Origin of the sequence: Proteus sp. LHD240705, from assembly GCF_047921555.1 — a bacterium.
GTDB lineage: Bacteria > Pseudomonadota > Gammaproteobacteria > Enterobacterales > Enterobacteriaceae > Proteus.
Window position 1 is genome coordinate 398,971 of sequence record NZ_JBLRMI010000003.1, and the last position, 57,671, is coordinate 456,641.

Below are 57,671 nucleotides of genomic sequence, written 5' to 3' on the forward strand. Positions count from 1 at the left end.
TGGTTTTATGTGAGAAGTGTCAATGAATATGGAAAGTCTCATTTTGTGGAGGTGAAAGGTCAGGCTGATGACAATACCGAAGCTATCCTTGATGAATTAGCGGGGCAAATTAGTCGAGATCAACTCGCGCAAGACCTATTGGGTGAAATTAACAGTAAAGCTAACCAAATCGATATTACTGAATTACATGAGTTAATGAGGATAAATCACGATAAGCTTTTAGAAGAGTCAATGAGGCAAGGCGCGACGATTGAAGAAAGTGAAAAAAAACGGGAGGAGGCAGAAAAATTACTGGCTGAGCGGATAAATCAAGTTTCAACGGCAACAGAAGCACAGGCCGCCGCAATTAAACAAGAGCAACAAGCACGTATTGAGGGTGATCAAACCGAAGCACAACAACGGCAATCCTTAGCCACTCAACTTCGTGGTGATTATACTGGCAATGATTTATCGAAAGTGACCGCAGGACTCATTTCCGCTGAGAAGCAAGCGCGAGTCTCGGGCGATCAAGCGGAAGCAAATGCCAGACAATCGCTGGAAACTCGGATGAATGGAAATGTTTCTGCGATTAATCAATCATTAGAAACCCTTACCTCGAAACAGCAAGCACAATCGAAAGATATTTCAGCCCTCAGTTCAACACTGAAGGGGAAAGCCGACAGTAGCGTGGTCAATGCGTTAAATACGCATGTGTCTAATCTCGATGGCAAAGTCACCTCCGCAACCTCTCAAGTACAAGCGTTATCCAGCAAATTAGAGACGGTAAAAGCCGATTTAACGGGATCTGTGGTGGTGGATTTAGATTTATCAACACTCAATGAAAACACCTATTATCCGGTGATTTTGCCATTAGCGACCTCTCGTCGTTATGCCTTTAAGGTCTTTAGAACTTTAGGGCAATATTCAGACAATAAACCCAGCTATGCCACTCACAGCACCAAAGGCTTTGCCATGATTGTGGAATGGCAAGTGAGTGGTTCTGGATGGGGAACTCAGTCTGAAAACCGCATCATTGATAATTTTGATTGGCGATGGACAAATCAATCCCCTGTGATGGGACCAGCTCAATTAACGAATGGTTCTGTGGAATATATCTATTTGCGAGGAGGGGCTAAATACCAACTCACTAAGCATAAAAGTGTTAACCATCAAATCATTACCAGCACTTATACCAATAACAAACAATCAGTAGCACCAAAAGGGTTTGTGGCGAATGAAGTACCTAAGTCCAGCGAACAGAAAGCCAATGCAACGGCGAATGCGGTAAGTCAACTCGAAACCAAAGTGACCGAGGTTTCAGAGACGGTGACCTCTACCGCCCAACAAGTGACTCGCTTAGAAAGCCAAGTGGGTACAAGTTCAGCCAAAATCGAACAAACTTCGAAAGTGGTCACAGACATAAATGGCAAAATTTCGGCATCATGGACAATGAAAGTTCAGCAGGATAGCAAAGGGAATAAAGTCATTACCGGCATTGGCTTAGGGTTTAATGCACAAGGAAATAGCCAATTTCTGGTCAATGCCCAAAACTTTGCAGTGATATCGTCATTAAACGGCAAAGTGGTGACACCTTTTGTGATCCAAAATGGACAAGCTTTTTTCAATGATGCGTTATTTAGCAAGGCCACTATTGATAAATTATCAGTAGGTAAAAAAATCACATCCACCAATTATTTAGCCGGCAAGAAAGGATTTAATATTGATGCCACAACAGGGAATGTGGAATTAAATGATGCAGTATTTCGTGGACGATTAGATATTAACTCAGGAGGAACAAAAGGGCGGTTAGTGATCACAAATAATACTATTTATGTTTACGATGAAAACAATCAGTTAGCGGCAAAAATAGGTTATTTAGGGTAGCGTATGAAGTTTATTATTTTAATTACAGCATTATTATTGTCAGGGTGTACCTCTGGATATAAAAAAGTCGATTGCCAAGGTGTTTACCAAATAAAAACTTTTCACTATCAACAACCTGTATTGGTGAAGTTTGATAAAAAGAGAGAAACCATTAATGGGCCTCTTTATCATGCTGTACCTCAATTAGGATTTAATTTCTTAGGAGGATGGGTATCTCCTGATGCCGTAGAGGATTTCTCATGTCGTGGGGAATAGAAATATATGAAAAAGGAAAGCCAATAAAAATTACTGGGCGTTCGTTTATTTTTGACCAAATAGCGGTCAATCAGAATGGCAGTAAAACTTATAATAATATTCCTAAAGGGCGGTCATTGGCCGCCTATATTGTAGCTAGAAATCGAGGATCTTATTTCACTGTTAGAGTCGAGAATAATAAAATTTCGTGGAATTCTCTACGCGGTAGTCAATCGATTAATGGAATTATTATGGTACTAATTAAATGAGTAAATATGGTGCATTATTTTTTAATCAGGGCATTACCGAAGAATTAACACCCTATGAATCAGCCGTATTTTTAAAGAAGATAAAAACTAAGCCGGGACTAATTAAAATTATCGAGGGTAATAATAACGCAGTGCCACTTATTTTTATTCGAGTTCTTAATTCCTCTAATCCATCATTAGGTGGATTATCTGAAGTAATTTATGAAAATAATGCGTGGTGTGTGAATTTAATCGATACTATTCAAGGCAATTCAGCAGAATATGAGCTTTATGTATTTGTGAAGTCTTCTTATCATATTTCACTTCATCCTCAAAAATGGGGGATTCAAATCTATCATAAAGGTGCTATTACACACGCTTCAAGCCAAAGACCGCTTAATTTATTAGAGGGAAATAATTTTGTACTCACAGGAAATAATTGGAGTGGCGTGGATGTCGGTTTTCCCTGTGCAGTATTAATTACAACAATTGGGCATATTGGGATGATGGATTCGATGGGAGGAAAAACAATTAGGGTAACTCTTTGTGGACGAGGTAATCGTATTATTCCTCATTCCATGATAGTAGCCGGACAGATGTCAACAACCTCACTAGGAAAGCAGTATTTTTATATTGATGTAAGTGAGTATGGTGGGTGAAATTGTCTGTATGATGTTTTATCAATAAGTGTAAGAGAAAAAATCAGGACACCAATAAGACTCCAGAAATTTATAACTAATTGATTATATAAATCAGTCGGTTCTATCGAGCATCGGCTCTACTCTGTTTTCAAATACTGCACCGAACTCCCATCAGGCAACTACTTGCCTCTCTCACGATAAAATGCCAATCGTTCGTTAAAATACTCGCGCAGATGTGCTGGTTGTTGTCGTTCAACTTCCACGGCAACAACGGGCATATTGCGTGGTGTTTATATTTTATTGAAATAAAACATGTAGCCACAATTAGGGCATAATAAGATTAGGTTTTTCTTAAGTTTGTGTTTGTTTTGTTTAGCTACGTAAGAACAGCTTGGGCAGGTAACTTCTACTAGTGCGTCTTGAAACATTCTTATCACATTAAAAGCTTTCATATCTTTCACCCATTATAGGGATATCGTGATTCAGTGTACGCTACTTTGTATTTAATTGCTCAATTTTTGTTCTTTTATTTGTGGTGACAATTTTTATTACACCACATGATAAAGCACAGCAAGTACGTTTGAGTATTTAAGGTGCCAGAAACTGCCTGTTGGTTAGCCAACTACCACACACTCATCTTCAATAAAATCCTCTCCGTCATCTTCGCATTTCACAAGACGACACTTTCCACATAAGCCATATCGACTAACGACACAACGAACACCAGGAGAGCTACTTGAGCCTTGGTGTTTGTTTTGTCGTCTCTCATAGCTAGATATTTTTTCTAACAAGCCATCTTTAACCATGCTATCTAATGTTCTGCGAGTAGATTCGAGAATACTTTTCTTGTTAAAAGAATCCTATCCTTTAAGCATTAAGCTACACCAGAAACCTCAAAAGGAGGGGCGCCTATTTCGCCAGCTACTCATGCAAAATTATCAGGCTTAAATAATTCCATTATCTTTTTTTCTTTCTGGATTAGCTTCATGAGGTTCATAACAGCTCCAGCTAGTTTTTGGATAGGTGGAATTAAAAATGAGGAGGTGGTATAAAAGTATCACCTTTCTTTTTTTTGCATTCATGTCTTATCTAAAAATAACCTCTAAAAATCCAAAAGGGGTATTTATGGGGGTATGAAAATTTATTTGTATGTTTATTTTTATATAAATCAGTGTGTTAACCTATTTATTTTGTTCTCTCCTCCTCCGCCATTTCAATATCTCCTAGCGTCTCCTGAAGTCTCCCAATTCCAGTAAAATCAAACCTTCGTACTAAATCATTGTCTCCTGAAGTCTCTTGAAAGAACCACCATTGTTGGTAAAACCAAAATGGGTAATAAGATGCTAAAAGCTTTAGAAGATCTAACTGAAATAGTCAGCTAAATTTCTGCGTGTATGATATATCATTCATCACTTGCTACCCTTATTATAATGTTCCGTGACCTTTGTTTTATAACAAACTTAGATGCCGCTCTATTAAGGCTAATTCATTTAATAGTCAGATAAAGATGATTTCTTATTGATGATGTTAATGATAATTGTTAGCATTAACTCTCTATTATGGAGAGTATACTATGAAAAATAAATATCACCTGCTAGCAATATCTCTTTCAGCATTACTTCCTTTTACCGCATCAGCTACAACATATCCAGTTACTATTACTGATACAGATGGGCAAAAAATAACGTTAAAACATGAACCAAAACGCATTATATTACAAGATGGTAGAGATATTTTAACGCTAGCTTTGCTTGATAGAAATAATCCGTTTGAAAGGGTTGTAGCATGGAATAATAATCTAAAAAAATCGGACCCACAGACAGTTTCTTTATTAGAACAGAAATGGAAATCTAATATAAATGCAATCCCTGATATGGGGTTTAATGACAAAGGTGAGGTTAATGCAGAGCAAGTTATTGCGCAACAGCCTGATGTTCTGATTGCTCAACTAAGAGCAAAACCCGCATTAGAAGGATCAGGTGTTGTCAGTATTTTAAAAGAGGCCAATATTCCTATTATTTATGTTGATACTTTCTTAGAGCCAGTCAAAAATACGAAAGAAAGTGTTGAACTTCTTGGTATCATTTTAAATAAAGAGAATGAAGCTAAAGAATATACAGATTTTTATCAACAACACCTAGATAATATTAAAAATAAAACTCAAGAAATTAAAAATAAACCAAGTGTATTTGTAGAAGCAAAGGCTGGAGCTAATGGTGATGGGTGCTGCTTTACACATAATAATGCAGGTTGGGGTGGTTTGATTCAAGCTGTTGGTGGTGACAATATTGGTAGTCATTTCTTACCAGGAGCCTCGGGTGTTATTTCTTTAGAACAAGTTATTAGCACTAAACCTGATGTATATATTGTAACGGGATCTCGCTGGATTAATAAAAATAATATTTCTGCACCATTTGGTTATGGGGTATCTAACAAAGAGGCTCAAGAAGGTTTCAAACGATTGAAGAGTCGAATTGGATTTAATCAAATCACTGCGGTTAAAAATGAACGATTATATGGTATATATCATAATTTCTATAATCATCCATATAACATCGTTGGCTTAGAGTATTTAGCAACCTTTATTTATCCTGAACAATTTGCTGAATTAAAGCCAGAAAATACTTATAAAGAGATAATAGAAAAATATACCACATTACCCAACGCTGAATTTCTTTGGGCAGCAAAAGCAGATAAATAAAAATTCAAGTTATAGCCCTTTTTTTAAGGGCTTTCTATCTTCATTTACATTTCGAACAATCAGAGTATCTACTTTTGATTCGTGATAAAAAACACCTAATGATAGCTCAAAAGGTGTTTTCGAGTAATTATTGACGTGCAATAATGCGTTTCTCTTTACGATTAAACCAATTTTCACGCAATTTATCGTAACTAAGATTAAATGCATATGTATAAAAAAGGAAAAAGGCAAAGAAGCCGACTTCCAATAAGAATGCGTTCCACAGTGACATATTTAATAAAAATGCCAATATTGGTAAACCAATGATCACAAAACTTAATTCAAATCCAATGGCATGCATGACTCGTATTTTTGTTGGTCTTGAGCCTTTGATTAAAGGCCAATAGCGGTCAAAAATCATGTTATAAAATAAATTCAATAACATAGCTAATGTTGATAAAACAATAGCAACGGTTCCCATTTGAAAAATTGAGCGACCCAAAATCCATGCACTAAGTGGCGCTGTTATTGTGATGGCTATCACTTCAAATGAAACAGCGTGAAAAACGCGCTCAGTAAATGTTTTTTGATATTGGCTCATATCCCACCTCAAATTAATTGGTTAGCAAAAAAACAGATGCAATTATTAGTGATTTTTTGTATATATACAAAATAGGAGCCATCGAAAAAACCGATACCATAATGAACTATTCCATAGAAACTTTGCGTACATTTGTTGAAGCCGCATCACTGAAATCATTTTCTGCTGCTGCTCGAAAATTAAATAAAAGTCAGTCTACAGTGAGTAGCACAATTACAGGATTTGAAGATGATATGGGCTTTGAGTTATTTGAACGAAAGGGGAGAGAATCAACGCTAACCTTTGCAGGGCAAAAGGTACTAAGCTTAGTTGAAGATATATTAGCGGCAGATGAACGATTACAAGCATTAAGAATAGAGCTATCACCAGAAATGGAGCCTCGTTTAAGTTGCGTTTTTTCTGATATGTATCAACCCCCTTATTCTGAGCAACTCTTAAAAATTCTAGATAAAGAATTTCCTCATATTGAGTTTGAGTTTCTTGTCGCTGAAAATGATGATGTCATTAATATGCTACAAAATAATCAGGCACATATCGGTATGATGGAATCACGAATAGAATATCCAGCCGATATTGCTTTTGCCCGTTTACCCGTAAGTGGTGAGTTAGGATTATATGCACATAAAACTCACCCACTTGCGAAAGAAAAGCAAATTAGCTATCAACATTTAACCATGCATCGTCAATTACGGCTAAGTAGTCGTGCTCAATTTGTCATCAATAGTGAAAAAAATTGGCTGGCACCTAACTATTTATTGATACTTGAAATGGCAGAGCAAGAAATGGGATGGGCAATATTACCCACTTGGTTAGTTGAGCAATTTGGGCATGACTTACTAGTCAGTCTGAATTATGACCAGTTTCCGAAAAAAATAGATATCGATTTAGTTTGGTCGAGAAATAATCCACCAGGAAAAGCAGGATATTGGATGATTGATAAATTGTTGAAAAATAATATTCAGTCTTCTCGATAAAAATTAGGGAATCAATCACCTTCATTAGCAATAATGAAGGTGATATTAGTTCATTATTATCTTAATAATATTGACTTACCAACCACAGACATTTGTTTCTTCATCCATATCATAACCACGTACAATATTGATAAGATCTTTTACCATTAGGCTCGACATCTCGGCATCTAATAAATCAGCCCAAAAGCTTTCTTTATTGACAGAAACACCATTATTTTTATTTGTTAATGCTAAGGTAAGTTCTTGTGAATCAATATTTACTTTACTTTTTAACTCATCAACTAAGAGTAAAACTTCTTGAGTTGCAACATCTGGAATATACAGAATTTTAGGATTAAGAAAGATTTTTTGGGATTTATTTCGGCCATCAGCACTAATCAATTCTAATAAATAGCCTTTGTTTTCATTTTCCATAATCAACCTTTTAACCTTCAGCAAGTATTTTAGGATCGACATAAAAATCGACGTTAAAAACAGTATCTTGAGTTTTAGCTTCTATTTTGTGCCACGTCTCTGGTGGAAATACACCAAATTCACCGGCATTAATCACTAGAGTTTCTGTTGGCTCAGGGCTGAATTCATCTGCATAGGCGTAATAAATAATCGTACCTTGCATGACCGATAATTTAGGATAAACCCCTTGGCGAGTTCCTTTATCTAAATGTCTTTCCCAAATTGATTTAGGGGCAGTGTCTTTCGTCCAAAGTGGCGTAGCACGTACATGAATATAGTGAGTAGGGATAATAATTCTTTCCATTTTACCGCCCTAGAAAACGTGAATAGATTGATTTTTATACTTTTTATCTTGATTAAAAAGAAAAATCGCAGTTGATAACGTAGTAAATTATTATGCGTTAAATAAAATCTACCTCTTATAATGAGGTGTTTCAAATGCAATTTAATAAGAATATACAACGATATTATTCATTTTTTATCTAAGATATTGTTTTATTTTGTTAAATTAATTTTTAATATTTAAACTATTTTTTATTTCAAGCCTATTTTTTAGGCTGAAAACACGGTTTTTCGTGGGAATTTACTCATCAACATAGTTTCTTTGTTCTATAATTGATCAAGTCTAGGATATTAATATTTAATTCATTATTTAACATAATTGAGATATCACTATGGAATTAAAGGATTATTACGCCATTATGGGTGTTAAATCTACGGATGATATTAAAACGATTAAGACAGCTTATCGTCGTTTAGCAAAAAAATATCATCCTGACGTGAGTAAAGAGCCTGATGCAGAAGAGCGTTTTAAAGAAATTGCTCAAGCATGGGAAATATTAGGTGATGAGCAACGTAGAGCAGAATACGATGAACTTTGGGCACATCGCAACGATCCTAAATTTAGACAATTTACGCAACAGCAATCAAATACAAATCAAGAACGTTTTAACCAAGAAGATTTTGACGATTTTTATGCTTCATTTTTTGGTCAACATTCTCCCTTTGAAGGCCGTCGAGCTCAACAGGCGCCTAAACAGCGTGGGCATGATTTAGAAATAGAATTAGCTGTTTTTCTGGAAGAATCACAGGAAGAGCATAAGCGCACAATAAGTTACCACTTACCTGTTTATAATGTCTTCGGTATTTTGGAAAAAGAAATTCCTAAAACACTGAATGTTAAAATTCCCGCAGGTGTTATTGATGGGCAACGTATTCGCTTAAAAGGGCAAGGTACTTCGGGTGAAAATGGAGGCGAAAATGGTGATTTATGGTTAACTATTCGTATTGCACCTCATCCTCTATTTGATATTAAAGGCCATGATTTAGAAATAGTTGTTCCTGTAGCTCCTTGGGAAGCTGCATTAGGTGCAAAAATTCCTATACCTACAATAAAAGAAAAAATCTTGTTAACTATTCCGGCGGGAAGTCAGGCAGGACAAAAGCTACGTATTAAGGGAAAAGGGTTAGTTAGCAAAAAGGTCAGCGGTGATTTATATGCAATTTTAAAAATTGTGATGCCACCTAAACCCGATGAAAAGATACGCGAATTATGGCAACAAATTGCAGATAGCCAGACCGATTATAATCCACGTAAAGACTGGGAGAATAAATAATGGGTCAATTAACAACAACAGTATTTACTGTCACTGAGTTTTGTCATCATACGGGAATATCAAATGATGAGCTCAAAGAGTTTGTAGCACTTGGTGTGATCGAACCGCTAGAAATTGAAACTCAGGAGTGGTTTTTCGATGATAATGCTATTGTGGTGACACATCGTGCATTAAAACTTCATAAAGAACTCGCATTAGATTGGCATGGTATCGCCATAGCACTGACTTTATTAGATGAAAATGAACAGTTAAAACAAGAAAATAAGCAATTACGTCAGCAGTTAATGCGTTTTATAAATGAATAAAGATCAATAAAATAGCCACTAAATGAGTTAAAGATTTTTAGTGGCTATTTTTATGCCACAGTTTTATTGTTAACTCACTACTTTAAAACACTTTATTTATTGATTTTAATAATTATTTTCCCTCCGTGGCCTTCTCTAATTTCTAAAACTACCATGCTATATAAATGAACAAAATAGCGATGTGATCACACATATACCCATAATCATTAGGTTATTATTATCATAATAAAAAAATTATTGAATACTGCCTTTTTCATAAGATATTTATCTTTCGTAAGGGAAAAATAATGAAGTCGATCCAAACCAATAAATTAATAGAATGGCGTAGAACGTTTCACCAGTTTCCAGAAATTGGCTGGACTGAATTTGTAACGACAGGCACGATCATCAGCATATTGAGAGAGATGAATATTGAGGTAAAAACGGGGCCTCATATTATTTGTCGAGAAAGCATTTTAGGTAGAGATGAAAAATTAGTTAATGAAGCTATTAAAATAGCTGAAGAAAAAGGGATCAGCACCGAGTTATTAGTTGAAATGGATGGTTTAACAGGGTGTATGGCAATTATTGATACAGAAATTCCGGGGCCTACATTTACTTTTCGTTTCGATATTGATTGTGTTTATGTCCAAGAGTCAAATGATGATTCTCATCTACCTAATAAGCAGGGATTTGCTTCATGTCGCTCTGGATTAATGCATGCATGTGGTCATGATGGGCACACTGCGGTAGGACTTGGCTTAGCACATTGGTTAAAACAGAATATTCACGCTTTACGTGGGAAATATAAATTAATATTCCAACCCGCAGAAGAAGGAGTGAGAGGTGCAAGAGCAATCAGTGATAGTGGAATATTAGATGATACCGATTATTTTATGGGGATGCATATTGGATGTAATTTGAAAAAAGGTGAAATAGCACTCGATCCTTTTGATTTCCTTTGTACTACTAAATTAGATATTTCTTTAAAAGGTAAAGCCTCTGATGCCACGGATGAGCCTGAAAAAGGAAATAATGCTTTAGCTGGGGCATGTTTTTTAGTTAATGAAATATTAGCCATACCAAGACATGGTAAAGGTATGACAAGAGTGAATGTTGGCACTTTAATTGCGGGTGAAAATCGTAGCCTTATTCCTAGTTCCGCGAAAATGCAATTAGAAGTTCGAGGACAAGATGCCGAAATAACGCAATATTTGTTTGATAATATAAAAAGATATGTCGATGCTGCCGCAGTTGCTTATCAATTAGACACAAAAATAGAAATTACTGGTGAAGCAACAAACTTCAGAAATGATCCGGAAATGATAAACATCATGCAAGGTGCTATTAATTCACACCCAGAATTAGTCAATATCACATTACCTTTAGGGGGAAGTGAGGATGTTTCATTAATGGTAAGAAGAGTACAAGAGAAAGGGGGAAAAGCGATATTCTTTTTGGTGGGTGCCGACCAAAGTGATGGGCATCATAAAGAAAAATTTGATATCGATGAAGAAGCACTTTCCATCGGCTTAACACTTTTTACTGAAGGTATCCTCTCTATCCTTAATATGTAAAAATAATAAGAAGGTCTATTCTATTTACCTATATTACATAGAATAAGACCTTAATGTTTATTTAATTGGAGTTGAAAATAAAGAGGCTTCTGGTTGATGCTCTTTAATAAACTCAATATAGAGCTGTGTCTCATGCTCGGTTTTTTTCGAGGTGAAAAAAAAGATATTACTCGTAATAGTGGGTGTGAATTCTCGATAAACAATATCTTCTGTTTCAATAATAGGAAATGAATTAATTAAACTCACTCCTAACCCATTTTTTACAAATGTCATTGCTGTGTTTTGATCAGAAACTTCAGCAATAATATTGGGCTTAGATTTTGATTTATTGAGTGCTCGATCAATAACTGTACGGCCAATATTATTTTTAACTAAAGCAATAAAAGATTGTTCATGTAAATCATCAGGTGTAATGATATTTTTTGTGCATAGCTCATGTGCTTTAGGGATTGCACAAATAATTTGAGTTTCTCTCATCGGAATTTGAATCAAATTATAATTGCTATTAATGGTCATATTATCAGTAATAACAATATCAGCTTGTTCTTTTGCAATTAAAGAAAGTAGTTGCTCACTTCTAGATATTTCTAAGTGGACATTAATTTGATATGTTTTGATAAACAGAGCAGTGACCTGATTGATAAAACCATAGGCTAATGTTGGTGGAACTAGAATTCTTAGACTCCGTTTTTTTTCTTGATGATGAAAATGGCTTAATCGGCTGAAAGATTCAGCGATATTGGCGATTTCTTCATAAAGCAATAAGGCATCAGAGTTTGGTATTAATTTATTATTTTCACGAGTGAATAACTTTTTACCACAACGTTTCTCGATCTGATTTAATGTCTGGCTTACCGCTGGTTGAGAAATACCTAGCTGCTCAGCTGCATTAGTGACACTTCCCTGATCAATCACGGTTTGTATAATTTCAAGGTCACGTAAAGTTGCCCATCCTCCTGACCAAGAAGTTCTTTTTATATTAATTGCCATTGTGTTTTTTGTTTTAGTCAGTTTATCTTGTGTTAGATTATACAGTTAATAAGTTGATTATTAAATAATAGCGATGATAGAAAATTTATAGAGCAAAAAGATAAGGATAACTCATATAAAACCTCTTGTTAGGGTATTACAGATGCTTTTATTTATCGCAATATAAAACAATTAACAAAGGTTGTTATGGTATGCAATATATCGTTATTATCTTTAATATCAAAAACTGTTTTTATAAATAACGTAATTTTTAATCACATAATAAAAGGTTGTTAATAACAAATTATTTTTCTTTTTATTTGTATTTTAAATGAATCTTTTAATAAATCTTATTAATATTAATATGATGCATATAATTAATGTTTTTATTTTAAAATATAATGGTCATTGAGATATAAATCACGGAAACCCACGCTTTTTCATTGTTAATATTTTGCATCAAATTATCTATCTGGTTTTTTATTTTGACTCTAAAAAGATACTTAATTGATCTACAAATTATAAATAACAAGCAAATGGGGAGTTTTATGTCTTTATTCAAAAAGGGTATTATTGCCTTATCCGTTAATATTGCATTAGTTTCTTCAGCTTTAGCCTGTACAACGTTGTTAGCAGGAAGTGAAGCAACAAATGATGGTTCGTTGATTATTGCTCGTAGCGCAGATAGTGATGCATTAAAAGCACAACATTTTGTTATTCATCCTGCTAAAACGAATCAAACGGGTATTTACAGTACCAAAGAACATAACGGTGCTAATAATTTTACATATCCATTACCTAAGAATTCATTACGCTATACCACTGTACCGAATTGGAAAACACAACTTCACGGTGCAACAGGATTTAATGAACTGGGGGTGGGTGTCAGTGGTACTGAATCTATTTTTGCTTCACCTAAAGCACTCTCTTTTGATCCCTATGTTGAAGAAACTGGGATAACTGAAGATGATATTCCAGATGTCCTGCTTTCAAGAGCAAAAACAGCTCGTGAAGCCGTGGAATTATTAGGTAGTATTATTGAAAAGCAAGGTGCTGGTGAAGGATTTGGTGTTGCTATTGTTGATAAAAATGAGCTTTGGTATTTAGAAACTGGAACTGGACATCATTGGATCGCACAAAAATTACCTAAAGATAAATACTTTGCAACAGGAAACCAAGGTCGATTACAACACTATGATATTAATAGTAATGATGTTTTAGGCTCTAAAAATCTCGTGGAATTTGCTGTTGAAAAAGGGCTTTATAATCCTGAAAAAGAAGGGGCATTTAATTTTTCAAAAGCTTATACACGAGATGACGAACGAGATCGTACTTATAATGATCCGCGAGTATGGATTATCCAGCAACAATTTAATCCATCATTAAAACAAGCTGTGGATGATGGTCGTAATTTCGCACCTTTATTAACGCCAGAGAAAAAAGTATCTGTTGAAGAAGCTAAAGCGATGCTACGTAATCACTTTGAAGGAACAGAGCACGACCCATATACCAATGGATTAAATGGTAAAGAGCCATGGCGCCCAATTAGTGTATTTAGAACTTATGAAGCGCATGTCATGCAAGTCCGTCCAGAACTTCCTCAAGAAATAGGAGAAGTCACTTATGTAGGATTAGGTATGGCGGATTTAACTGCATTTGTTCCGTATTACAGTGGATTAAAAGCTTATCCGCAACATTATGGAATAGGAAGCAATCAAGCAGACAATGATTCTATTTACTGGAAATATCGTAAGTTACAAACATTAGTAATGACAGATTATCCAAAACTCGCACCAATAGTGAAAAAAGCTTATCAAGAGTGGGAAGCAAAAACTGCATTAGAGCAAAAAGAAATGGAAGCTAAATATCTCACTATGGTGAAAACAGATAAAGCTGGTGCAGATAAAATGCTTAATGAATTTAATCTACGAGTCATGGCAGATGCTGAAAAATTAACTGAAAACTTAATGAATGAATTGTTTACAGTAAGAACAAAAGATATTCAAGACGATATTTTCTTTGCTAATAAGTCTAAGAAAGATTGATAGAAGAGAAGTATTTTAGATATCTATTTTAATAGAAAGATCCCAATTTTATTGGGATCTTTTTTGTAGATAAAACTTATTAAAGAACAGGAATATAGTAGCTAATTTTTTGTAAGTATTGTTCACTTTGTTCAAGTAATTTATCGTAACTCATAGATTTTTTCAGCGTATATTGTTCAATATCAGGGCCAGGCCTACGTAATAAATTCATTTTTGGTAATACTTTAGTATATACCGTGTAAATAATATCATCGTAACCTGTTAATGAGTCTAAAATTTCACCCATATCAAAAGTAATTGCCAAGTAATTACCACTAGGTAATTCTAATTGTGACATTGACGATAGATTAGATGTTGTTGATAATTTTTCTTTATCAACGGCGGTACTATAAATGTACATCGTATCTTCTAATGTACTCGCAGATGCTCGATGCATTGCATATAGCTCTGTGGGTATTGTATGTACGTCCTTTAAAAATTTACGCCAAAATTCTTTTCTAAATTTTTTCTTGTCTGAATTCCACGTTGAAACAGGTTTGTTGTATTGGTGAGACATACCTACTAATTTTAATGAAGGAAAGGTAACGACTTCATATTTAGCGCTAAGTTCAACTGTTTCTAGTGCAGGGAAAATCAGCTCACTAATATCCCAACCCGGCTTTTTTCTGTATTCGGAAGGCGTAATATTAAACTGTTTTTTAAATGCACGACAAAATGTTTGTTGAGAGTCAAACCGATATTTCAATGAAATATCAAGCAGGCTACAACGCGTTATGCGTAAAGCATAAGCACCGCAAGATAAACGGCGGGCGAGTATGTATTTTCCTAAAGATATTCCTGTATATGCTTTAAATAAACGCTGAAAATGCCATTTTGTATAACCTGATTTTTCAGCAACAATATCCAGTGATAAGCTTGAATCAAGATTTTGCTCAATCCAAACAATAATATCTTTAACAACATTCTCTTGAAGCATGAATATTCCTATTCTTTTTCTCTATCGATATTTTTCAATAAGATCGACTTAATTTATTGAACTACAATAAATTTATATGTTTTAGGATAGTAGCATATCGTATAGTGATAATTACACTGAATAAAGTAAAATAGACAGATATTAATGTAAAGTTATGTATTGTAATTTGTTTTAATTAAAATTAATTTTAATTAAAAGGTTGCATTTTAACTCACTCATCAATGATTGATGACTTTTTATTAAAGTTAATCTTAAATTAAAATATTCATATATATTTTTAGTCTTAAAAAAATGCGGAGGTATCCTATTTTATATTTAAAAGATAAAGCCTAGCCTAAATTCATTAGCAAAGTCTTACTTGGTTATTTTAGGAGATGTAAATGAATAAGTTGTTTTCTATTTCTGCTATTGCATTAGTTTCTTCATTAATAACAGCTCCTGCTTTGGCTGCTAAAACGGATACTTATAACTGTGAAGGCCAAAAAATCAGGGTTTCTTTCCCTACTGAACAGCTAGCTGTTATGTATTACAGCGATGAAATTATTGTTTTAAAAGAAGCTATTGCGGCTAGTGGTGCTCGTTATGTTGGTGAAAATTTCCAAATTTGGGGTAAAGGCAAAGGTGAGTTTAATTTAGCAACGATTTCAGAAGATGATGCAGTTAATGGACGTGTTGCTGAAGATAAAGGACGTACTTGTAAATTAGTAAAATAACGTAGAAATGAGTCATAAATAAAAAGAGAACAATTTTATTGTTCTCTTTTTTTATAAGAAAAAGATTAAATAAATATAGTAAAAATTGAAAATAAAAACGATTAGTATCGATAAAATAATAACGCATTTTTTATCACACAAATAAATTGGTCATAGGAAATAAATCAGTTATAAAGATAGTCTTATTGTGATTTTCGCTGTGGTGATCAATGGTAGGACTCTTACCTATTACGGCTAATTTGATTATACTAATAGAGAGTAGTATGAAATCTACTCATTTTTATTTTTTTTAAAACGAAAAATAAATTTAGGTTTATCCACTTATCTGCAACGAAACAAAATTTATTGCGAGTTTATATGAAATCTTACCCTTAGCTAGTCTCAACATTAATTTTTAAAAGCAAAACTTAAAAATAGACATTGCTGTGCAAATTGGCAGGTAATGTGTTATCAAAAATTAATAAAAGACAAAATTTAATGAAAATTAAAAACTCAAGAAAATATAATGTATCATTGCCAGATAATAGAATTTTAACGTGGTATGAATCAGGTCCAGAGCAAGGTAAGCCAGTATTATTTTGTACCGGTGCAGGTATGAGTGGTTTATTAGGAGTCGAAGTTGACCTTTTAAATAAGCTTAATATTCGGTTGATTACACCCACTCGCCCTGGATTAGGCGATTCCACCTTTGATCCTCAAAAGTCGTTAAAATCTTTTTCTAAAGATATTTTATTTTTATTAGATCATCTTCGTATTAAAAATATTAATGTAATGGGGTTTTCACAAGGTGCTGTTTTTGCTATGGCTCTTTGTGTTTATTGTCATGTTGATAAATTACTTATTGTCGCAGGACAAGATCAATTTGACTATCTAGATACACAAAATAAGCTAACAGATGATGTTGTTAATATGCAACGTCAAGCTGTTGGATCACCAGATTCGTTAACTAGTTGGATTAAGCAAAATATAACAGCCAAGTGGTTAATGGATTTTATTCTAAATTACAGTGCCGATGTTGATTTGGCTATTTATAAATCAATTGATTTTCTCCCAGTTTATCAAGAATGTATGGTAAAAGCCTTTAAACAAGGCAATGATGGATATACTCAAGATTTGCTGATTACTATGCAACCTTGGGGATTTTCACCTGAAGAAATAAAGACACCAACAACCTTATGGTATGGTATGAAAGATACCAGTACAGTTCATTCTCCAGACTTTGGGGATTTATTATTTCAACGTTTTCCTAATGCTGAGCGGCATTTATGGCCAGAAGAAGGCGGTTCACTTCTATGGACGAAAACAGAAGAAATTTTATTAGAACTAGCTGATTAAGGTGATGTAGTACATTAATGATAGAGTAGATACTGGTTATCTTAAAAAAATAACAGTATCTACTTTTTTATTTATGTTCTTAAATTAAAATAATGAGATAGGTAAAATAGATAATTATTTTTATCTTATAATTATTTTCTAATTTGACGGGTGAAAAGTTTTTTTAAAATAAAGATGAAAATAATTTGCTATAAAACGAATTATATGACTTAATAGCGCCACTGGTTTGGAAGTACAGACCTATTTATGTTAGTGCAGTTTTAAGTAGTTCACCGTTTAGCGTTATCCCTGATACCTCTTCGTTGCGAATTCCTTCAAATAGTGACCATAAGTAAAAATCCGAAATCAAACCGCAAACAATGCCTTATGGCAAAATAATTAATTAAAGGAAATCTTATGTCTAATACAATGACTGGTACAGTAAAATGGTTTAACGATGATAAAGGTTTTGGCTTTATCACTCCTAAAGACGGTAGCAAAGACGTATTCGTACACTTTTCAGCGATCCAAAGCGATAGCTTCAAATCTCTGAAAGAAGGTCAAGAAGTTTCATTTTCTATCGAAAATGGCGCTAAAGGCCCAGCAGCAGCGAACGTAATCGCTCTGTAATTTACTGTATATATTGCTTAATGCAATATGGATACAAGTAAGATCTAAAAAACCTCACTTCGGTGGGGTTTTTTTATATCAATTTATAGTATTATTTAAATTTGAAGTATATTTATTAAAGCGTATAAAAAATAGTTTTATTAAAGTTATGTAAGTATTTAATGTAAATTATTTAAAATTCTATAAAGTTATTTACTTTAATGCCTAATAATTTTTACAGATAAATAAATTAATGGAGAAATTAATTCTTATAATGGCAAAATAAAGGCATTAAGACATTGCCTTCTCAATCAAAAGAAAGAAAAAAACTTTATTAGAATAAAAAATATCAGATAAATCATAAAAATAATTTAAGATAAAATAAAATTAAATTAATATTTAGTGACTTATCTTAAACAATTGCTGTCTAATTTAATATGGCTTAAATGCTTTTTAGTTCCTAAAGGACAAACTTGTGTACGCTAAAAATGTTTTCTCATTGCATCTATTACATCCAAAATATATCTTAACTTGGTTTGGTGTCTTTATTCTTTTTTTATTAGTACAACTTCCTTATGCTTGGTTACTTTTTTTAGGTAAACATCTTGGGTTGTTATCTCGTTTCTTTGTCAAAAGAAGAGTCTCGATCATAAAGAAAAATTTAGAATTATGTTTCCCTAATAAAGATGAAAATGAAATTAACAAGCTTGTTATGGATAATTTATCGTCACTAGGTGTCGCATTATTTGAAACGGGCATGGCGTGGTTTTGGAGTGACCGCCGATTAAAAAATCTCTTTGAAGTACAAGGGATCTCCAATTTTACTGATGCAAATGATAAAAAAGCTGGAATTTTATTAATTGGTATCCACTCTATGTCTCTAGAGCTGGGTGGGCGCATTATGGGGCTTTGTTTTCCTGTGAATGCGATGTATAGACCACATAATAATAAAGCGATGGAGTTTATTCAAACTAAAGCAAGATGCCGTTCAGATAAGGGCATGATAGATAGACGCAACTTAAAGTTTATGGTTATGGAGTTAAAAAAAGGGAAGGCAATTTGGTTTGCTCCTGACCAAGATTTTGGTTTAAAAGGTACAACATTTTCTCCATTCTTTTCTGTTGAAAAAACATCAACTTCAAAAGGAGTTGCTATATTAGCAAAACTATCAGGGGCACCTTCTTTAACTGTTACTTTGGTCAGAAATGAAAATCAGAAAGGTAAAAAATACAGTTTAATCATTGGTAAAGAATTGATTAATTATCCTTCTGAAGATATTCAAAATGACACAGATAGAATGAATAAGTTGATTGAAACCGAAATTATGCGAGCACCAGATCAATATTTATGGGCTCACCGCCGTTTTAAAACTCGACCAGCAGGTGAAGCCAGTTTTTATAATTAATTATGAATATATTATATAAAAAAAGACCAACACATGATGTGTTGGTCACAGTAAATACTGGAAGCAATGTGAGCAATGTCGTTGTGAAAAACCAAGTAAAATACTCAACTATTCACAAAGTAAAAGATAATCATTATCATTTTAGTTGTCAACCCCAATATTTGTATGGATTTGGAAGATAAAGATAGGGGATACAAAGCAAAGATAAGAAGATAAAAATTTTTATAAATAAGTTAAAACAGAGTTAGCAGATATAGAAATAAACTATATCTGCCTAATATATTATAACCATAATAGAGAATATCATTTATATAATAATGAATTCTAACTCTTGGAAAATATATACTCGTTATTTAATAATAAATATTATTTCTATTTGATAGAATTTAATGTTTATTAAAAATATAGGATTTTAAATTTACTATATTAATTGTATACGATATCCATTATTCCTACATTTTCTTTGATCCAATTTATGCTCATTGAACCTTTATTTTCACCTAATTGAGCATTAAACATTTTATTGGGTTCGATTTTATGTAAAGTTTCTTCCATTTCAGTTCCATTCCAACAATTTGCTTTAAAAGTATTTCCTACTGAGTCGGTCATACAATTCCCCTCTACAATTGAACCTGTAAATGTAATTGTTCCTGAACCGATTACTTTATTATTATTTGCCATAGTTGGAGCTGATAATAAAAGTGCTAAACAAGTTCCGATAATAAAATTCTTTTTCATTTTATATTCCTCAAATATTCTTTCTTTGGTTAATTCTTGATTTGTTTTTCTGTGTACGATGAATAAATATCTTTTCGTATCGAGTTGATGGAAGAAATATTAGAGGAAAAAAATATATCAATCTGTAAAAAATCTTGATAGTTAATGACAGGTAAATAAAGATTTATGAATGAATTTATGATTTTCTCAGCACATAATCATTAATATAAATTGATTGTTATTTATGTAATTACTTGAAATTTAAGGTAAAATTTATTTTTGATTATTTTTGTTAATAAGTTAACTTTTTTTGACATTAGTTAATTTACTTAATTTTTTAGTGATACATTTTGTCGTTAAAATAGAAAACTTATAAAATGAGTAATTTCAGAGTTCAAAAATATTTGTCAAAGCATTACAAAGAAATGGTTATTAAGAATAAAAAACTATCTTTATTCGATGGCTTTTAAATAGATAAGATAGAACTTGATATTGAAGGGAAGCAAATTATAGGTAATTGTCCATTGCAAAAAATATAACAGGCATAATATGTTTGCGCTATGGGGAAAAAACAGGAAAGCACGTTTAGTTTGAAAATAGTGAGAGTTTAGCGATTGAGCATCTTAAGAGGATAATTGAGATAAAAAAATCCCCGCACGAGGCGGGGGAAAAATTAAATATCTATCAGTGATGAAATACTGAAACCAATAGTAAGGGAAAAAAAGATATCAATCTGTAACAAACTTTAAAAAGAAATAATAAGAATAAAGTGCAGAATTGAAATAATTTTCTGAAAAAATAAATTTTTTTTGATTTTTTCTATTTAATTATTTGATTTTATTTAATTTTAATTTTCACTTAACAGTGAGGCTAAATGATATAAACTAAAACCATCTTGGTTTAACTATAAAGTTTACATACATTTAGTTGAAAATTTTGATAATTTACTTCGTTGGTTAGAATAACAATATGCTTATTTATAATGAGATTGGAATTAAAAATAGACAATAATAAGATTTTATTATTGTCTATTTAAAAAAATTAAAGAAAAATGTATATTTATCTGTTAGTTACCATTTTGTTACATCAATTTCATTGTTCTGATATGCCTTCGCAATATAAGAAGAGATATTGTTGCGTATATAAGGATTTTTTTCTTTGGGATACATTTTCCAAGCTTGTTGTAAATAAGGTAACAACTCACTATCGATGTAATTTGAGCTCGATAATGCCTGAATTGCACCTAAGCAGATCTCTTCATTTTCAGAGATTGCGAGTTCATAAAATGCTGATGTTTTATCTTTTAAATTAATATCATGAGAAGCTGCATAAATTGCACTTCTTATTATTTCTACGCTTGAGTGAGTAAAGAAGGGTTGGAAATCTTCAACTAAAACAGCTTTTAATTCGGCCAAAGAGTAACCGATAAAACGCAATGTATCTTCGCTATTCGTTACTTTAAGAATTGGGAAAAGGTTATCTTTGAAAAGAGAACATTGATCTCTATATTTAAAGTAAATAATAGGAATAACAATGTCTGTTTTTTCATCAAATGGAGCAACTAAAGCTTGCTGAATATAGGGCAATGCTTGTTCTTTAAAATAAGAGGCTAAAACATTTAACGAAACTTTATATAACTCAATATCTTCAGTTTGCAGTTGTTGTTCTAGAAAATATAAACTGCTGTTGGATAATTCAGGTAACTTAGTTAATGAGTTGATAGCACTAATTTTTTTCGTAATATCTTTATTATTTTTGGCAAAATGAAGTAACGTTTCTTCATTACCTCCCATTCGATGACCAAACCAGCTTGTATCATAGCCTAAAATCACTTCATCTAACCAACGTTCGTACCACTGTGTAAATGAAGTTTCATAGGAAAATATGTAAGGAGTATCTGAATTAACCCAATCAGATGTATATAAAATATGACCTTTATATTTACCATTGACCACTAATAAAAGATCGTATTCACATCCACAAGTACCTAAATAAAGTGTACCTTGATGAACTTTATCGCAAATAATATCAAAGTCTTCATCACTACAGTCTTCGGGGACATGACAAAGTGCTTTCCACTCATCAATATTCATTTTAGGTTTAAGTAAGCAGGGTAATGCACAATTTTGTACACCATTTCTATCTATTGCGTCATCAAAAGCATATAGGCCATAGTAAGGGCCTGCACCACCATAAGAGCCTGTACCACCATTGCCAATTTGAGTTACAAAGGCGATATAATCTTCGGGAAATTCACATCCAGCCTTTGCTTGTAGCTGGTTAACTTTCTCTATTGAGAGTGGAGAGCTTAGTTGATATTTATGATTGTCAGCACCAAACTCCTTATATTCATGATCAATACTAGTTGCTAGTACTAATTTCTTACGGATACGCTCGATAGGATTATCTGCATATTTTTTATTAAGTTGTTCCCATTGCTGCTCTGCTGTTAGCTCTTCATTTTTTCCAATGATGGTGGAAATAAAACCCATAATTTAAAATCCCTATTGATGATATGGTTTAATTATAGCGTGGTGATTTCATGATCCTTTTTAGATAGTGATAACCAAATACAATATTACTATCTTGCGTTAGATTCACTATAAGCTATTTTAGTTTTAACAAGATAATAGTATTTTGAAGGAAAGTATGTTCTCCATTTAGGGTTAAATGGGTTATGGAATAATACAGATAAAAAAAAGACCAACGCTAGGAGAGTTGGTCAATAAATACTAGAAGCAATGTGAGCAATGTCGTTGTGAGAAACTGAGCAAAATACTCAACTATTCACGAGGTAAAAGATAATCATTATCATTTAATGTGTCAACCCTAAGAAAGTTGCGGTTATTATTTATTCACACTAAAAGTCAATAAATTATCTTACTTTATAGAAACTAAAGTTGGAATTTTATTATTAATAACAACAAGATCACTACTTTCTGATTTAGTGTTTATCGTATTCTTAACAGCATTCATTTTTTTCATTTTATTGACTAAATCTTTAAAATGTTGAGAGCGTAAATGTATCGTTTTCTTAACCATGAATTTTCTCCTTATGAATTGTAGTCATAACAATAATAAGGATATTATTTAAATGCAAATGATAATCAATATTATTTATAGCGTGTGATTTGATGGTAAAGTGCTTATGTTCAGGTAAATACTACGATTTTATCTACTTCTTTGTATAAGCTTTCTTATCTTTGCTCTCTTAAAAGAGTGATATTATGAATAATAAAAGGAATTAACAGAGGATTTTGGCGATGGCATATGATTTAACGAAGCGATTAGTCATAGGGCTTTCCTCTAGTGCATTATTTGATTTAGAAGAATCAGATAATATTTTTCGCACACAAGGAGAGGAAGCTTATCGAAAATATCAACATAAAATGCAGGATGTACCTCTAAATAAAGGTGTTGCATTTCCTTTTATTAGCCGGCTTTTGAAGCTAAATAATATTAGACCTGACGATCCACTCGTTGAAGTTATTTTGTTATCTAGAAATGATCCCGATACTGGATTAAGAGTGATGAATTCTATTGAACATTATAATCTAGGGATCACCCGAGCCGTATTTCTTCAAGGAAAATCACCTCATATTTATATTCCAGCATTTGATATTGAGTTATTTTTATCTGCTGATCATGATGATGTTTTACAAGCAATTAATGCAAATTATCCAGCAGGACAGATATTAGAAGGCCATGTTAATGATGATGATGCCGATGAATTAAGAATTGCGTTCGACTTTGATGGTGTGATCGCTGATGATGAAGCAGAAGTTATTTATAAAACTTCAGGGGAGTTGTCTCAATTTCACAAGCATGAAGCTAAAATGGTTGATGTTCCTCATAACCCTGGACCATTAAAGAAATTTTTATTGCGTATTTCTGATATTCAAAAATTAGAATTAGAAAAAGTAAAACAAGATCCTACATATATTCCATTGCTTAAGATCTCTATTGTTACTGCGCGTAATGCACCATCTCATAAACGTGTTATTAATACGATGAGAACGTGGGGAATTTCTGTTAATGAAGCCTTTTTTATGGGGGGAGTAGAGAAAGCCAATGTTTTGAGAATTCTAAAACCTCATATATTCTTTGATGATCAAAAACTGCATTTAAAATCATCATCTGAATTACCTTCTGTCCATATTCCTTTTGGAATAGCAAATAGAAAAATAGATAATAAATAATAAGTATTTAATTATTGAGTGTCTGATATATAGCATACACTCAATTTTTATTTTGTCTAATTATGTTTTTCCTTTAATTTAAATAATAACTTTATTATAAACTGGATCTATTTTATAAAAGTAGTATGGTAGGTATTAAATAACTACTAAAAATTATAAATGATAAATATTTATAATTAATTTCAAGAGGTCTTAAGTTTAATTTAAAGAAGGAAAATTGAAGTGGATAATAATCATAGATTTTTTTCTGACGAAGTGTGCCCTAAAACTGCATTATATGGTCAATTTTATGGTGATAATCACTATGCTGGCCGAGATTATGAGCGAAAAATATATTATGGAAATAAATTCCCAAAAACTAAAAAAGGTTTTTATTTTAAGAAATTAATGAATTTTAAATAATAGCAATAATAAGCAAGTAATATGGGATCATTTTAAATGTAGATATCAATATTTTTTAAATTGATATATTTTTAAAAACAAGTTGATGATTGCGTAACTTATGAAATTTACTACGCTGAAAAATAACAGCGCAGTAAAAATTATTATTGAGTCTTTTCAATACCAATAGGTTGATAACCTTGCCATAAAGGTTTGAAATGTTCACCCGAATTATTTGGTATTAGATGAATGTAAAAATTACCGATTTTGCTTAATAAAGTGCAATCATCAACATCTTTTAAATTGTCTTTATGTTGTTGCAGACTATTTACTAAAAGGGTCGCAATAGCCTTCTCTTTAGCTTCATTCGCTGATTTAGCAACAAATAAATCAAATTCATGCAATTCAGCTAGATTTGATGGATGATAGCCTCCCACATTAACAAAATATAAATTATCGTTACTATCGCTAGGTTTATCACTAAGAGTGATATTAAACCCATCAACCCAAGTGATTTCTGCATAACCATCAATATGTACTTTGTCTTTATCTCCAAACCATGCTTCTCTTAACGCAGGCCAAGCATCTGTAGGTTTTTCTGCCACAACAAATTGGATATCGTGAACTTCAATATTTGACTTACCGGCATTACCACCAATGTAGAACATAAATAACTTCATTGCTTTTCCAACTTTTTATTTTGTTATCGATATATAATTTATTATATATCGATTTGAGGAGAAAGTGTAAAATGAGACGATAGATAAGATCATGGGCGTGAATGTTGAGTATTAGTGCTTAATCATAATTAGAGAAAACCTTCCTTATAGTTATAAGGGCAATCTGTTCTTAAATACTGCGTGTAATTTTGACGCTAATACTTACTTTAAATTGATATTATTATTTCTTGCCCACTTTTTTAATCTCCCATTAGCGTTGGCATAAGGTGAAGATGTGTTAAATGAGATCATTCGACCCATCGTCCATTTTGTGTACCATGGTTTACCATACAAAATATCATCAGTTCGCTCATCAATAAGTGCCACAATTTCATTTTTTACAGCCCGAAGTTCAGCTATTAACGAGTCATAATTTAACTCACTGTAATCTGAGTAAAATTTTTGAGCAAGAAGACCAAGTTGGTTCCATTTATAACCAGTGTCTGGAAAATCGATAGGTAAACCTTTGGCATCAGATGTGATCCATTTTACAACAAGAGAATTCCATCCGAGCAAATACGAAACAAGATCACGAACACTCATCTTGGTTCCTTTGGCGTGCCCATCCATTGAGCGCTCCGAAGTAGTTTCTATCGGGATTGCATCAAGATAACTAATTAATTTATTGAAATTTTTATCAATAGCTAAAAGTAGTTCAACTTTTGTTTGCGGTACACTCATAAGAACTTCCATCTAATTAGAAGAGAAAGAGCATAAAGGGCTGTGTAGTGTTTAAAAATATATTATGTACTATCCACCATAATAGGGGAAGATCCTTTTATAACAGTGTAAATCTCGATTTCTGAATATAATTGGGTCTATATCTTTAAATATTGAATTTAGGCTTTTTTATTTGTAGCTAATTTATTATTGAAAACTCATTTTTCATTTCATTATTATGTGGTAGTGAAAGGGCTGTTTTATTACTTTAGGTATCTCTATGAATGTCAATTTCGACTTGTTTGCTGAAGAGGTCAGGAGAGAGATAGCTAGGCGTAGTTTGCATGAATTTATTCAGTATATAAACCCGGAATATATTACAAGCCACTTTTCAGAAACGGTGTGTAATGCGTTAGAGCAATTTTTGTTAGACATGATGGATGGTAAGCGCCCTAAGTTAATCTTAAGTGCGCCACCTTAGGGTGCTACAGGGATTATTATGAATTGGTTATCATCTAGTTCCGGTGGATAACAAACAAGAACAGCAACATTTCCTATCCCATTTCCAAATCAATGCTTGAATGTATCGATTTCATGGAGCAAAACCACAGGTCAAATGGATTATCCTTGTAGAATAATTAGTTATGATCGTACTAGCGTTCGTTATGTTGCTGATGGTTCTAGTGAGGTGTCTATTACTGCAATTGGGTTTTAATAATTATTATCTATGCTACCCTAATTTAGGGTGGTTACATTGTTTTTATTCTTTTAACCCAGCTACGAATAAAAATTCTCCAAAGAAAGGCTCTGAGTTTTACATATAAATTTCTATTTTTATATTGTTCATTAAAGAATGCTATTCTTTTTTCTAATGTTATTGAGCGATCACTTTCTAATGTTGATACTTCTGATAAAGGGGTAACATCAATCACATGTGGAATAATTGCTTTTAAGTTAATGGCACCATGCTCTCTCATAAATCTCCACTTATCAGCCTCAATCCAAACTGGTGTTAAAAAATTTAGAAGGTTATTGGCAGCTTTGATATTGAGCATGTATCCATAGGCATAGTCTGCATCAATAACATTAACTAAATTATATTTGGTGGAGAGTTTTGTTTTAAATGTATCAATATATTCATTTACTATACTTAAAAGATATACATTAGGTTTATGTTTATTCTTATAATTATAATTTTCAATTAAATTATATGATTCAATAATATTTTCATTCAGTAAGGCATCATCTTCTAGAATTAATGCTATGTCTATATTATCCTTTATCATTTTTTCATATATTTTTATATGACTTAATGAACAACCAAGAACTCCATGGGTCATACCATGTTGATAAAAATCCTTACTTAGGATGTTGATTTCATCTTCTGATAAATTTTTTCCATTCACTGCTTCAATAAACTCTACATTTAACCCAAGTTTATCAGCTTGATGTTGAATGGACTCTTTTCTTTCTTTGTCTTTTGGTAAGTTTATAACGAATATTTTCATAATTATTAAAATATAATGGTTTTTATGTGGTTATTTTAAAAGGATATGATTGAAGTGGCAATGTATATGATGGTATTAATTTTAATAATAGGTTAAATATACTAGTTATCTTAATTTTTCATTTTGAAACTATCTCTAAAATATCCCTCCAACTTCTCAAGCAAATCCCTAGCCAAATCCTCTGTCATATAGGTTCTCATCGGTTCTCGCTTAACATTCTTCATTTCAAATGTATTCTCATCAAACTTTGGATCAGAAAAGATAATGTCCATAAACAGATAACCATAAGGGTTGTCTGCAGATAAGCGAGCTTCTTCTAATTGAGCAATATATTCCGCATTATTGATTTCTAGTTTAATCATGATATCATCTATTTTACTGTTTTTTTATACAGTAGTTTATGTAAGGTAACGAATAGAATAGCAAGGAGAAAAGGGCAATTTTATGAGCTAAAGAAAGGGGGATTTTGAGAGATGATTTGTCGTCGTTTTACCCCAGTTTTACCCCTATTTTACCCTGCGCAAATTTCAGGCATAAAAAAACAACCATATCAAGTGTCAAAGTATATGTTGGAGGTCTAAAAGCAGGGCTTTGAACATTATGGCTATGGGGTATTGATATATTTATGTTACTGGCACTTATTTAGAGTGCCAGTACATTATAAACCTTTAAATAATCTTAGATACTCAAAATACCTTAATAATCTAATGTCATATAATTGAATACCATCAGGAAATACACCATCTCTATTCAAAAAAATAGAATTTTTTGTATTTCGATAATATATTTTTCTTTTTAATGGTAATTTATTGAACTTTTCAAAATCAGAACTATCAATAGAATCTTTATCACAACATTTAAAAATAACGTTATCTATCCCATTGTTATTAATATAGTTTAATAGTCTATTTTTTCGTCTATTCCATTTGCTTATAGCTGATTTTGAGTCAGTGTAGTGCATAAAATGAATAGTTATTCCGTTTAAAATAGCAATAGGATAATTAGAACTATCAATGAAATTTTTATCAGTTAATTCAAAGTTTAAAAAACACTCAAGATCAGATAAAATTTTAATAAAATCATTTGTATTTATTGCTAGACCAATAAAAGGTGTATTGAACTGCATATTTAGATTTTTATAAACTCCAATATTCCAGCAATTATTTGATACAATAGCTATTTTTTTATTTTTTAATATAATTCTGTCTAACCAATTAGTTATCTTTTGTTTTCTGGCTAATTTATTTATTTTATATTTTATATATGATTTCATAACATTAAAGCAATAAAAAGTATTCAAAGGTTATTTTTTATAGTATTACACTAAATTAGTACTATTCAAACGAAAATTGTTTACTTAATTCTTCATTTTGAAGCTATCTCTAAAATACCTCTCCAATTGCTCAAGCAAATCCCTAGCCACATCCTCTGTCATATAGGTTCTCATCGGTTCTCGCTTAACATTCTTCATTTCAAATGTATTCTCATCAAACTTTGGATCAGAAAAGATAATATCCATAAACAGATAGCCATACGGGTTATCTGCAGATAAACGAGCCTCTTCTAACTGAGCAATATATTCCACATTATTGATTTCGAGTTTAATCATGGCATCACCCATTTAACTGTGTTTTTATACAGTATTTTATATAAGGTAACGAATAGAATAGCAAGGAGAAAAGGGCAATTTTATGAGCTAAAGAAAGGAGGTTTTGAGAGATGATTTGTCGTCGTTTTACCAGAGTTTTACCAGAGTTTTACCAGTGACAAATTCTAGACATAAAAAAACCAACCATAAGCGGTTGGTTTTTCTAAGGAATTTTGGTCGGCATGATAGGATTTGAACCTACGACCCCTGACACCCCATGACAGTGCGCTACCAGGCTGCGCTACATGCCGTTTGTGCTCTGTATATTACTGTTTTTGACTGCTAAAGCAACCCTTTGCTAATTAAGTGACGTAATTTTATACGTCACTTAATAGTGCTAGCGTTCAATAAAACGCTTCTGCTCAGCCAGAACTTGCAGTAATAATTTTAAATCAGGTTTTGCAGAGCTGATCTCTTGTCCTGATTTATCAAATAAAGCATACCGGCCATTCTTATCTATCAACAAAGTATTATCTTGTAAAAAGACGACAAATGCCTCTTCATCACCTGTAAAAATCCATGGATGATTACGGGTGCTTGCGAATAAATCTTCACCTTGTGAATAGTTATCAGCTGGGCTTATGACATGTAAAACATGCTGCATTAAGGTTGTCATAATATCTTGATGGCTTGTCATTCGATCAATAACCTGTGGCGTCATATTTGGCCAATGTATCATCAATGGCACTTGTGACTGGCTTAAATTAAAGGTGGTCTTATTTGAAAGCCATTGATTAATCTGCTTCTTATTGTTGTCTTGATGATAGCTAGAAGTGACAACTACAACAGTATTATCTAGCACTTTGGTTTCTTGTAATGTCTTAAATATTGTCTCAAGTTGATCATTTAATGTGGTGCGTTGAGACGCATTATTGGTGTGACCATTAATTTGTAAGAAAGAGAACCAAGGGGTTGTTTGGCTGTTTTTGACCAGCCAATTGCTCCAACTATCAATTGTGGCATTGTTATCACCACTGCGTGATGTTGGGAGGGAGAAATCTGATAGCACAGCTTGTTTAAACAGTGGCGTTTGGAAACCATTAGTTGAAAACATTGCTAATTGGTAGTTCCGATAACTTAGCGCATCGAAAAGTGCAGAGTTTTTTCTGCTACTTAATACACTGTCTAAATAAGAAGGTGAAATACCATAAAATAGGCCAAATAATGCAGTGTCATTATTAATGCCTGATGAGTAATGCTTTGAAAAATAAAGATTATTTTTTGCGAACTGTTGCAGACTTGGTAATTCAGGCACTTCTTCGTTACCTAAACCATCGATGACAACCACCAGCAAGTTATAAGAATAGGTATTCTTGGCATAGATTAATGGAGCAAGAGGATAGGTGATCCCTTGTGCTGCTGGGTTACCCTCACTGATAACACGTTGCTCATATTCTGATTGATTAATAAAACCATGACGTTCAAGGAATTTACGCGCCGTCATTGGATACGATAGCGGTAAATTAGCTCGTTGCATGGTGATTGGGCGATAGAAGTTAGCATCAGCCCAAATTGACATAGAGTGAGATAATATAAAGCAAGTAATAAAGACACCCGCTAATGGTTTACCCCAACGTTGGCGATTTAAGCTGCGTAATTTTTGCCAACTCCACGTTGCAAAAAGCATTTCAATAAGAAAGATGATGGGAATGCCAATAAAGATAAGTTGCCATTCACGCGCCATTTCACCTTCATCTGGATTAATCACGAGATCCCAAACAAGTTGAGTCAAATGGAGTTGAAATTGCTGGTAAACGGCGATATCAAAAATAAGGATAGTCAATCCAGCACTGGCAAGGGCACAGGAAATGACTCTAAGTAGCCGTTGAGAAACCGCTACGAAGGTGAGAGGGAAAAGGATGAGTATATAGATAGCAAAGACAATAAAACTAAAATGTCCCATCCAACTCACAATAGCGTAAAAACGACCAGCAAAAGTTGCAGGCCAATCAGAAATAAACAGGTAACGGCTCCCAAGCAGTAAGCTTAGAATAATATTAAATAGCGCAAACCAGTGACCCCAACTGATCATTTGGGATACTTTTTCACGATAGGACTGAGGTCTCGTTACCATGTCTATAAATAATTTTTCTATGTTTATTAGTGAATATTGCCTTCATCAATTGAAGCACGCAATGCGTGAACAAAAGAATCAGCAATCAGCATTCGTTGAGCAGGGGCAATACTTGTATTGATTAAGTTTGTCACCATGTTCCCCAACACCATCAAAGAAAGATCTGTAGGAGTATGATGTTTTTCAAGAACGCTGACAAGTTCTGCAAGTAATTGCTCAACTTGTTCATCACTATAACGGGATTTTTGTGGCATAAAATCTGAATTCCTACTAAATGAATAAAACGCTATATATTACCGTATTACTAGGTCTTTTTCCGCTATTAAATTAATTAATTTTCCCTTGATACTGAAAGTAGGGAGTGTTTGAATACGCGCACGAGAAAGAGACGCAATAGAAGAGGACGACCATGAGTCTAGATATTAACCAATTAGTTTTGCATCAACTTATTAAGCGAGATGAGCAGACATTAGAAGTTGTGCTACGTGATTCACTCTTAGAAATTGAACCCGTTGTTCAGGAGATGATTGAAGAGTTACATCGTGTATACAGTGCAAAAAGTAAAGCTTATGGTCTGTTTAATGAAGAAAGTGAATTAGCAGAAGCGCTGCGTTTACAGCGTAAAGGCGAAGAAAACTTTTTAGGTTTTTCACGAGCAGCAACCGTGAGACTAAAAGATGAATTAGCAAAATATCCTTTTGCAGAAGGTGGCACCGTTCTATTTTGCCACTATCGCTATTTAGCGGTGGATTACCTTTTAATTGCTGTACTTAGTAGTTGTAACAGTATGTGGGTAAATGACAGCCTTGATGTGTCATCAACGCGCTATTTAGATATTCCTCATGCAGACATTATTGCTCGTATCGATTTAACTGAATGGGAAACGGCGCCCGACTCTTTACGTTATTTAACGTTTTTAAAAGGTCGTGTTGGACGTAAAGTCTCTGACTTCTTTATGGACTTTTTAGGTGCTCAAGAAGGTTTAAACGCTAAAGTTCAAAATAAAGGCTTATTACAAGCGGTTGACGATTTTTGTGAAGCCTCAGAAATGGGCAAGCAAGAGCGTCAAACTTGTCGTGAGCAAGTATATAGCTATTGTAACGAGCAATTACAATCGGGCGAAGAAATTGCCTTAACAGAGCTTGCCGAAGAATTACCGTCTTTGGGTGATCAAAACTTTGCTCAATTTACTGAAGAAAAAGGCTATGAGTTAGCTGAAACATTCCCCGCAGATCGCAGTACGTTACGTCAACTGATGAAGTACTCAGGAAGTGGTGGTGGATTAACAGTGAATTTTGATGCGAAATTATTAGGGGAGAGAATATTCTGGGATCCAGCAACAGATACGCTCACCATTAAAGGTACACCGCCTAATTTACGTGATCAGCTACAACGTAGAGCATCAGAAAAATAATTAAATAGTAGAAACAAATAACGCCACATTAAGTGGCGTTATATGCTCGGCGTCCCGAAAAATAAAGCTCGAAGGGTGGCTTATTAAGCGCGCAGGAAGTCGATATGAGTAATTTTTGGTTTATACTCGTGACGTTGCACTGCTTTAACTTTAACTTTAGTTTCTTTACCATCGATAACCAGGTTTACGAAATCTGAATAGAATTCTGATTTGTGCTCTTGGTTGATAACTTCGTTGTGATCTAAATCGATAGCGATTGGCTCTTCATTTCCGCCATAAACGATAGCAGGAAAACGGTTAGCCACACGCAGGCGGCGGCTCGCACCCTTACCCTGCTCTTTACGTACAGTTGCTTTGATAGTTAACATCTTTTTTCTCTTATAAAAAAGAAAGAAAATACATACTTGTTACAGGCGACCCAGCAACAAGCTCGAGATTTGGTTTATCTAAAAATAGATAAAGCGGGGCGCATTTTAACGAAAAAGTCCTCTAACAGCAAATATAAATCCAGATTAATATAAGGTATCTGCTTTTCGGTAGCGGCCTGCATAGTCAAAAATCTTATTTCTTATCTTCCAGAAGCTCTCTTTTTTACCTTTATGGGCGACAATAAAGTCGGGGTGACGTAACAAATCAAACTGTTTAATAATGTCGTTGGCATCATGCCAAACAAAAGGAACACCTGGTGCGCGTTGATGTTCACGTAAAAATTTTAATTCAAATACTTTTCGTTGAGCTGGGGTGGTTAATCGAAAACGTTCAGAGACAGACGTGCCTTCTTCATCGTAATAATTAATTTCTAACCATTCACCTTTAACATCATTTCCTGACTTAAATTGCATTCCACCACAGCGTAGAACTAATGCCCCTTTGAGTTTTAATGCCGCTTTGAGCATATCATCAGGATCAACCAAGATATCATCGCAATGAACACAGCGACGTGCTGCAATATCATTTTCTTCATTACAATGAGGACACAATTTAAAGCGGAAACGAAATTCACATTGCTGTTTTTGCCCTTGTTCATTGAGTTCCCAACCTTGGCAACGGCGACCATAGTGTTCAATGATATCCCCATCAGCATCTACAATTCCCCAAAAGGTATTGGCAAATTGGCAAATAGGACAAAAAACTTGTACCGGCTGACTATTTGGATTGGGTTTTTTAGTACCAACTTCGGGTAGATAGAGATCATGAGGATTACCTGCATAATCTAAAATCAGGCATTCTGTTTTTCCTGCAAATAATCTTAATCCCCGTCCTACAATTTGCTGGTATAAACTCACAGACTCAGTGGGGCGTAAGATAGCAATTAAATCAACATGAGGTGCATCAAAACCTGTTGTTAGTACGGCAACATTGACCATATAACGTAATTGTTGCTGTTTAAAACGGGAAATAAGATCATCACGTTCATAAGAGGGGGTATCCGCACTGACTAATGCTGCTTCATCTTGTGGTAAAAGAGAAAGGATCTCTTTTGCATGTTCAACTGTCGCCGCAAATATCATTACTCCTCGGCAATTTTGCGCATATTCAATAATTTGAGCGACAATATGAGGCGTAATACGTTTTTGTCTCTTTATTTCACGGTTTAGATCTTCTTCATTAAATATCCCATTTTGACTTGTTCTTACTTGGCTAAAGTCGTATTGCAATATAGGCATATCTAGGCGAGTTGGTGGAACTAAAAAATGATTGCTTATCATATAGCGTAAAGGCAATTCATAGATACAATCGCGGAAAAAGCAGTTTTCATCACCTCTGATCATACCGTGATAATGATATTGATAAATCCAACCCGTAGGTAAACGATAAGGTGTTGCAGTTAATCCTAAGATACGTAATTGTGGATTAATGGATTGCAATTGTTTAATGACTTGCTGATATTGGCTATCTTCAGACAAACTAATGCGATGGCATTCATCAATAATAAGAAGAGAAAAAGTATCACTAAACCGCGATAAATTACGGGCAACAGATTGCACACTACCAAAAACAACTTTCCCGCTACTCTCTTTTTGTTGTAAGCCAGCAGCAAAAATATCTGCAGATAGACCATAAGCCTCATATTTGCTATGGTTCTGTTCTACTAATTCTTTTACGTGTGCTAACACCAATACACGTCCGCGTGCTCTTTTAGCGAGTTCTGCAATCACTAAACTTTTCCCTGCGCCAGTAGGTAATACAATTACCGCAGGTGTATTGTGTTGGCGAAAATAAGAGATTGTCGCGTTAACAGCGTCAAGTTGATAAGGTCTGAGTGTAAAAGCCATAACTCTGCATAAGAAATCAAACGGGGCGTCAGCGTAACATTTTTTTATAGGTAGCGCGAATAAGGGAGGAGTAAAGAGCGTGATAGTTTATTTATAAATTAATTAGTTGTTTTATTGTTAATATTCATTTTTAATAGATACCTCATATCAGATGGTATTCTTCCATTTTTCAGAGAAATTCATGCGATTAGATAAATTTTTATCCCAGCAATTGGGTATTAGCCGTAGCTTGATCCTTCGTGAATTAAGAGCAGGGCTTGTAACAATTGATGGCGAAATGGTGAAAAGCGGTTCAACCAAAATTGCACCAGAGCAAGAAGTAGCTTACGACGGTAATGTCTTAACTCAAATTTTAGGGCCTCGCTACTTTATGTTGAATAAGCCAATTGGCTATGTATGTTCAACAGACGATCCAGTTAATCCAACTATCCTCTATTTTATTGATGAACCTTTGGCTCATAAATTACATGCTGCTGGGCGTTTAGATATTGATACAACAGGACTTGTTTTATTAACGGATAATGGTCAATGGTCACATCGTATTACGGCACCAAAACATCATTGTGAGAAAACCTATCTGGTTACGTTAGAAGAGCCGATTGGAGAGGGTGTTGCTGAACAATTCCAAAAGGGTGTTCAACTCAACGGTGAAAAAGACCTAACAAAACCCGCCACGTTAGAAATTATTACGCCAACAGAAGTCAAACTTACTATTAGTGAAGGCAAATATCACCAAGTAAAACGTATGTTTGCAGCAGTGGGTAATCATGTAAGTGCATTACATCGTGAGCGTATTGGTGATATTACATTAGATGAGACTTTAGCTGAGGGCGAATATCGTCCATTAACAGAAGAAGAGATCAACAGCATTCACTTACCTCAATAATTATTATTTATCCTGTCGTTTTTGGGAGTTTATCTGCGTGCAACAGCAACGTTCGTCGTACTTTAGTCTCATTTTAATACTGGGACTTATTTCCATGCTTATGCCATTGGCTATAGATATGTATTTGCCAAGTTTACCTACTATTGCGCAAGATTTTGGTGTGCCAAGTGGCAAAGTACAAATGACATTAAGTATCTATATTTTTGGTTTTGCTATTGGGCAATTAGTCTATGGTCCTATGGCTGATAGCTTGGGACGTAAGCCTGTCATTTTGGGCGGCGTAATTGTTTTTGCTTTTGCCTCTAGTGCATGTGCATTATCTGAATCAATAGATGTGCTAATTGGTATGCGCTTTTTACATGGTTTTGCAGCAGCTGCGGCAAGTGTTGTTATTAATGCATTGATGAGAGATATGTTCTCTAGAGATGACTTCTCTAGAAGTATGTCTTTTGTTGCACTTGTTATGACTATCGCACCTTTATTAGCGCCACTATTAGGTGCTTGGGTGATGAATTGGTTTTCATGGCATGCTATTTTCTGGAGTATCGCGATAGCCGCCGTGATTGCATCTGCATTAATTGCTTTTTATATTCCAGAAACATTACCAAAAGAGCGTCGCCAACGCTTTAGCTTAAGAGTGACATTTAGCCAATTTATTAGTCTGTTTAGAACACGTCGTGTCCTTTGCTATATTTTGGCTTCAGGTTTTTCTTTTGCTGGCATGTTTTCATTTCTTAGTGCTGGCCCTTTTGTCTATATCGAATTGCATGGTATTCCCTTTGATCAATTTGGATTATATTTTGGCTTTAATATCATCTTCTTAATTGTGATGACAAGCATTAATGGGCGATATGTTCGTCGATTTGGTGCGTTGAATATGTTACGCCTAGGATTAACTATTCAATGTATTATGGGGATCTTTTTATTGCTGGTGGTCGCTCTTAATTTACATTTCTATTTCCTTGTTGTGGGTGTAGCAATGTATGTGGGCGGGATCGCAATGATCACATCGAATGCGATGGCCGTTATTCTTGATGACTATCCCCATATGGCAGGAACGGTTTCTTCTCTCGCAGGAACAGTGCGTTTTGGTGTTGGTGCGTTAGTTGGAACGGCTATTGCTATGCTACCAGCAAAATCAGAATGGCCAATGGTAAGCTCTATGGCATTCTGTGTACTGTTTGCTATGGGGTTTATTTTGCTTGCTCGTCGTTATAAATAAGAACATCACGCTATAAATAACAGAAATTTATAGCGTGCTCCTCTTTTCCTGTCTCTATTTCCTCTAAAAACACCACATTTTCCTCTGCTGTATTTCATGAATCGTTTCAAATTAGTGTGATTTTTTGATTTGAATCAATACCTGATGTTGTTTTTTTGTTAAATTAAGTAAAATTTATTTTAATAATCATCTATTATTGTTTTGTTGATATGAAGTATCGTGATAAAAATTGATGGATTGTTTTACATGAATGCGTAATATTTTATGCAATTATTTTATATGGTTGATAAAATGTTAAATAAATGGAAGAATAATTGAAGAGATTAAGCATTGTAGGCATGAATATCTGCAAACGCTAAGCTAAAAGAATGGTTTGATACGTCTCTTCGCTTTTTTGTAAAGCAATTGTAATATTTATGTTCTATGATTAACAAAGTTCTAATATGCGTGTGAGCAAGTCAGTTCAAACTCGTATTGATGATGTATTAAATTAACGTGTTGATGAAACAGGATTGATTTGTGGATAATGTACAACTTTCGGTAGTTCATAAGCTGCCGCTGAGTTATCGGTGGCTAGCAGGCTTTGCAGGCACAAGAGTAGAAATACTGCCTGAAAATGATGCTGGAAAGCAAAATACGCTAATTGGCTTAAAATTATTAAGTCATGATGGTATGACACTGGATGAAGCAATACAGAATTTGCGTCAGTATCTGAGTAATCTCCATATTGATAGCGTTGTGATTGAGTGGGATGGAGCTCCTTGCCTTTTCCTTCATAGCGACGATGAATGTGCTGCATTATGTTGCTTAAAAAACGCGGGTGTCGCTATTGCAGAGCCATTCCCAACGGCATATTCTTATTTATAACACCTAGTTAATGTTATAAAACCAATGTAGTTACTGTGCGGTTTAAGCATGGCCAAGAATATAAAAAAAGCCTCATTATTTATTTTAATGAGGCTTTTTTATTGCAATAAGATATAAGGGAATTAATTATCTTAATACATTTTGCGAAAGGTTGTTTTCAACAAGCGCTGCGTCATTTTTGTCAATAACACGTCTTGCTGCATAAAAACGTTTGTTCCAGTAGACATTAGACATTTCTGACACTGTTACACCATTGCTGGTGGATGCATGTACAAATTTATCATTACCGATGTAAATTCCAACATGGCGCATAGTACGGCCTGTTTTGAATAGAACGAGATCGCCTGCTTGTAATTTTGATTTATTAACCTGGGTACCAGAGAACTGCTGGTCTGAGGTCGAGCGAGGAAGTTCTACACCGAATTGGTCAAGAAAGGTTCTTTGTACAAAGGCAGAACAGTCGATGCCTTTTTTAGTATCTCCACCTAAACGATAAGCGACGCCTTTCCAGTCTGCATATTGGTCAAGTATCTTAGATTTTATATCGAGATTCTTCACCAATGATTCAAATTCATCTTGTGATGCTTGGGAAATAGATGTGCTTGATGATGTATTAAGTGGGGTAGTGCTTGAATTCGCTAAGCGTGAATTTGCGTTCTGTGAGCTACATGCTGATAGCGTAGCTACAACAATGAACGCCGGTATGAGCTTAAGCATTCTCATATACGGTTTTGTTCTCATTGTGACAGATTTCCCTTACATCCTTACGTGCAGAAGCGCACATGAATTATTCACCAAATAACCAGAGAATATAGTGTAATTTAACTCTGGCAACCCTATTTCGCGAAAAACGTGCTCTAAAGCACGTAAATATCCACATTAAACAATAAATAATGAAGAAACCAGAAAAGTGTACAGAAAGAGGGGCTAAATGGCGAGAGAAAAGGAGCTTAATTTACAAAACATTAGATAATAAAGTGCTAATACTTAAAATAGATCTCATTTTGTCATAATAATATCATTTAATTGTCAAAAAAATGACCAAAAGAATAAGTGCAATATTACACTTATTCTCTTTTAATAAATTAAATGTGTTTTCCCTTTTATTTTTTAAAAGGAAGATATTTTTCTAATTGTCTGACAATAATATCTGATAATGGTGTAATTAATAACCAACTTGTTGTGATTAAAGTTAAAGAAATAGAACCAACTAATATATCTGATGCCCAGTGTGCACCGGCCATAACTCTTGGTAATGAAAATACGACAGTAATAAGAAGAGCACATAAGAAAGAACGAAACGAGAGATAACGTAATATAAAGCTACAGAAGATAAGTAGCATCAAACCATGATCGCCAGGGAAGCTATCACCTGAGGCATCTTTTGTAGGAATACCAGTCACAACGCCCACTCTATGCACATCTTGAAAATGAAGTGTTGGGCTTGGTCTTTCAATGGGAATATTTTGTCCCAATTGATTAATCAGCACTGCACTTATTACCATCACTAATCCCACAATGACAAGATGGCGTTTACCCATATAATCTTTTTTACGGAATGTATTGTAATAAAGTGCACCCATCGCCAGCAAAATAACTAAATCAAACTTCCTATTATTGGTATAAGCCACAAAAGAGGCAAAAAAAGTATCAGGTAAAATGTGCTGATTAAAAAAATAAAAAATATGAGTGTCAATTGATAGCCAAAATCCATGTTGTGCTGGAAGATACCAAGAGAAAAAAATAATTAGACCTGCAAGATTAAGTAGAAAAATAGCGAGTGCTTTTTGGTGAAAATAAGAAAGTTTCATAATAATAAAATGACAAATTTTGCGTGTGTTTGGTGATCTTGATCACAAAAAGTTTGAGTTTAATTATAGAACTATAACCAAAATAAAAAAATAGATCTTTGCAATTTGCTGTTTGTGTAAATGTTATACTTTAGTTTCATTTCTGTTGGATTTTTTCATACTCACTTAACTCAAATTTAGAATATTTTTTCTTGATACTCGTAATTTGAGTATTATATAATTTTTTTCTATTCTTTAATTAAAGATAAAAGTTAAATAAATAAAGTAACAAGCCGATATTAGTTAGGACTTTAATAACATATTGGCTTGTGGAATTTACACACCCCAATAATCATAGGAGGCTAGTTTTGAATAAGTTATGTATTGCTGCTACGTGCTTAACTTTATTATTAAGTACACCTACTTTTGCTAAGGAAAATAAAGTCATTGGTTCCGGAACTATAACTTTTGTTGGTGCAATTGTTGAGGGCAATTGCCTAATGGATACAGAGAAAAACACTTTTAAAACAAGCTGTTGGAATGGAACTGAAATGCAAGAATCTCAATATCAGTTAGAAAGGAATAAGCACTTTAATTCTAAATTGATTAACAACAAAGGCTCTATGGATATTAAATGGATTAATGATAATTTAGCTGTAATGAACATTGTTTATAATTAGTTTCCCATAGACCTAATAATAAAAATAATTGTATTAATTAAATAAAATTTTAATGCTTTTATAGAATTGTTATTAAAGTTAAAAATATTTGACTTAAGTTTAATCAACGTTGATTTCTTATTTATAAACATCGAACACTTATATTTGATAGACATCAAATATTCCTCTTATGTCTATATGAATGTCATATTTTATTGTTATGATGAAAATATGTCGGGTAGGTGTGATCCTCATACCTGCTAGCGCAAACAAGAAGTGAGGTCGTTATGAGAAAATATCTGACCGTAGTATGCAGTCTTCTCGTTTCCAGTTCGATATCATTAGCTTGGGCATCTGATCCCATGCAAACAACAGGGCAGATTTATCTGCGGGGTGCGATTGTGGATCCTGCATGTGAGATGAATTTCACATTTGATAAAGCTGAATACCAATGTTACAAACACAACAAAGTGTTTACATCTACTCAATCTATTGTTCCTGCGTCTTTTGATAAATCCCAACAAACTATTATTTTGCCTCAAGATATGGGCAAGGCTGAGATCCGTTGGATGGATGATATCCAAAAGAATGGTGTTATTGACGTTCACTATTTTTAAGGTGTCTGTGGGTAGACAGAGGTAGGTTGCAAAAGATAAACAAGTCAAATAATCGTTTGTCACATTGGGTTTCTTACGATTATCTGACCTATTTAAAGCAACATTAGCTATACGCTAATGAGTAGGGTTTCTGACTGTTGATTAGTCAGCTCGGCCCATATAGCGACGTTCAGCAATATGAATACGAACTTTATCGCCAGTAGAAAGGTATTCAGGAACCTGAATAACTAACCCTGTTGGCAATGTTGCAGGTTTAGTACGAGCACTTGCAGAAGCGCCTTTAATACCTGGAACAGTTTCAACAATTTCCATATCAACAGTTTGTGGCAGTTCTAATGCTAAAACTTGACCATCCATTGTTAATACTTGCATTCCTGCTAAGCCTTCCTCAGGAATAAACAGTAATTCATCTTCAATTTGATCTTTTTTGAAGGTATACGGTGTGTAATCTTCATTATCCATAAAGATATATTCATCACCATCAATGTAAGAAAAGCTCACAGCACGACGTGTTAAGCTGATGGTATCAATCATATCATCGCCTTTAAAACGCTCTTCTACTTTTTGGCCTGTACGGATATCAGTAAAACGCATTTTGTACAGTGTACTTGCACCACGAGCACTTGGTGCTTGGATGTCGATATCTTTTACCAGTAATAACTTGTTGTTATAACTAACAGCCATACCACGTTTAATTTCATTGGCTTTTGCCATATAAAACCTTCCATTAAATAACATTGACGATAATGGCGACAAAATTACTCGCAGTGCAGAAACTTGGCAAGTTATTCGCACATTTTTTTATAAGATTTGATGAAAAAACAAAGCCAGCTGAAGTGGAGCTGGCTTTAGATACAGGCTTTTAGAAAAGAAATTAACGGTAGATAGGCAGAAGATTAAAGTTCGCTAAAATATGTGCGCTGGCATTGATAACACCAAACAAAATGACGAATCCAATCATAAACATACCACCGGGCGCTTTAAAGCTTTGACTTTGATTACGTTCACGACTCGCTTTTGCCATTAATGCTGGAATAATTGCAGCCCAAATGGTTGCTGCCAGTCCTGCAAAACCAATGGCATATAAGAAACCATCAGGAAAAATAATTGCCAAAATAGTCGGTGGTATAAACGTTACTAATGCAGATTTAAATCGACCACTTCTTGTATTTGAAAACTTAAAAAAGTCTGCTAAGTAATCGAATAATCCTAATGACACTCCTAAGAATGAACTTGCTAGTGCCATATAAGAGAAAAAGTCTAATAACATTGATACAGAGGCATTGGCGGTTGTTGAACGCATTTGTGCTAATAAGTTACCAATATTTCCACCATCAGCAATTACTTGTTTGAAATCTTCGCGAGGAATATTACCTTGTACAACAAACTGCCATAAAATATAAATTGCCAGTGAAATCAATGTACCAATAAGCAAGCTTTTCATAACAGCTTTACCATCTTTACGGTAATACGTCACTAAGCCTGGAATATTGCCGTGATAACCAAATGAGGTCAGTAAATAAGGTAATGCGGCTAAAGCATAAGGCAAGTAGCTTGCATTGTTTTCGTTAGTGTTAAATAACACTGGCATTTTTACTTCCGTAAATAGACCGCCAATAGCTAACACAAAGGCAATTACCATACCACCAATTAAAATGGTGCTTAATCTATCCACTGCGCGTGTTGATAACCAAACAAAGAAAGCAACAATTAATGCAAAGACTAAACCAGCAATAGCTTGAGGGACGCTTATCACATTTGCAAAGTTTTGCACAATAATGGAGCTACCCGCAGAAATATAAGCGTAAGTTAAAATATAAAGAACAAACGCAATAGATAGTCCATTAATGGTGCTCCAACCTTTTCCTAATAAGTCTTTGGTAATGGTATGAAAGCTTGAGCCTAAAGGATAATGAAGGTTTACTTCTAAAATCATTAACCCCGACATAAATAAACAAAACCAAGTGTAGATCAAAAGGAAAATAGAACCGGTAAACCAGACACCGGAAGTCACAATAGGAATGGAAAACATGCCTGCACCCACAGCGGTGCCAGCAATGATCATTGCACCACCAAGTATGGATGGGCGCTTTGTTATTGATGTGACTTCTGACATAGGATGTCCTTATAAAATTGACTCAATGTACTAGCTTGATGGTGTAAATAATACACTTTTGCTATAAAGGTGTAAATAGAGGTTATTGTGCTTTATAAAAGAAAAAAGTGAGTAAAAATAATACAATAGGAGAAGGTGATTATATAAATCAATAGATTAGAATGAGAATTATTAGAAATGATAAAGAAATATCGCTATAAAAAAGTGAAAATTTGCGCAGAAATAGATAATTCAAACATTATTCTGAACAAAAAAGATCCAGAATAATGAAAGTGATAGGGCGTTTTTAATTAGCCTTGATAAAACTGCTTACTTTTCCATAATGCAATAGAATTGCGACTGGCTTCAAAGTGTGGCTCAGGTAAATCATCAGGTGAACACCAGCGAAGTTCAGAACATTTATCTGGTTCCATCAATTTAGGTTCGTCACCTTGATGTTGTGCGATCATACAAATAGAAACTGTGTGTTTACCTTCTAATTGGTAAGTTTCTAGATTATTGCTAATACCAATCACTTGTGGCTCAGTGATCGCAATACCAATTTCTTCTTCTATTTCTCGAATAGCACATTGCTCAAAAGTTTCACCTTCATCAACATGCCCACCAAAAATTGACCAATAAGGGGCATGTTTTCCACAACGTTTTCCTAATAATACTTCACCATTTTCATTAGTGATAATTACACCAACGCCGACTACGACTGACATTTGAGACTCCTTTTTTCTTTTTTATATAGTTAATGTATAAAATAAGTCGCTTTTTACGGGTGATATTCTCCATTGAGGATGAATAGAGTGCAAGGAGAACCAGCTCGATTTCACTGAATAAAAGGTTAATTGATGCTATAAATAACACCCTAAATATTCATAATAAAAAATGATTGGGGAGTGAAGGCATGAGTCGCCGTGTCGCTACGATCACCTTAAACCCTGCTTATGATCTTGTTGGTGCTTGTCCAGCTATTGATGTAGGTGGTGTTAATTTAGTCCGAACTGCTGGACTTAATCCTGCGGGTAAAGGCAATAATGTCGCGAAAGTCTTACGTGATTTAGGTATCGATATTACTGTTAGCGGGTTTATGGGACGCGAAAATCAAGAAGAGTTTCAGCATTTCTTTAGTGAAAATGGTATGGCGAACCGTTTTTATCTAGTGTCGGGACGAACACGCATAAATGTAAAGCTAACTGAAGGAAAAGGGCAAGTCACCGACTTTAATTTTTCAGGATTTACAGTATCACCACAAGATTGGCAGCGTTTTGCAACAGATTCGCTTAATTGGCTTGGTCATTTCGATATGGTGGTTGTCAGTGGAAGTTTACCTAATGGTGTTGATCCTGAAGCTTTTACCCAATGGATGATTAAGTTAAGAATATTATGCCCATGCATTATTTTTGACAGCAGTCGTGATGCTTTAGTCGCAGGGTTAAAAGCGGCACCTTGGTTGATAAAACCTAATCATCGTGAATTAGAAGCGTGGGTTGGACATTCATTAACTGAAATGGCAGATATTATTAAAGCTGCTCATCAATTGCGAGATAAAGGCATTGCGCATGTCGTTATTTCACTGGGTGAAAGAGGAGCTTTATGGGTAAATGCATCTGGAGCATGGCTTGCAAAGCCACCACATTGTGATGTGATAAGTACCGTTGGTGCTGGGGATTCAATGGTTGCTGGATTAGTCTATGGCTTATTAATGAGCCAAACGAGTGAGCATACATTGCGCCTTGCAACCGCTATTTCTGCGTTATCAGTCAGTCAGCCTGATGTAGGAATAAAAGACAGAAGCCAGCTTGCTGAAATGATGACTAAGATTGAGTTAACACCTATTAAATAAAGTAATTTGCGGTTTATTGTTATAAAGCGAAAATTGTATAAACCGCAAAACTCATTACTGTTAGTGCTGTTATTAGTATTGTTGTGATTTCAACCAAGCAATTTCGTCAGGCCAAATATCAGGATTAATGGTTTCTAAAATCAGCGGAATACCATCAAAACGTTTATCTTGCATAATATAACTAAAAGGCACTTTACCAATATTACCTTCACCTAAACTATGGTGGCGATCTACACGACTGGCTAATTCACTTTTTGCATCATTAAGGTGCATCGCTTTTAGGTATTGAAAGCCGACAATCCTTTCAAATTCAGCGAATGTTTTTTCGCAATCTTCAATTGTTCTTAGATCATAACCTGCGGCGAAAGTATGGCAAGTATCAATACAAACGCCTACACGAGATTTATCTTCTACGCCATCAATAATGGCGGCTAGATGTTCAAAACGATAACCTAGATTTGTTCCTTGTCCTGCTGTATTTTCAATTACGGCAGTGACATTTTTAGTTTTTTCTAAAGTGATGTTAATTGATTGGGCAATTTTTTGTAGACACTTATCAACATCAATCTTATTTAAATGACTTCCTGGATGGAAATTCAGTAACTCAATACCCAGTTGTTCACAACGCTGCATTTCATCTAAAAATGCATCTCTCGATTTTTCGAGAGCATCTTCTTCAGGGTGACCTAAATTAATGAGATAGCTGTCATGGGGTAAAATTTGAGAGGGGCTATAACTATAAAGTTCGCAGTTCTTTTTAAATTTATCAATAACTTCTGTGGATAATGGTGCAGCTTTCCACTGGCGCTGATTCTTAGTAAAAAGGGCAAACGCAGTCGCTTTTATTTCATGTGCGCGTAATACCGCCTGATCGACGCCACCAGCAGCACTGACATGTGCGCCAACAAATTTCATTCTTTCTCTCCTTAGATTTATTTCACACCATGATAACAAACATACAGCGTATAACATCATATTGAGATGATAAAAGCAAAAAAGCGCAACTAAAAATAGTTGCGCAATTGAAAAGTACTTCTCAAGGCGAAATTTTAAAGGGAATTAATTTTTATCGATATTCCTATTAAGACATCAACACAGTTTGAATAAAGATATTAATCATTGCCCCACCAAGGGTTAACCAGAAAAATAAGAATAATGCTAACAATAACGGTTTGACGCCCGCTTGTCGGATAGCACTGATATGTGTTGTTAAACCTAATGCCACCATAGCCATTGCTAATAAAATGGTATCGATAGTTACAATATAACTAACAATAGACGCTGGAATTAAATTCAAAGAGTTAAAACCCGCCATTAAAATAAAGAATACGGCAAACCAAGGAATAGTAATTGGGCTTTTCTCAGTAGATTGCGCGCCATTGTTTGCCTTGCTTTTCTTTTTACTTAAATAAGCTGAAAGAATAATTAAGAACGGTGCTAGCATCATTACACGGATCATTTTACTAATAACCGCTGCATTTTCAGCATCAAGACTAATTGAGTGCCCGACGGCGACAACTTGAGCCACTTCGTGAATTGTTGAACCTGAGAAAATACCAAAGGTTTCTTCTGTAAATGGTAGCCAGCCTGCAAATGCATTTAAGTGATAGAACCAAGGGTAAAGAAAAATACCAATAGTCCCGAAAATCACAACAGTAGAAACCGCAACAGCGACTTGGCTTGCTTGTGCTTTAACAACAGGCTCTGTCGCCATAACAGCCGCAGCACCACAAATACTACTACCTGCACCAATCAAGATGACAGTTTGTTCATCTAAACCGAAATATTTGCGACCAATCCACATAGCAATAAGAAAAGTCGATATCAGCATAATGGCATCTATAATTAAACCTGTTGCACCTACATCTGCAATTTGCTGAAAAGTCAGTCTAAAACCGTACAAAATAATACCTGTACGTAATAAATAGTGTTTGGCGAATTTGACACCTTCGTCACTATAAGGTTTGGCAACAGGATAAAAGGTATTACCCACAATAATACCGAATAGGATAGCCAGTGTTAATGCACCTAAACCCATGCTAGAAAACCAAGGAATATCACCAATATAAATAGCAAGCGCAGTTAATACACCTGTTAGTAATAAACCAGGAAGCCAGCGATAGACTGGAGTAAAACATTTTTTCGCCAATGTAATAGGTTGACTTTGCTCTGACATAGAAAAACCTTGCTTATATGAATTTTGCATAAGCATATAACAAGCAATCTTATTTATTAAACTCATTATTTTTATAATAATAACTAGTAAAACTAATATAGGTGTATTTTCTTAAATGTACTTGGTATGTTACTGGTTTGTGGATAGTATGTTATTACAATGACAGCTCAAAGGTGGAATGGATATGCGAATTACGTTGCGGCAACTGGAAGTCTTTACTGAAGTTCTCAAGAGTGGTTCTACAACGCAAGCATCACAACAGCTTGCTTTATCTCAATCTGCTGTCAGTGCATCTTTAACTGATCTCGAAAGCCAACTAGGCGTACAGCTTTTTGACAGAGTGGGAAAACGGCTTGTCACAAATGAACATGGGCGATTACTTTATCCCAGAGCATTATCTTTACTTGAACGAGCAACGGAAGTGGAGCAGTTATTCCAAGCTGGAAATGGTGCTTTGCGCATCGCTGCAAGTACAACAATAGGTAATTATATTTTACCTCAAATGTTGGGGAATTTTCATCGTAACTATCCTGATATTCCGCTAGAAATGAGTATTGGAAATACCGAAGAAGTCGTTAAATTAGTGAGCGAATTCCGTGTTGATTTAGGGTTAATTGAAGGTGCTTGTCAAAGCTCTGAACTCATTAGCCAGAAATGGCTTTTAGATGAAATGGTTATTTTTTGCTCACCCGATCATCCGTTAGCTAAAGCACCAAAAGTGACTTTAACTGATTTACAGTCGGCTCCTTGGATTTTACGAGAAAATGGCTCGGGAACTCGAGATGTACTTAACCATCTTCTATTTGCTTCTTTACCGGGCTACCGCATTGAAATGGAATTAGGTAACTCAGAAGCAATAAAACACGCCGTGATGTATGAAATGGGGATCAGCTGTTTATCTCGCCGAGTCATTGAAGAGCAGATCAATAATGGCTCATTAAAAGAGATAAAAGTAGAAGGGCTGGCCTTACAACGTACTCTATATCTTGTATATCATCGTCAAAAACATGTCTCTGATGCATTGAAAAAACTTCTGACGTATTGCAATGCTGAACACTTAATCGGCAATTTTTCATAAATTGCTAATAATTGACGCCCGATCATGAAGGTATCTTATAATCCCAGATCCTTGCTATTCACAAACGACAGATTTGCTACAATCCTCGTTAGAAAAGTGAATATAAAAGTGGAATGTTATGTCAGAACAACAAAATAGTACTGCTGATTCGGGCGCAGTACGCACTTTGCGCCGAGAGTTAAAAGCGCGACATTTAGCGATGATCGCTATTGGTGGTTCAATTGGTACAGGGCTTTTTGTCGCATCTGGTGCAACTGTTGCTCAAGCAGGGCCAGGTGGGGCATTACTCTCTTATGCTTTAATTGGATTAATGGTCTATTTTCTAATGACCAGCCTTGGGGAATTAGCCGCATTTATGCCTGTTTCCGGCTCATTCTCAACATACGGTTCTAAGTATGTAGAAGAAGGTTTTGGTTTCGCATTAGGCTGGAACTATTGGTATAACTGGGCAGTTACAATTGCTGTTGACCTTGTTGCTGCACAATTGGTGATGCTCTATTGGTTCCCTGATGTTGATGGTTGGATCTGGAGTGCTCTATTCCTTGGCGTTATTTTCTTACTCAACTATATTTCTGTAAAAGGATTTGGTGAGGCAGAATATTGGTTCTCCTTAATCAAAGTTTCCACAGTAATTATCTTTATTATTGTGGGTATTGCGATGATCACTGGCATTATGAGAGGTGCCGAAAACGCAGGTTGGCATAATTGGGAAATTGGTGATGCACCTTTTGCGGGTGGATTTGCCGCCATGATTGGTGTTGCCATGATTGTTGGTTTCTCATTCCAAGGCACAGAATTAATTGGTATTGCGGCGGGTGAATCTAAAGATCCAGCTAAAAATATTCCAAAAGCTGTGCGTAAAGTCTTCTGGCGTATCTTATTATTTTATATCTTCGCGATTTTAATTATTAGCTTAATTATCCCTTACACTGATCCTAATTTACTGCGTAATGATGTAGGTGATATTAGCGTTAGTCCATTCACATTAGTCTTTAAAAATGCGGGATTATTATCTGCGGCTGCCATCATGAATGCGGTTATCTTAACAGCGGTACTTTCTGCTGGTAACTCAGGCATGTATGCATCAACGCGTATGCTGTTTACATTAGCAAGAGAAGGCAAAGCACCAAAATGCTTTGGTAAATTGTCTAAAAATGGTGTACCACGCAATGCGCTTTATGCGACAACGGTTGTTGCTGGTCTATGCTTCTTAAGCTCAATGTACGGAAACCAAACTGTCTACTTGTGGTTATTAAATACCTCGGGAATGACGGGTTTTATTGCATGGTTAGGTATTGCGATTAGCCACTACCGTTTCCGTAAAGGGTATGTTGCACAAGGTCGTGATTTAAATGACTTACCTTATCGCTCTGGCTTCTTCCCAATTGGTCCTATTTTTGCCTTTATATTGTGTTTAATTATTACATTAGGCCAAAATTACCAAGCTTTCTTAGAAGATACGATTGATTGGTATGGTGCCATCGCAACCTATATTGGTATCCCATTATTTTTATTAATTTGGTTTACTTATAAGATTGTGAAGAAAACCCGCTTTATTCGTTATAACGAAATGGAATTTCCAACACATATTGCGAATAAAAAATAACCTCTAAATTAAGTTATTAAAACGCCCGTTTTGTGATCGAAATCACTATAAAACGGGCGTTTTTTTATTTTTTTAACCAGTCAATTATAAAAAATATACAAAAATCCTAATTATATTAGTAATCGCATTGATAATAATTATTATTTGCTTTATTGTTGGCGCATAATTTATTTACTGAAAAATAAAATGATGGTGCTATTGGTTGTAAATAATATGCTTAATGTAATGAGTCTGATAATAATTAGCCATTCTAGTGTTCAATACAGCCAACCAACAATTTATCGTCATATAATAAATTACACAACGAATGTGTTTCACCGTATAATAATTTTGCGACTCACTTCTTTGTTGAATGAATTGTCTCAAATTAATAACTGGCTTTTGGTACATAAGAAACAGTTGATGAGTTGTACGGTATGTCTTTGCCTATTGAATGTGTTGGCAGAAGCAGAAAAACGTAGAAAAAAAACTAGGTACAACAATTGATATGAGCATTATATCAGAGAGGCTCGCCACACAAGAGCATGAAAGAGATCCATCAGATAATGTGAAAGTCCATTATCGAAAAATGATGAATAAACGCATGTTATGGTTGGGAGTTATCGTTTTGATTATTTGTGGTTCAGTGGTGTTAGATTTCACCATGGGACCTTCTGGTTTATCGCTTGATAAATTATTAACAACCCTTTTTCAACCTGAGCTTGTTGATGCAGGTTCTCGAGTGATTGTATGGGATATCCGCTTACCTTATGCCCTAATGGCGGTTGTGGTAGGGATGTCACTAGGATTAGCGGGTGCAGAAATGCAAACTATTCTAAATAACCCGTTAGCAAGTCCATTCACATTAGGTTTATCAAATGCGGCTTCATTTGGTGCTGCATTAGCGATTGTTTTAGGTATTGGTATTCCGGGTATTCCTGACCAATGGTTTATTTCGGCGAATGCGTTTCTCTTTGCATTATTATCAGCTTTATTATTAGACGGAATAACTCGTTGGACTCGAGTTCCTACATCTGGAGTAGTGCTTTTTGGTATTGCCATGGTGTTTACCTTTAATGCACTAGTCTCAATGATGCAATTTATTGCAACAGAAGACACTCTCCAAGGTTTGGTTTTCTGGACTATGGGAAGTTTAACGCGTGCAACATGGGTAAAACTCGGTGTTATGGCGGGTGCTTTTGCTGTCATTATGGCGATTTCATGGATGAGTTCATGGAAGTTAACTGCATTGCGATTAGGCGAAGATAGAGCGATTAGCTTTGGTATTGATGTAAAGCGTTTAAGATTAGGCTCATTACTGCGCATCAGTATTTTAACCGCGCTCGCAGTCGCTTTTGTTGGACCAATTGCCTTTATTGGTTTAGTTGCCCCTCATATTGCTCGCATGATGTTTGGCGAAGACCATCGATTCTATCTGCCAGCAAGCGCATTAATTGGTGCTTTAGTTTTATCATTGGCATCTATTGCTTCTAAAAATTTAATACCAGGTGTCATTATTCCAGTCGGTATTGTGACATCGCTGGTGGGCGTGCCATTTTTCCTCAGTATGATTTTACGTCATAGGGGGAATATCTAATGATGGAAGGATTAAAGATCCAAGATTTTAGTGCTGGGTATGCTAAACATCTTATCATTAAGGCACTGGATGTTGAGCCTTTGCCAAAAGGAACGGTCACCGTATTATTGGGGCCGAACGGTAGCGGAAAATCAACATTATTAAGAGCGTTAGCTGGATTAAATAAATCATCAGGTGTTGTCAGTTTAGATGGCAACGATCTAGCATCGATGAATTTTGCACAACGTGCTCAAAATGTAGTCTATTTGCCACAAACATTACCTGCTGGTGTTCATTTACATGTTTTAGAGTCCATTATTGTGGCGCAGCGTGCTTCAGGTGGATTACATAATGAACATAGTGAAGCTCAGGTAATGCACTTATTACGCCAATTAGGTATTGAGCATTTAGCATTACGTTATTTAGATGAATTATCGGGTGGTCAAAAACAATTAGTGGGGCTTGCTCAATCATTAATTAGACAACCCTCTTTATTATTATTGGACGAGCCATTAAGCGCACTAGATCTTAATTACCAATATCATGTAATGGATTTAGTTGCTAAAGAAACACACCGTAGAAATATTATTACTGTCGTCGTTGTCCACGATATTAATATCGCCTTACGACATGGCGAACATGTATTAATGTTGAAACAAGGACAGTTAATTGCACAAGGCACGCCAGATAAGGTTATCACGGCACAAAGCCTTGCCGATGTTTATGGTGTTCAAGGTCGATTGGAATATTGTTCACAAGGAATACCTCAAATCATTATTGATGGTTTAGTGGATAAAATATAGAGAAGTAAAAAAGAAAGAGAAAAGAAGTAAATATAGGAACGCAGTAAATAGGGATATAAAAATAATATTAAAATAACTAAGGGTAATTAAGTTTATTTATTACCCTAATTTCTGAGCAACTGTCGACATATCCATCTATATAAAACTTAAAGAATATATATTCTTGGAGAATCGGGAATGGTAGTGTTAAATAAAAATAAAATCGCGCTTGGCGTTGTTGCTGCTATTGCATCAAGTTTTGTAATGACTGCTTCAGCAGAAAATGTAGAAAAATTGCTTGTAACAACCGCTTCTGGGTTTAAGCAAACCGTTGAAGATGCACCTGCATCGGTTTCTGTTGTCACTCGTGAACAATTAGAAACCAAATCTTACCGTGATGTGACTGACGCATTAAAAGATGTTCCCGGCGTATTAGTAACAGGCGGTGGAAGTAGTTCTGATATCAGTATTCGTGGTATGGATGCAAAATATACCATGATCTTAGTTGATGGTAAGCGTGTTGCGTCGCGTGAAACGCGTCCTAATAGTGATAACTCTGGTATTGAACAAGGTTGGTTACCGCCTTTACCTGCTATTGAACGTATCGAAGTTGTACGTGGTCCAATGTCTTCTTTATATGGTTCAGATGCAATGGGTGGGGTTATCAATATTATTACCCGTAAAGCGCAAAAAGAGTGGAATGTTAGCTTACGAGCAGACAGTACATTAACGGAACGCCAAAATTCAGGTAATACAGAACAAGGTAGTTTCTACGCAGCGGGCCCATTAGTTGATAATTTGCTAAGTTTAAAAGTTCAAGGACAATATTCGCATCGTAGCGAAGATAAATTTGCGAATGGTTATAATCGTCAGATTACCGCAAGCGGTGGTGGGACATTAAGCTGGACACCAGATGATAAAAATACGATTGATTTTGAATTTAAAAAAGACAGCCAGCACCGAGATGCACGTTGGGAATATTCAGCCTCTGAACGTTCTCGTAAATCTAAGAGCAGTGATTTCAGTAAATATGAGCTAACGCAATATGCCCTGACTCATGATGGTGTTTATGACTTTGGTACGATGAATACTTATGTTCAGCGTGATGAAAATAATAACCCAAGTCGTAAAATGGAATACAACGATACAACAGTACGTAATCAAACAGTATTTATGTTAGATGCGCATACGTTAAGTGTTGGTGCTCAGTACCGTTTTGAAGAATTAAAAGATAACAACAACCGTTTAGACAACGGTAATAAATTAGATCGTTATAGTTGGGCGCTGTTTGCTGAAGACGAATGGGCACTAACAAATGATTTCGCTTTAACCGGTGGTTTACGTATGGATAAAGACGAAAACTACGGTACACATTGGACACCTCGTGTTTATGGTGTTTGGCATATGGCTGATGAGTGGACCTTAAAAGGGGGCGTTTCTACTGGCTATCGTTCACCAGATCTACGTCAAGCCACTAAAACATGGGGACAGGCAACAGGGGGTTCAGGTGGTAATGCCGTCATTTATGGTAATCCAGATCTGAAACCTGAAAAGTCAGTAACCGAAGAGATTGGTATTATTTGGGATAATCGTGATAACTTAACCGCAAGTATTACTATTTATAATACTGATTTCAAAGATAAAATTACTGAACGTCGTATTTGTGATGATAAAGGCGTGTTACCTACATGTACTAAAGAGCAAGGATACGGTCACCAATATGACTTTATCAGTACGCGTGAAAACGTAGATAAAGCGAATATGCGTGGTATTGAAGTTACAGGTAACTGGACGATTTCACCTGCGTGGAACTTAGCAGCTAACTACACCTTCACTGATTCAGAGCAGAAGAGTGGTGCATTTAGTGGTAAACCACTTAATAAACAGCCTCGTCATATGGCAAATGCGACCTTAAACTGGGAAACCACGCCAGAAATGGAAACATGGGCGCGTATTAATTTCCGAGGTAAAACATCAGATTATTTATCACGCACGAGTATGGCAACGGGTACGCCTTCTTATGCATTTGTTGATATTGGTACAAGTTACAGCTTAACCAAACAACTTAATGTGATTGGTGGTGTTTATAACGTGTTTGATCGTCGCATTAATTATGAAAACTTTAATACCACATTAGAAGGTCGTCGTTACAACATTGGTTTGAACTATAACTTCTAATTTTTCACCCTCAGTTTGTGTCATTAAGACTCCACTTGTGGAGTCTTTTTTTATCATTCTTTTGGTTAAAATAAATACTGGAAAATTTAAATATTGAGGTCTATATTTAGCTCAATAAATCATCTTATCTATCGTTTTATTCTGACTATCAGAGTGTTATTTCTACTTATTACCAGTCATTTTTTTCTCAAATTATTCTCTTACTTTTTATTTATATAAAACAGGTTATTAAAAAATAGGCACTTTTTATTAAAAGTCTATTTTTGGAGATAAAAGAAGCATAAGTTAACAAAATCTTAGCATTAATCTTATTAATGTATTTTAAATGCTTTATTTTGATGGTTTGGTAATGATATTAATTTTAATCTAAAGTTTAATTCTTATTTATCAATGTATTGTGTTTTATTTCCTTTCGTTGCAGTAATGACTATTTGAAATATTTAAAACTTGAGAGTTGTGATAAAAACACAATTATTGTTAATAAAATGTGGCGTTATATGTTGACTTAGTTTGCGAATTGAAAAGATCGTAAAAAAAGGGGGCTTTTTGATGAAAATGTATTGCTATTTAAGTCTGAGACGTGCAAAATGCGCCCACTAAAAATATGACTGATGCGTTTAAAGTGCATCGGTTTTTTTTTGCATTTTTACTTATTACTACACCAAGAGGTCAGATTCATTTGAGTCTGAATAGATAACATAATTTGATTAGCAGCCAGCCCCTTAGAGAAAGGGTTGTCATGATAGAGGAATGCTAATATGGTACAATTATTCTCTTTCGCAGTCGGGCCTAACGGCACTGCGGGCAATGATGACTACGGAGCACGGCGTCTCCTAAACACATACACATCCTTAAAAACTTCATTCTATTCTGTTTATAGGCAGATGCGAAGTCTTCCCAGTAACTGTCGGTTGAGTTTATCTAATACTCAAACCGAAGTTATGGGAGGGTTCGCTAATGTCAGATAACGTCATCTCCTCTATCGGCACTAACCAAACTGGTGCTAACAATCGAGTACAATTACGTAAAACCTTGACTCTAATGCAGGTAGTCATGATGGGGCTTGCTTTTTTACAGCCTATGACTATTTTCGATACATTTGGTATCGTTTCTGGCATTACAAATGGTCACGTAGCAACCTCGTATGCGATTGCGTTGATTGCAATTTTATTTACAGCGGTCAGTTATGGAAAATTAGTTAAGCGTTTTCCTTCAGCAGGCTCTGCGTATACTTATGCTCAAAAATCCATGAGCCCTTATGTTGGCTTTATGGTGGGTTGGTCATCTTTACTTGACTATTTATTTATGCCAATGATCAATATTCTATTGGCGAAAATCTATTTACAAGCAATATTCCCAGGCGTTGAACCGTGGATCTTTGTATTTGCTTTAGTGGCTTTAATGACCTTCTTTAACCTACGTGGTATTAACGTTGTTGCTAACTTAAATACAGCGATCGTTATTGTTCAGGTTGCAGTCATGGTTGTCTTTGTTGGGCTGCTTATCCACGGTGTTTATAACGGAGAAGGTGCAGGGGAGTTATGGACCTTTAGACCGTTTGCGTCTGTTGATGCTGAAGTCATACCAATGATAACCGGAGCGACAATACTCTGCTTCTCATTCTTAGGTTTCGACGGTATCAGTACATTATCAGAAGAGACACCAAATGCAGGTAAAGTTATCCCTAAAGCGATTTTCTTAACGGCGCTGATTGGTGGACTCATCTTTATTGCGGTTTCTTATTTTTTACAATTGTATTTCCCAGATATTTCACGATTCAAAAATCCAGAAGAGTCACAACCTGAAATAATGCTGTATGTTGCGGGTGCTTTATTCCAGTCTATTATTTTAGTGTTCTCTTGTGTGACGGTATTAGCATCAGGTATGGCGGCTCACGCAGGTGTTGCACGTTTACTTTATGTAATGGGACGTGATGGCGTATTCCCTGAGAAGACATTTGGTTATGTACATCCAAAATGGCGTACACCTGCATTTAACGTGCTATTAGTTGGTTTCTTAGCATTAGGTGCCGTGTTCTTTGATTTAGTGACTGCAACTGCATTAATTAACTTTGGTGCGTTAGTTGCGTTTACTTTCGTGAATCTGTCTGTTATTTCACAGTTCTATATTCGTGAGCGTCGTAATAAAGGATTAATGGATCACATTAATTACCTGATATTGCCTATCATTGGTGCTGCGACAATGGGAGTCTTGTGGATAAACCTTGAACCAGGTTCTATGGAGTTAGGACTTGTTTGGGGCGCAATTGGTATTCTTTATATGGTGTGGATCACTCGTCGATTCCGTCGACCAATGCCACAAATGCCAGAAAAGTAATACTATAAAAATTGTCATAAAAATCAGTGTAGAAATGGCTTCAGTAATGAAGCCATTTTTTTTTTGCCTACAATAAATTATCAGTATTAAATTAGCTGTATCAAATAGGAAATTGAACAATAAATGATAAATAGGGGGGACACATTTTCTGATAATAAGAATTACATTAAAAAATAAATAATCGTATCGTTATAAATAAAATATTAAGATATGATTGATCTAACAGAATTTAATGAAGCTGTTTTTTTCTTGGTGATTATGAAAATCGCACTCTTTCTCTTGAGAAATTTATTAAATTAATACATTTTATATCAAATGGTTATATTGATAAAAACCTAGCCTAAGCTAAGTCAGCATAAGCTAGGTTTTGTTATTTAAATCGTACTTATAACTTAAAATGAATAAAGCGAATCTTTAGACTCTTTTAATTTTTGTGCTAATTCAGAAGCTTCATATCGTTCGGTTACTATTTCTATATAAGAGGCATTTTCTGTTGATTCTGCCACTTTAAGCGCTTTATTTAATTCATCTATCGTTGTGACTTTCTCACAATGCCAATCTCTTGCGCCAAAAGCTCTAGGTAATTGATGATAATTCCATTGAGCGAGATCGTTATAATAAGCTTCAGGGTAATCACATAATAATCGTTCAATTAAATAACCATCATTATTTAAAACAAGGATGATCGGTTTTAATCCGAAGCGAACAAATTGACTAATCTCTTGTACGGTTAATTGATGTGAGCCTTCACCTGTAATTAAAATAACTCGTTTGTTAGGCGCTGCAAGTGCAGCACCAAATGATGCTGGTGTAGCCCAACCAATAGAACCCCATAATGTTTGGTTATGGAATTGTGCACCTGCTGGTAATAGGGCAAAACCTAATCCCATTGATGATGTCCCTGTCTCTGCAATAATAATATCATTAGGTTTAAAGAATTTTTCTAAATGAGGATATAGATATTGAGCAGTAATTTTACCATTATCAGATAACACAGCTTCGCCTAATCCTTTGGCTTTTATCTGATGATAACTTCTTTTCGGTAATCGTTGAGTCAGTGCAGAGAGTACGTCCTCCATATAAATCGATGTGTAGATAACGGAATCAATCTCAACATATTCGGGCATGATGTTGATAAATTGTTTTGGTTTAATATTGGCAGTGAAACTT

The 57,671-nt window shown here is 34.7% G+C and carries 58 protein-coding genes, 1 tRNA gene and 2 pseudogenes (2 of these 61 only partly in view); 31 read left to right on the plus strand and 30 right to left on the minus strand.

What is annotated here, in order from left to right; all coding sequences use genetic code 11:
- The 4 genes in view from ACNART_RS07975 to ACNART_RS07990 are tightly spaced (at most 3 nt apart) and all read left to right on the plus strand, a layout consistent with a single transcriptional unit that may run on beyond the window.
- Positions 1-1,863: the final stretch of a phage tail protein gene (locus tag ACNART_RS07975; RefSeq protein WP_416303516.1), read on the plus strand. Its footprint begins 2,316 nt before the window's first position; only the last 1,863 of its 4,179 coding nucleotides appear in the window; its start codon lies beyond the left edge, outside the window; its stop codon occupies positions 1,861-1,863.
- A 3-nt stretch (positions 1,864-1,866) separates the two neighbouring features.
- On the plus strand, positions 1,867-2,118 hold the full coding sequence (locus ACNART_RS07980) for a hypothetical protein (RefSeq protein WP_416303517.1): 252 nt from the start codon (positions 1,867-1,869) through the stop codon (positions 2,116-2,118).
- Positions 2,103-2,366 carry a hypothetical protein gene (locus tag ACNART_RS07985; protein ID WP_088495928.1) on the plus strand — a complete coding sequence of 88 codons (264 nt, stop codon included), beginning with the start codon at positions 2,103-2,105 and terminating at the stop codon, positions 2,364-2,366. Before ACNART_RS07980 ends, ACNART_RS07985 begins: the two co-directional genes overlap by 16 nt.
- Positions 2,363-3,004, plus strand: coding sequence for a hypothetical protein (locus ACNART_RS07990; protein ID WP_098943619.1), 642 nt, complete (start codon positions 2,363-2,365; stop codon positions 3,002-3,004). Before ACNART_RS07985 ends, ACNART_RS07990 begins: the two co-directional genes overlap by 4 nt.
- 161 nt (positions 3,005-3,165) lie before the next feature.
- On the opposite strand, the gene ACNART_RS07995 is transcribed toward ACNART_RS07990, so the two are convergent.
- The 3 genes from ACNART_RS07995 to ACNART_RS08005 all read right to left on the minus strand — a co-directional run bounded on the left by ACNART_RS07995 (position 3,166) and on the right by ACNART_RS08005 (position 3,792).
- Positions 3,166-3,264, minus strand: a complete 99-nt coding sequence (locus ACNART_RS07995; protein WP_226892316.1) for a DNA polymerase III subunit theta — start codon at positions 3,262-3,264, stop codon at positions 3,166-3,168.
- A gap of 12 nt (positions 3,265-3,276) precedes the next feature.
- Complete coding sequence (locus ACNART_RS08000; protein WP_215534280.1) at positions 3,277-3,438, minus strand: YnfU family zinc-binding protein; 162 nt, start codon at positions 3,436-3,438, stop codon at positions 3,277-3,279.
- 162 nt (positions 3,439-3,600) lie between these two features.
- Complete coding sequence (locus ACNART_RS08005) at positions 3,601-3,792, minus strand: hypothetical protein (RefSeq protein ID WP_416303518.1); 192 nt, start codon at positions 3,790-3,792, stop codon at positions 3,601-3,603.
- A gap of 767 nt (positions 3,793-4,559) precedes the next feature.
- Here ACNART_RS08005 and ACNART_RS08010 point away from each other — a divergent pair.
- A complete protein-coding gene (locus ACNART_RS08010; RefSeq protein WP_198620685.1) occupies positions 4,560-5,687 on the plus strand; it encodes an ABC transporter substrate-binding protein in 1,128 nt (375 codons plus the stop codon).
- A gap of 127 nt (positions 5,688-5,814) precedes the next feature.
- Here the strand turns inward: ACNART_RS08010 and ACNART_RS08015 are convergent, their stop codons facing one another.
- Positions 5,815-6,267: a multidrug/biocide efflux PACE transporter gene (locus ACNART_RS08015; RefSeq protein WP_416303519.1), complete on the minus strand. Its 453-nt coding sequence runs from the start codon at positions 6,265-6,267 to the stop codon at positions 5,815-5,817.
- Between the two features lie 101 nt (positions 6,268-6,368).
- Between ACNART_RS08015 and ACNART_RS08020 the strand changes: the two genes are divergently transcribed.
- Positions 6,369-7,241 carry a LysR family transcriptional regulator gene (locus tag ACNART_RS08020; RefSeq protein WP_198632293.1) on the plus strand — a complete coding sequence of 291 codons (873 nt, stop codon included), beginning with the start codon at positions 6,369-6,371 and terminating at the stop codon, positions 7,239-7,241.
- Between the two features lie 75 nt (positions 7,242-7,316).
- On the opposite strand, the gene ACNART_RS08025 is transcribed toward ACNART_RS08020, so the two are convergent.
- A complete protein-coding gene (locus tag ACNART_RS08025) occupies positions 7,317-7,655 on the minus strand; it encodes a DUF1869 domain-containing protein (protein WP_198626516.1) in 339 nt (112 codons plus the stop codon).
- Between the two features lie 10 nt (positions 7,656-7,665).
- Positions 7,666-7,998 (minus strand): DUF1971 domain-containing protein, encoded by a 333-nt coding sequence (locus tag ACNART_RS08030; RefSeq protein ID WP_196533083.1) that lies wholly within the window; start codon positions 7,996-7,998, stop codon positions 7,666-7,668.
- A 370-nt stretch (positions 7,999-8,368) separates the two neighbouring features.
- Between ACNART_RS08030 and cbpA the strand changes: the two genes are divergently transcribed.
- The 3 genes from cbpA (at position 8,369) to ACNART_RS08045 (ending at position 11,171) form a co-directional block, all read left to right on the plus strand.
- Complete coding sequence (gene cbpA / locus ACNART_RS08035; RefSeq protein WP_109372797.1) at positions 8,369-9,310, plus strand: curved DNA-binding protein; 942 nt, start codon at positions 8,369-8,371, stop codon at positions 9,308-9,310.
- Complete coding sequence (gene cbpM, locus ACNART_RS08040; protein ID WP_023581369.1) at positions 9,310-9,615, plus strand: chaperone modulator CbpM; 306 nt, start codon at positions 9,310-9,312, stop codon at positions 9,613-9,615. Before cbpA ends, cbpM begins: the two co-directional genes overlap by 1 nt.
- A gap of 287 nt (positions 9,616-9,902) precedes the next feature.
- Positions 9,903-11,171 carry an amidohydrolase gene (locus tag ACNART_RS08045; protein WP_349443339.1) on the plus strand — a complete coding sequence of 423 codons (1,269 nt, stop codon included), beginning with the start codon at positions 9,903-9,905 and terminating at the stop codon, positions 11,169-11,171.
- A gap of 57 nt (positions 11,172-11,228) precedes the next feature.
- Here ACNART_RS08045 and ACNART_RS08050 read toward each other — a convergent pair whose 3' ends face one another.
- A complete protein-coding gene (locus ACNART_RS08050; protein ID WP_198626518.1) occupies positions 11,229-12,161 on the minus strand; it encodes a LysR family transcriptional regulator in 933 nt (310 codons plus the stop codon).
- 527 nt (positions 12,162-12,688) lie between these two features.
- On the opposite strand from ACNART_RS08050, the gene ACNART_RS08055 reads away from it, so the two are divergent.
- The gene (locus ACNART_RS08055) at positions 12,689-14,185 is read left to right on the plus strand and encodes a C69 family dipeptidase (RefSeq protein WP_368927051.1); all 1,497 of its coding nucleotides are present in this window, start codon (positions 12,689-12,691) and stop codon (positions 14,183-14,185) included.
- Between the two features lie 79 nt (positions 14,186-14,264).
- Here ACNART_RS08055 and ACNART_RS08060 read toward each other — a convergent pair whose 3' ends face one another.
- Complete coding sequence (locus ACNART_RS08060; RefSeq protein ID WP_198629759.1) at positions 14,265-15,161, minus strand: AraC family transcriptional regulator; 897 nt, start codon at positions 15,159-15,161, stop codon at positions 14,265-14,267.
- A 380-nt stretch (positions 15,162-15,541) separates the two neighbouring features.
- Between ACNART_RS08060 and ACNART_RS08065 the strand changes: the two genes are divergently transcribed.
- The 4 genes from ACNART_RS08065 to lpxL all read left to right on the plus strand — a co-directional run bounded on the left by ACNART_RS08065 (position 15,542) and on the right by lpxL (position 19,202).
- Positions 15,542-15,874 (plus strand): MliC family protein, encoded by a 333-nt coding sequence (locus ACNART_RS08065; RefSeq protein ID WP_196573675.1) that lies wholly within the window; start codon positions 15,542-15,544, stop codon positions 15,872-15,874.
- A gap of 477 nt (positions 15,875-16,351) precedes the next feature.
- On the plus strand, positions 16,352-17,209 hold the full coding sequence (locus ACNART_RS08070; RefSeq protein ID WP_198620693.1) for an alpha/beta fold hydrolase: 858 nt from the start codon (positions 16,352-16,354) through the stop codon (positions 17,207-17,209).
- 396 nt (positions 17,210-17,605) lie between these two features.
- Positions 17,606-17,818: an RNA chaperone/antiterminator CspA gene (gene cspA / locus ACNART_RS08075; protein ID WP_006537332.1), complete on the plus strand. Its 213-nt coding sequence runs from the start codon at positions 17,606-17,608 to the stop codon at positions 17,816-17,818.
- A 454-nt stretch (positions 17,819-18,272) separates the two neighbouring features.
- Entirely contained in the window at positions 18,273-19,202 is a 930-nt protein-coding gene (gene lpxL, locus ACNART_RS08080) for an LpxL/LpxP family Kdo(2)-lipid IV(A) lauroyl/palmitoleoyl acyltransferase (protein WP_196533091.1), read from the plus strand.
- A gap of 426 nt (positions 19,203-19,628) precedes the next feature.
- On the opposite strand, the gene ACNART_RS08085 is transcribed toward lpxL, so the two are convergent.
- The 3 genes from ACNART_RS08085 to ACNART_RS08095 all read right to left on the minus strand — a co-directional run bounded on the left by ACNART_RS08085 (position 19,629) and on the right by ACNART_RS08095 (position 22,961).
- Entirely contained in the window at positions 19,629-19,940 is a 312-nt protein-coding gene (locus ACNART_RS08085) for a hypothetical protein (protein ID WP_196533092.1), read from the minus strand.
- A gap of 1,049 nt (positions 19,941-20,989) precedes the next feature.
- Positions 20,990-22,411, minus strand: a complete 1,422-nt coding sequence (locus tag ACNART_RS08090; RefSeq protein ID WP_198626521.1) for an SMI1/KNR4 family protein — start codon at positions 22,409-22,411, stop codon at positions 20,990-20,992.
- A 388-nt stretch (positions 22,412-22,799) separates the two neighbouring features.
- Positions 22,800-22,961 carry a hypothetical protein gene (locus ACNART_RS08095; RefSeq protein WP_167392491.1) on the minus strand — a complete coding sequence of 54 codons (162 nt, stop codon included), beginning with the start codon at positions 22,959-22,961 and terminating at the stop codon, positions 22,800-22,802.
- A 221-nt stretch (positions 22,962-23,182) separates the two neighbouring features.
- On the opposite strand from ACNART_RS08095, the gene ACNART_RS08100 reads away from it, so the two are divergent.
- The gene (locus ACNART_RS08100) at positions 23,183-24,118 is read left to right on the plus strand and encodes a 5'-nucleotidase (RefSeq protein ID WP_198626523.1); all 936 of its coding nucleotides are present in this window, start codon (positions 23,183-23,185) and stop codon (positions 24,116-24,118) included.
- 222 nt (positions 24,119-24,340) lie between these two features.
- Positions 24,341-24,520 (plus strand): hypothetical protein, encoded by a 180-nt coding sequence (locus ACNART_RS08105; protein ID WP_088493237.1) that lies wholly within the window; start codon positions 24,341-24,343, stop codon positions 24,518-24,520.
- A 143-nt stretch (positions 24,521-24,663) separates the two neighbouring features.
- Here ACNART_RS08105 and ACNART_RS08110 read toward each other — a convergent pair whose 3' ends face one another.
- Complete coding sequence (locus ACNART_RS08110) at positions 24,664-25,179, minus strand: DUF1543 domain-containing protein (protein ID WP_198620673.1); 516 nt, start codon at positions 25,177-25,179, stop codon at positions 24,664-24,666.
- 201 nt (positions 25,180-25,380) lie between these two features.
- Complete coding sequence (locus ACNART_RS08115) at positions 25,381-25,899, minus strand: ClbS/DfsB family four-helix bundle protein (RefSeq protein ID WP_198620672.1); 519 nt, start codon at positions 25,897-25,899, stop codon at positions 25,381-25,383.
- A gap of 259 nt (positions 25,900-26,158) precedes the next feature.
- On the opposite strand from ACNART_RS08115, the pseudogene ACNART_RS08120 reads away from it, so the two are divergent.
- Positions 26,159-26,356 (plus strand): annotated as a pseudogene (locus ACNART_RS08120) (terminase); the annotation flags it as partial.
- A gap of 271 nt (positions 26,357-26,627) precedes the next feature.
- On the opposite strand, the gene ACNART_RS08125 reads toward ACNART_RS08120, so the two are convergent.
- The 7 genes from ACNART_RS08125 to ACNART_RS08155 all read right to left on the minus strand — a co-directional run bounded on the left by ACNART_RS08125 (position 26,628) and on the right by ACNART_RS08155 (position 31,362).
- Complete coding sequence (locus ACNART_RS08125; protein WP_198620671.1) at positions 26,628-27,386, minus strand: glycosyltransferase family 25 protein; 759 nt, start codon at positions 27,384-27,386, stop codon at positions 26,628-26,630.
- 110 nt (positions 27,387-27,496) lie between these two features.
- Positions 27,497-27,748: a hypothetical protein gene (locus ACNART_RS08130; RefSeq protein ID WP_416303520.1), complete on the minus strand. Its 252-nt coding sequence runs from the start codon at positions 27,746-27,748 to the stop codon at positions 27,497-27,499.
- A 296-nt stretch (positions 27,749-28,044) separates the two neighbouring features.
- Positions 28,045-28,659 (minus strand): DUF1919 domain-containing protein, encoded by a 615-nt coding sequence (locus tag ACNART_RS08135; protein ID WP_198620669.1) that lies wholly within the window; start codon positions 28,657-28,659, stop codon positions 28,045-28,047.
- A gap of 84 nt (positions 28,660-28,743) precedes the next feature.
- A complete protein-coding gene (locus ACNART_RS08140) occupies positions 28,744-28,995 on the minus strand; it encodes a hypothetical protein (protein ID WP_368927046.1) in 252 nt (83 codons plus the stop codon).
- Positions 28,996-29,208: 213 nt separating this feature from the next.
- A tRNA-Pro gene (locus ACNART_RS08145) sits at positions 29,209-29,285 on the minus strand.
- Between the two features lie 86 nt (positions 29,286-29,371).
- Positions 29,372-31,108 carry an LPS biosynthesis-modulating metalloenzyme YejM gene (gene yejM / locus ACNART_RS08150; RefSeq protein WP_198620667.1) on the minus strand — a complete coding sequence of 579 codons (1,737 nt, stop codon included), beginning with the start codon at positions 31,106-31,108 and terminating at the stop codon, positions 29,372-29,374.
- Positions 31,109-31,134: 26 nt separating this feature from the next.
- Positions 31,135-31,362, minus strand: coding sequence for a YejL family protein (locus ACNART_RS08155; RefSeq protein WP_004247042.1), 228 nt, complete (start codon positions 31,360-31,362; stop codon positions 31,135-31,137).
- A 155-nt stretch (positions 31,363-31,517) separates the two neighbouring features.
- On the opposite strand from ACNART_RS08155, the gene yejK reads away from it, so the two are divergent.
- Positions 31,518-32,522 (plus strand): nucleoid-associated protein YejK, encoded by a 1,005-nt coding sequence (gene yejK / locus ACNART_RS08160; protein ID WP_099074944.1) that lies wholly within the window; start codon positions 31,518-31,520, stop codon positions 32,520-32,522.
- 83 nt (positions 32,523-32,605) lie between these two features.
- Here yejK and rplY read toward each other — a convergent pair whose 3' ends face one another.
- Both rplY and ACNART_RS08170 read right to left on the minus strand, forming a co-directional pair.
- Positions 32,606-32,890 carry a 50S ribosomal protein L25 gene (rplY, locus tag ACNART_RS08165; protein WP_023581385.1) on the minus strand — a complete coding sequence of 95 codons (285 nt, stop codon included), beginning with the start codon at positions 32,888-32,890 and terminating at the stop codon, positions 32,606-32,608.
- Between the two features lie 144 nt (positions 32,891-33,034).
- On the minus strand, positions 33,035-34,798 hold the full coding sequence (locus ACNART_RS08170; RefSeq protein ID WP_368927043.1) for a DEAD/DEAH box helicase: 1,764 nt from the start codon (positions 34,796-34,798) through the stop codon (positions 33,035-33,037).
- Between the two features lie 181 nt (positions 34,799-34,979).
- On the opposite strand from ACNART_RS08170, the gene rsuA reads away from it, so the two are divergent.
- From rsuA to ACNART_RS08185, 3 genes are all read left to right on the plus strand, one after another.
- A complete protein-coding gene (gene rsuA, locus ACNART_RS08175) occupies positions 34,980-35,684 on the plus strand; it encodes a 16S rRNA pseudouridine(516) synthase RsuA (RefSeq protein ID WP_100157926.1) in 705 nt (234 codons plus the stop codon).
- 37 nt (positions 35,685-35,721) lie between these two features.
- Positions 35,722-36,906 carry a Bcr/CflA family multidrug efflux MFS transporter gene (locus ACNART_RS08180; protein ID WP_198629764.1) on the plus strand — a complete coding sequence of 395 codons (1,185 nt, stop codon included), beginning with the start codon at positions 35,722-35,724 and terminating at the stop codon, positions 36,904-36,906.
- A gap of 519 nt (positions 36,907-37,425) precedes the next feature.
- Positions 37,426-37,773: a YejG family protein gene (locus tag ACNART_RS08185; protein WP_072062745.1), complete on the plus strand. Its 348-nt coding sequence runs from the start codon at positions 37,426-37,428 to the stop codon at positions 37,771-37,773.
- 126 nt (positions 37,774-37,899) lie between these two features.
- On the opposite strand, the gene mepS is transcribed toward ACNART_RS08185, so the two are convergent.
- Positions 37,900-38,514 (minus strand): bifunctional murein DD-endopeptidase/murein LD-carboxypeptidase, encoded by a 615-nt coding sequence (mepS, locus tag ACNART_RS08190; protein ID WP_100157924.1) that lies wholly within the window; start codon positions 38,512-38,514, stop codon positions 37,900-37,902.
- Positions 38,515-38,876: 362 nt separating this feature from the next.
- Positions 38,877-39,584, minus strand: a complete 708-nt coding sequence (locus ACNART_RS08195; protein WP_196533108.1) for a phosphatase PAP2 family protein — start codon at positions 39,582-39,584, stop codon at positions 38,877-38,879.
- 347 nt (positions 39,585-39,931) lie between these two features.
- Here ACNART_RS08195 and ACNART_RS08200 point away from each other — a divergent pair, with 347 nt between their 5' ends.
- The gene (locus ACNART_RS08200; RefSeq protein ID WP_109372856.1) at positions 39,932-40,243 is read left to right on the plus strand and encodes a hypothetical protein; all 312 of its coding nucleotides are present in this window, start codon (positions 39,932-39,934) and stop codon (positions 40,241-40,243) included.
- Positions 40,244-40,584: 341 nt separating this feature from the next.
- Positions 40,585-40,839: a hypothetical protein gene (locus ACNART_RS08205; protein WP_416303521.1), complete on the plus strand. Its 255-nt coding sequence runs from the start codon at positions 40,585-40,587 to the stop codon at positions 40,837-40,839.
- 141 nt (positions 40,840-40,980) lie between these two features.
- Here the strand turns inward: ACNART_RS08205 and yeiP are convergent, their stop codons facing one another.
- The 3 genes from yeiP to ACNART_RS08220 form a co-directional block, all read right to left on the minus strand.
- Complete coding sequence (gene yeiP / locus ACNART_RS08210) at positions 40,981-41,553, minus strand: elongation factor P-like protein YeiP (protein WP_088493223.1); 573 nt, start codon at positions 41,551-41,553, stop codon at positions 40,981-40,983.
- Positions 41,554-41,713: 160 nt separating this feature from the next.
- Positions 41,714-42,955, minus strand: coding sequence for a tryptophan permease (mtr, locus tag ACNART_RS08215; RefSeq protein ID WP_196533110.1), 1,242 nt, complete (start codon positions 42,953-42,955; stop codon positions 41,714-41,716).
- A gap of 290 nt (positions 42,956-43,245) precedes the next feature.
- Positions 43,246-43,662, minus strand: coding sequence for a nucleotide triphosphate diphosphatase NUDT15 (locus tag ACNART_RS08220; protein ID WP_198629765.1), 417 nt, complete (start codon positions 43,660-43,662; stop codon positions 43,246-43,248).
- A gap of 188 nt (positions 43,663-43,850) precedes the next feature.
- Between ACNART_RS08220 and fruK the strand changes: the two genes are divergently transcribed.
- A complete protein-coding gene (fruK, locus tag ACNART_RS08225) occupies positions 43,851-44,789 on the plus strand; it encodes a 1-phosphofructokinase (protein WP_196533111.1) in 939 nt (312 codons plus the stop codon).
- A gap of 72 nt (positions 44,790-44,861) precedes the next feature.
- On the opposite strand, the gene nfo is transcribed toward fruK, so the two are convergent.
- Positions 44,862-45,704, minus strand: coding sequence for a deoxyribonuclease IV (nfo, locus tag ACNART_RS08230; protein ID WP_198620660.1), 843 nt, complete (start codon positions 45,702-45,704; stop codon positions 44,862-44,864).
- A gap of 166 nt (positions 45,705-45,870) precedes the next feature.
- Positions 45,871-46,965: a YeiH family protein gene (locus tag ACNART_RS08235; RefSeq protein ID WP_198620659.1), complete on the minus strand. Its 1,095-nt coding sequence runs from the start codon at positions 46,963-46,965 to the stop codon at positions 45,871-45,873.
- A gap of 184 nt (positions 46,966-47,149) precedes the next feature.
- On the opposite strand from ACNART_RS08235, the gene yieE reads away from it, so the two are divergent.
- From yieE to ACNART_RS08270, 7 genes are all read left to right on the plus strand, one after another.
- The gene (yieE, locus tag ACNART_RS08240; protein ID WP_100157915.1) at positions 47,150-48,043 is read left to right on the plus strand and encodes a DNA-binding transcriptional regulator YeiE; all 894 of its coding nucleotides are present in this window, start codon (positions 47,150-47,152) and stop codon (positions 48,041-48,043) included.
- Between the two features lie 118 nt (positions 48,044-48,161).
- Positions 48,162-49,649: an amino acid permease gene (locus ACNART_RS08245; protein ID WP_160230198.1), complete on the plus strand. Its 1,488-nt coding sequence runs from the start codon at positions 48,162-48,164 to the stop codon at positions 49,647-49,649.
- 568 nt (positions 49,650-50,217) lie between these two features.
- Positions 50,218-51,225 carry a FecCD family ABC transporter permease gene (locus ACNART_RS08250; protein ID WP_416303579.1) on the plus strand — a complete coding sequence of 336 codons (1,008 nt, stop codon included), beginning with the start codon at positions 50,218-50,220 and terminating at the stop codon, positions 51,223-51,225.
- Entirely contained in the window at positions 51,225-52,007 is a 783-nt protein-coding gene (locus ACNART_RS08255; protein WP_368927037.1) for an ABC transporter ATP-binding protein, read from the plus strand. The genes ACNART_RS08250 and ACNART_RS08255 overlap by 1 nt, the downstream gene beginning before the upstream one ends.
- Before the next feature lie 177 nt (positions 52,008-52,184).
- Positions 52,185-54,164, plus strand: a complete 1,980-nt coding sequence (locus tag ACNART_RS08260) for a ligand-gated channel protein (RefSeq protein WP_368927035.1) — start codon at positions 52,185-52,187, stop codon at positions 54,162-54,164.
- Positions 54,165-54,922: 758 nt separating this feature from the next.
- Positions 54,923-55,132: a hypothetical protein gene (locus ACNART_RS08265; protein ID WP_100157911.1), complete on the plus strand. Its 210-nt coding sequence runs from the start codon at positions 54,923-54,925 to the stop codon at positions 55,130-55,132.
- Positions 55,122-56,501, plus strand: a complete 1,380-nt coding sequence (locus tag ACNART_RS08270) for an APC family permease (protein ID WP_198620656.1) — start codon at positions 55,122-55,124, stop codon at positions 56,499-56,501. The genes ACNART_RS08265 and ACNART_RS08270 overlap by 11 nt, the downstream gene beginning before the upstream one ends.
- Positions 56,502-56,893: 392 nt before the next feature.
- On the opposite strand, the pseudogene ACNART_RS08275 reads toward ACNART_RS08270, so the two are convergent.
- Positions 56,894-57,671, minus strand: a pseudogene (locus tag ACNART_RS08275) (alpha-keto acid decarboxylase family protein); it runs 872 nt beyond the window's last position.

Bases quoted from the DNA above. Each gene is read 5' to 3' on its own strand.
- ACNART_RS08125 (WP_198620671.1), bottom strand. From the start codon at position 27,386: ATGAAAATATTCGTTATAAACTTACCAAAAGACAAAGAAAGAAAAGAG.
- rplY (WP_023581385.1), bottom strand. From the start codon at position 32,890: ATGTTAACTATCAAAGCAACTGTACGTAAAGAGCAGGGTAAGGGTGCG.
- ACNART_RS08025 (WP_198626516.1), bottom strand. From the start codon at position 7,655: ATGGAAAATGAAAACAAAGGCTATTTATTAGAATTGATTAGTGCTGAT.
- ACNART_RS08060 (WP_198629759.1), bottom strand. From the start codon at position 15,161: ATGCTTCAAGAGAATGTTGTTAAAGATATTATTGTTTGGATTGAGCAA.
- ACNART_RS08205 (WP_416303521.1), top strand. From the start codon at position 40,585: ATGCAAACAACAGGGCAGATTTATCTGCGGGGTGCGATTGTGGATCCT.
- ACNART_RS08055 (WP_368927051.1), top strand. From the start codon at position 12,689: ATGTCTTTATTCAAAAAGGGTATTATTGCCTTATCCGTTAATATTGCA.
- ACNART_RS08155 (WP_004247042.1), bottom strand. From the start codon at position 31,362: ATGCCACAAAAATCCCGTTATAGTGATGAACAAGTTGAGCAATTACTT.
- ACNART_RS08115 (WP_198620672.1), bottom strand. From the start codon at position 25,899: ATGAGTGTACCGCAAACAAAAGTTGAACTACTTTTAGCTATTGATAAA.
- mepS (WP_100157924.1), bottom strand. From the start codon at position 38,514: ATGAGAACAAAACCGTATATGAGAATGCTTAAGCTCATACCGGCGTTC.
- ACNART_RS08270 (WP_198620656.1), top strand. From the start codon at position 55,122: ATGTCAGATAACGTCATCTCCTCTATCGGCACTAACCAAACTGGTGCT.
- ACNART_RS08065 (WP_196573675.1), top strand. From the start codon at position 15,542: ATGAATAAGTTGTTTTCTATTTCTGCTATTGCATTAGTTTCTTCATTA.
- ACNART_RS08000 (WP_215534280.1), bottom strand. From the start codon at position 3,438: ATGAAAGCTTTTAATGTGATAAGAATGTTTCAAGACGCACTAGTAGAA.
- ACNART_RS08090 (WP_198626521.1), bottom strand. From the start codon at position 22,411: ATGGGTTTTATTTCCACCATCATTGGAAAAAATGAAGAGCTAACAGCA.
- yeiP (WP_088493223.1), bottom strand. From the start codon at position 41,553: ATGGCAAAAGCCAATGAAATTAAACGTGGTATGGCTGTTAGTTATAAC.
- rsuA (WP_100157926.1), top strand. From the start codon at position 34,980: ATGCGATTAGATAAATTTTTATCCCAGCAATTGGGTATTAGCCGTAGC.
- ACNART_RS08020 (WP_198632293.1), top strand. From the start codon at position 6,369: ATGAACTATTCCATAGAAACTTTGCGTACATTTGTTGAAGCCGCATCA.
- ACNART_RS07995 (WP_226892316.1), bottom strand. From the start codon at position 3,264: ATGCCCGTTGTTGCCGTGGAAGTTGAACGACAACAACCAGCACATCTG.
- ACNART_RS08235 (WP_198620659.1), bottom strand. From the start codon at position 46,965: ATGTCAGAGCAAAGTCAACCTATTACATTGGCGAAAAAATGTTTTACT.
- ACNART_RS08085 (WP_196533092.1), bottom strand. From the start codon at position 19,940: ATGAAAAAGAATTTTATTATCGGAACTTGTTTAGCACTTTTATTATCA.
- ACNART_RS08130 (WP_416303520.1), bottom strand. From the start codon at position 27,748: ATGATTAAACTAGAAATCAATAATGCGGAATATATTGCTCAATTAGAA.
- ACNART_RS08255 (WP_368927037.1), top strand. From the start codon at position 51,225: ATGATGGAAGGATTAAAGATCCAAGATTTTAGTGCTGGGTATGCTAAA.
- ACNART_RS08245 (WP_160230198.1), top strand. From the start codon at position 48,162: ATGTCAGAACAACAAAATAGTACTGCTGATTCGGGCGCAGTACGCACT.
- ACNART_RS07985 (WP_088495928.1), top strand. From the start codon at position 2,103: ATGTCGTGGGGAATAGAAATATATGAAAAAGGAAAGCCAATAAAAATT.
- ACNART_RS08110 (WP_198620673.1), bottom strand. From the start codon at position 25,179: ATGAAGTTATTTATGTTCTACATTGGTGGTAATGCCGGTAAGTCAAAT.
- ACNART_RS08265 (WP_100157911.1), top strand. From the start codon at position 54,923: ATGGTACAATTATTCTCTTTCGCAGTCGGGCCTAACGGCACTGCGGGC.
- ACNART_RS08250 (WP_416303579.1), top strand. From the start codon at position 50,218: ATGATGAATAAACGCATGTTATGGTTGGGAGTTATCGTTTTGATTATT.
- cbpA (WP_109372797.1), top strand. From the start codon at position 8,369: ATGGAATTAAAGGATTATTACGCCATTATGGGTGTTAAATCTACGGAT.
- nfo (WP_198620660.1), bottom strand. From the start codon at position 45,704: ATGAAATTTGTTGGCGCACATGTCAGTGCTGCTGGTGGCGTCGATCAG.
- fruK (WP_196533111.1), top strand. From the start codon at position 43,851: ATGAGTCGCCGTGTCGCTACGATCACCTTAAACCCTGCTTATGATCTT.
- yieE (WP_100157915.1), top strand. From the start codon at position 47,150: ATGCGAATTACGTTGCGGCAACTGGAAGTCTTTACTGAAGTTCTCAAG.
- ACNART_RS08135 (WP_198620669.1), bottom strand. From the start codon at position 28,659: ATGAAATCATATATAAAATATAAAATAAATAAATTAGCCAGAAAACAA.
- ACNART_RS08220 (WP_198629765.1), bottom strand. From the start codon at position 43,662: ATGTCAGTCGTAGTCGGCGTTGGTGTAATTATCACTAATGAAAATGGT.
- ACNART_RS08195 (WP_196533108.1), bottom strand. From the start codon at position 39,584: ATGAAACTTTCTTATTTTCACCAAAAAGCACTCGCTATTTTTCTACTT.
- ACNART_RS08010 (WP_198620685.1), top strand. From the start codon at position 4,560: ATGAAAAATAAATATCACCTGCTAGCAATATCTCTTTCAGCATTACTT.
- ACNART_RS08015 (WP_416303519.1), bottom strand. From the start codon at position 6,267: ATGAGCCAATATCAAAAAACATTTACTGAGCGCGTTTTTCACGCTGTT.
- yejM (WP_198620667.1), bottom strand. From the start codon at position 31,108: ATGGTAACGAGACCTCAGTCCTATCGTGAAAAAGTATCCCAAATGATC.
- ACNART_RS08045 (WP_349443339.1), top strand. From the start codon at position 9,903: ATGAAGTCGATCCAAACCAATAAATTAATAGAATGGCGTAGAACGTTT.
- ACNART_RS08140 (WP_368927046.1), bottom strand. From the start codon at position 28,995: ATGATTAAACTCGAAATCAATAATGTGGAATATATTGCTCAGTTAGAA.
- cspA (WP_006537332.1), top strand. From the start codon at position 17,606: ATGTCTAATACAATGACTGGTACAGTAAAATGGTTTAACGATGATAAA.
- cbpM (WP_023581369.1), top strand. From the start codon at position 9,310: ATGGGTCAATTAACAACAACAGTATTTACTGTCACTGAGTTTTGTCAT.
- ACNART_RS08030 (WP_196533083.1), bottom strand. From the start codon at position 7,998: ATGGAAAGAATTATTATCCCTACTCACTATATTCATGTACGTGCTACG.
- ACNART_RS08050 (WP_198626518.1), bottom strand. From the start codon at position 12,161: ATGGCAATTAATATAAAAAGAACTTCTTGGTCAGGAGGATGGGCAACT.
- ACNART_RS08170 (WP_368927043.1), bottom strand. From the start codon at position 34,798: ATGGCTTTTACACTCAGACCTTATCAACTTGACGCTGTTAACGCGACA.
- ACNART_RS08100 (WP_198626523.1), top strand. From the start codon at position 23,183: ATGGCATATGATTTAACGAAGCGATTAGTCATAGGGCTTTCCTCTAGT.
- ACNART_RS07980 (WP_416303517.1), top strand. From the start codon at position 1,867: ATGAAGTTTATTATTTTAATTACAGCATTATTATTGTCAGGGTGTACC.
- ACNART_RS08260 (WP_368927035.1), top strand. From the start codon at position 52,185: ATGGTAGTGTTAAATAAAAATAAAATCGCGCTTGGCGTTGTTGCTGCT.
- ACNART_RS07990 (WP_098943619.1), top strand. From the start codon at position 2,363: ATGAGTAAATATGGTGCATTATTTTTTAATCAGGGCATTACCGAAGAA.
- ACNART_RS08005 (WP_416303518.1), bottom strand. From the start codon at position 3,792: ATGGTTAAAGATGGCTTGTTAGAAAAAATATCTAGCTATGAGAGACGA.
- yejK (WP_099074944.1), top strand. From the start codon at position 31,518: ATGAGTCTAGATATTAACCAATTAGTTTTGCATCAACTTATTAAGCGA.
- mtr (WP_196533110.1), bottom strand. From the start codon at position 42,955: ATGTCAGAAGTCACATCAATAACAAAGCGCCCATCCATACTTGGTGGT.
- ACNART_RS08095 (WP_167392491.1), bottom strand. From the start codon at position 22,961: ATGGTTAAGAAAACGATACATTTACGCTCTCAACATTTTAAAGATTTA.
- ACNART_RS08070 (WP_198620693.1), top strand. From the start codon at position 16,352: ATGAAAATTAAAAACTCAAGAAAATATAATGTATCATTGCCAGATAAT.